The organism is Streptomyces aurantiaciflavus (assembly GCF_049808595.1).
GTDB lineage: Bacteria > Actinomycetota > Actinomycetes > Streptomycetales > Streptomycetaceae > Streptomyces.
This window is the reverse complement of record NZ_JBNCAQ010000026.1, coordinates 1-57,244: the sequence shown is the minus strand read 5'-3', so window position 1 is coordinate 57,244 and position 57,244 is coordinate 1. Positions and strand designations below refer to the sequence as shown.

Genomic DNA, 57,244 nt, shown 5'->3' with positions numbered 1-57,244 from the left:
GCACCTTCGAACGGGTCGCCCCCGAGATCCCCGAGAGCATCGTCAAGGTCGCCGAGTCCGGCATCCGCGGCCCGCACGACCTGATCGCCTACGCCAACGCCGGCGCCGACGCCGTCCTGGTCGGCGAGTCCCTGGTGACGGGCCGCGACCCGAAGACGGCGGTCGCCGACCTGGTGGCGGCGGGAGAGCACCCCGCATTGCGACACGGCCGGGGCTGATCGTTCGATAGGGTTGCCCCGATGACTCCCACCGCCTCTGTGACGACCACGGACCGGTACGCCCGCCTCGCGCGCGGCTGCCGCCCCCGTGGCTGCCGCGCGCCCGCGCGGCGCGTCCACGGCCGACGGGTGCGGTACGTCATCGGAGACGAACCCGGGCAGGTGAACGGCATGCGATGGCAGCGCCCCTTCCAGGGGCGCGGGGCTCTGTCCGATGTGCGGCGACCGCCGCGCGGGCGCGACGAGCCGTATCCGGCCTGAGGCCGCCCGACAAGCTCCGCCCCCACGGCGATGACGTTTTTCCACAAAACTCACCGTGAGGTATCCGCATGCCCAGCGAGTTCTTCATCCCCGACCCGGAGGGTCAAGTCCCCAGCGCCGAGGGCTACTTCGGCGCCTTCGGCGGCAAGTTCATCCCGGAGGCCCTCGTCGCCGCCGTGGACGAGGTCGCCGTCGAGTACGACAAGGCCAAGCACGACCCCGAGTTCGCCCGCGAACTCGACGACCTGCTCGTCCACTACACCGGCCGCCCCAGCTCCCTCACCGAGGTGCCGCGGTTCGCCGAACACGCCGGTGGCGCCCGGGTGTTCCTCAAGCGCGAGGACCTCAACCACACCGGCTCCCACAAGATCAACAACGTGCTCGGCCAGGCGCTGCTCACCAAGCGCATGGGCAAGACGCGCGTGATCGCGGAGACCGGCGCCGGCCAGCACGGCGTCGCGACGGCCACCGCCTGCGCGCTCTTCGGGCTCGAGTGCACCATCTACATGGGTGAGATCGACACCCAGCGCCAGGCCCTCAACGTGGCCCGGATGCGCATGCTGGGCGCCGAGGTCGTCGCGGTGAAGTCCGGCAGCCGCACGCTGAAGGACGCCATCAACGAGGCCTTCCGCGACTGGGTCGCCAACGTCGACCACACCCACTACCTGTTCGGCACGGTCGCCGGCCCGCACCCCTTCCCGGCCATGGTCCGCGACTTCCACCGCGTCATCGGCGTGGAGGCCCGCCGCCAGCTCCTGGAGCGCGCCGGGCGCCTGCCCGACGCGGCGATCGCCTGCGTCGGCGGCGGCTCCAACGCCATCGGCCTCTTCCACGCCTTCATCCCGGACGCCTCCGTACGCCTGATCGGCTGCGAACCGGCCGGACACGGCGTCGAGACCGGCGAGCACGCGGCCACCCTCACCGCGGGCGAGCCCGGCATCCTGCACGGCTCCCGGTCGTACGTCCTCCAGGACGACGAGGGCCAGATCACCGAGCCGTACTCCATCTCGGCCGGTCTGGACTACCCGGGCATCGGCCCGGAGCACTCCTACCTCAAGGACTCCGGCCGCGGCGAGTACCGCGCGGTCACCGACGACGCGGCCATGCAGGCGCTGCGTCTGCTGTCGCGCACCGAGGGCATCATCCCGGCCATCGAGAGCGCCCACGCGCTGGCCGGCGCCCTGGAGGTCGGCAGGGAGCTGGGCAAGGACGGGCTGATCGTGGTCAACCTGTCCGGCCGCGGCGACAAGGACATGGACACGGCCGCCCGCTACTTCGGCCTGTACGACACCGACGCAAGCGTGGACGCGGACGCCGACACGGACGCCGCCGAGATCGAGGGGGACGCCAAGTGAGCGGGAACATCCAGCTGCTGTCGGACACCCTCGCCGCCGCCAGGGCCGAGGGCCGCTCCGCGCTCATCGCCTACCTCCCGGCCGGGTTCCCGACCGTGGACGGCGGGATCGAGGCGATCAAGGCCGTCCTGGACGGCGGAGCGGACGTCGTCGAGGTCGGTCTGCCGCACAGCGACCCCGTCCTCGACGGCCCGGTCATCCAGACCGCCGACGACATCGCCCTGCGCGGCGGCGTGCGGATCGCGGACGTCATGCGCACGGTCCGCGAGGCCCACCAGGCCACCGGGAAGCCCGTGCTCGTGATGACGTACTGGAACCCCATCGACCGCTACGGCGTCGAGCGGTTCACCGCCGAGCTGGCGGAGGCGGGCGGGGCCGGGGCGATCCTGCCCGACCTGCCCGTGCAGGAGGCGGCGCTGTGGAGGGAGCACGCCGAGAAGCACGGCCTCGCGACGGTCTTCGTCGTGGCGCCCAGCAGCAAGGACGAGCGGCTCGCCCGGATCACCGAGGCGGGCAGCGGCTTCGTCTACGCCGCCTCGCTGATGGGGGTCACGGGCACCCGTGAGTCGGTGGGCGCGCAGGCGCAGAACCTGGTCGAGCGCACCCGGGCCACCGGCACCGGCCTGCCCGTCTGCGTCGGCCTCGGTGTCTCCAACGCCGAGCAGGCCGCCGAGGTCGCCGGCTTCGCCGACGGCGTGATCGTCGGCTCGGCCTTCGTCAAGCGGATGCTGGACGCCCCGGACGACGCCGCAGGTGTCGAGGCCGTGCGGGCCCTCGCGGGGGAGCTGGCGAAGGGCGTGCGCGGGCAGGCATGACGCCTCCGGGCGACGAGAAATAATCGGTCACCCGAACGGGTGGACCTGGGACCGGGGAGGCGCGCTGCGCCTCCCCGGTTCGTTCTGGGGGTGTGAGCGAGAAGAATCGTGAAGGGAAGCGCACCGCCAGGGAGCGGCTGGCGGTGGAGCGGGAGAAGCAGAAGGCCGCGGAGCGGCGGCGCCGCACGCTGATCGTCGGCGCGAGTGTGGTGTGCGTGCTCGGCCTGGCGGCGGTCATCGGCATCGTCGCGGCGAACACGGGCAAGGACGACGGCCGGGACAGTTCCGGCCCGGTCGTGGCGCCCTCCGGCGCGCAGGGCAAGGACGCCCTGGCGATCCCGGTCGGCAAGGACGGCGCCAAGTCCACGCTCACGGTGTGGGAGGACTTCCGCTGCCCCGCCTGCAAGGCCTTCGAGGACGCCTACCGCTCGACGATCCACGAACTGACCGGCGCCGGGAAGCTGAAGGTCGAGTACCACCTGGCCACCCTGATCGACGGCAACATGGGCGGCACCGGCTCGCGCAACGCGGCCAACGCCGCGGCCTGCGCCCAGGACCTCGGCAAGTTCCCCGGGTACCACGACGTGCTGTATCAGAACCAGCCCCCGGAGCGCGACGACGCCTTCGCCGAGAACAGCGAACTCCTCGACCTGGCCACCAAGGTCGATGGCCTCGACACCCCCGCCTTCCGCGCCTGCGTCGAGAAGGGCACGCACAACAGCTGGGTCGTCAAGTCCAACGAGGCCTTCCAGAAGGGCGGCTTCACCGGCACGCCGACCGTGCTGCTGAACGGCAAGAACATCTACCAGGACCAGACGATGACACCGGCGAAGCTCAAGGAGATGGTGGAGGAGGCCGACCAGGGGTGAGTTCTTCTCACCGGCCCGTTATGGAGCCGTAGCCGGGCTGCCTGCCGTGGGCCCGGTGCGGCAGGGTAGCGTCGACCTTGCCATGGAACTTGCCTACATCCCCAGCCCGTCGCGCGGAGTGCTGTACCTCGGCCCCGTTCCGCTGCGCGGCTACGCGTTCTGCATCATCATCGGTGTCTTCGTCGCGGTCTGGCTCGGCAACAGGCGCTGGGTCGCCCGGGGCGGGCGGGCCGGCACGGTGGCCGACATCGCGGTCTGGGCCGTGCCCTTCGGCCTCCTCGGCGGCCGCCTCTACCATGTGATCACGGACTACGAGCTGTACTTCAGCGAGGGCCGTGACTGGGTGGACGCCTTCAAGATCTGGGAGGGCGGCCTCGGCATCTGGGGCGCGATCTCGCTCGGCGCGCTGGGCGCGTGGATCGGCTGTCGCCGCCGCGGCATCCCGATGCCCGCCTACGCCGACGCCGTCGCGCCCGGCATCGCCCTCGCGCAGGCGATCGGCCGCTGGGGCAACTGGTTCAACCAGGAGCTGTACGGCAAGGAGACCGACCTCCCCTGGGCGCTGCACATCACGTCCTCGGCGGACGGCCGGATCCCGGGTTACTACCACCCGACGTTCCTGTACGAGTCGCTGTGGTGCCTCGGTGTCGCCCTGCTGGTGATCTGGGCCGACCGCCGCTTCAAGCTGGGCCATGGCCGGGCGTTCGCGCTGTATGTCGCCGCGTACTGCGTGGGGCGGTTCTGGACCGAGTACCTGCGTGTCGACGACGCCCACCACATCCTGGGCCTGCGGCTGAACAACTGGACCGCGCTGATCGTGTTCCTGCTCGCGGTGACGTACTTCGTGGTGTCGGCGAAGAAGCGGCCGGGCCGTGAGGCCGTGGTGGAGCCGGACGTGGAGGCCTCCGACGGTGGCACCGAGGCCGACGGCGAGGGCAAGTCGGAGGACACGGCCAAGTCCGGGTCCTCGGAGGCGAAGGCGGACTCCGAGAAGGACGCCGAGAAGAACGCCGAGAAGGACGCCGAGAAGAACGCCGAGAAGGACGCCGAGGGCGACGGCAAGGAAAAGGACGACGCGAAGGACGAAGCGGAAGCCGAAGCCGAGTCCGAGGCGGCCGGCAAGAAGAGCTGACGGTTTGTTCCACGACGACGAGGGCGCCCGGGGTCTGCCGGGCGCCCTCGTCGCGTGCGCGGGGGATGGAGGCGGCGGGTGACGGTGGGTTCGGCACCGTTGGCCGGCGCCGCGGGACGGCTCGTGATCAGTACACCTGGGCCCGCCGGGCCAGTGCGAGGGTGCGGTGGGCTGCCGCCACCACCGCCGCGTCGATGAAGCGGCCGTCCGGGAGGGCCTGGGCGCCCTGTTCGGTCGCCGCGGCCTTGACGACCGTCTCCGCCTCCTCCAGCTCGCGCTCCGTGGGCAGGTAGGCCCGTTCGATGACCGGGAGCTGACGGGGGTGGATGGCGGCGCGGCCCAGGAAGCCGAGGGTGCGGCCGTGGGCGCAGGAGGCCGCCAGGCCGTCCAGGTCGCGGGTGTCGGGATGGACGGACTGGGGCGGCGGGGCCAGGCCCGCCGCCCGGGCGGCGACGATCACACGGGAGCGGGACCAGTCGAGGCCCGCGTCCTCGCGTACGCCCAGATCGGCCCGTAGATCCGCCTCGCCCAGGGAGATGCCGCGGAGGGAGGGGTGTGCGGCGGCGATGGCGTAGGCGTGTTCGATGCCGAGGGCCGTCTCCAGGAGGGCGTAGAGCGGGCGGGTGGTGTGCTCCGCGACGGCGGTGATCTGGGCGGGTGAGGCCACCTTCGGGAGGCGCAGGCCGGACACGCCGCGGAGGGCGGCCACCGCCCGGAGGTCGGCGGCAGCCGGCGGGCTGTCCAGGGCGTTGATCCGGACGTGCACCGGGACCGGCTGTGCCTCGGAGAGGAGGTCGGCGGTCGCGGCGCGGGCGTACTCCTTGCGGTCGGGGGCGACCGCGTCCTCCAGGTCGATCACGACGACGTCCGCGCCGCAGGCGAGGGCCTTGGCGACGACGTGCGGGCGGTCGCCGGGGACGTACAGCCAGGTGAGGGGGAAGGTCACAGGGCGCCCTCCGCGCGCAGGGCGGCCAGGTCGGCGGGGGCCAGGCCCAGTTCGGTGAGGACCGCCTCGGTGTCCGCGCCGTGCGGGCGGCCGGCCCAGCGGATCGCGCCGGGCGTCGAGGAGAGGCGGAAGAGGACGTTCTGCATGCGGACCGGACCCAGTTCGGGGTCGTCGACGGTGGTGACCGTGTCGAGGGCCTGGTACTGGGGGTCCGTCATCACGTCCCGGACGTCCTGGACCGGGGCGACGGCCGCCTCCGCCTTCTCGAAGGCGGCGAGGACGTCGGTGCGGGTGTGGGCGGCGATCCAGCGGCCGACCGCCTCGTCGAGGACGTCGGCGTGCGCGGCCCGGTCGGCGCCCGTCGCGAACCACGGCTCGTCGATCAGGTCGGGGCGGCCGACCAGTCGCATGACGCGCTCGGCGATGGACTGGGCCGAGGTGGAGACCGCCACCCAGGTGCCGTCGGCGGTGCGGTAGGTGTTGCGGGGGGCGTTGTTGGCGGAGCGGTTGCCGGTGCGCTCCTGGACGTGTCCCAACTGGTCGTACCAGAGGGGCTGCGGGCCCAGGACGGTCAGGATCGGTTCGATGATCGCCATGTCGACGACCTGGCCCTCGCCCGTGCGGTCGCGGGCGGCGAGGGCCGTCATGACCGCGTACGCCGTGGCCAGGCCCGCGATGGAGTCGGCGAGGCCGAAGGGCGGGAGGGTCGGGGGTGCGTCCGGTTCGCCGGTGATCGCGGCGAAGCCGCTCATCGCCTCGGCGAGGGTGCCGAAGCCCGGGCGGTGGGCGTAGGGGCCGAACTGGCCGAAGGCGGTGACCCGGGCGAGGATCAGGCGGGGGTTGGCCGCCGACAGTTCCTCCCAGCCGAGGTCCCACTTCTCCAGGGTGCCGGGGCGGAAGTTCTCGACGATCACGTCGGCGGTGGCGGCGAGGCGCAGGAGGGTGGCCCGGCCGCCGGGCGTGGACAGGTTCAGGGTGATGGTGCGCTTGTTGCGGCCGAGGAGTTTCCACCACAGGCCGACGCCGTCCTTGGACGGGCCGTGGCCCCGGGACGGGTCGGGCTTCGCCGGGTGCTCGATCTTGATGACCTCCGCGCCGAAGTCGCCCAGCATGGTGGCGGCGAGGGGGCCGGCGAAGAGGGTGGCCATGTCGAGGACACGCAGGCCGGTCAGGGGGGCGCGGGGCGTTTCGGTCGTCTCGGTCGTCTCGGTCGTCCTGGCTGTCTCGGTCATGACGCGTGCTGCTTCTCGGTCCTGGTCATGGGCGTGCGGCCTCCCGGTGGGTGAGGTGGGCGAGGGTGTCGAAGCCGGTGCCGTCGAAGTCGGCGACGGAGGTGGCGAGGCGGTTCTTCAGGGGGGCCGTCCAGCGGTCGGGGAGGGCGGTGGGGTCGCCGGTGAGGAGGCCGGCGATGCTGCCGGCGGTGGCGCCGTCGGAGTCGGTGTCCCAGCCCCCCGACACAGCCCGGGAGACGGAGCCGGTGAAGTCGCCGTCGGCGTGGGTGAGGGCGGCGGCGAGCAGGGCGGTGTTGGGGATCGCGTGGACCCAGTGGTAGGTGGCGGCGTGGGTGGCGTGGAGTTCGTCCACCACCGTGTCGAAGTCCTCGTGGGAGCCCGCCAGTTGGATGGCGTGGGTGATCGCCTCGGCCAGGCGGGAGCGGGGTGGGACCACCGTCAGGCCGGTGCGGAGGCAGGCGTGGATGTCGTGCGTGCCGGTCGCCGCGGCGGCGATCGCAGCGGCCGTGAACATCGCCGCGTAGACGCCGTTGGCGGTGTGGGTGAGGGTGGCGTCCGTGTGGGCCTGTTCCGCGGCGGCGGCCGGGTCGCCGGGATTGGTCCAGCCGTGGACGTCGGCGCGGATGAGGGCGCCGATCCATTCGCGGAAGGGGTTGCGGTGGCGGGCGGTGTACGGGGGTTCGATGCCGGAGAGGAGGTTGCGGTAGGCGAGGCGTTCGGCGGTGAAGGTGCGGCCGGCGGGGAGTTCGGCCAGCCAGAGTTCCGCCACGTCGGTGGTGGTGAAGGTTCTGCCGTGGCGTTGCAGCAGGAGCAGGTTGAGCAGGGGGTAGTTGAGGTCGTCGTCCTCGGGCATGCCGTCGATGTTCTCGGCGAGGGAGGTCGGGGCCGAGCGGCGGTTCCAGGGGTACGCCGCAAGGAGGTCCGGTGGGACTCCTTGCGCGGTGAAGTAGGTGCTGAGGGGCCAGTTGCCGGTGGATCGGGCGAGTTGGCGGATGCCGTGGAGGGGGAGCTTCTCCACCGGTTTGCCCAGGAGGCAGCCGGCGGCTCGGCCCAGCCAGGCTGCTTCCAGGCCGGCCTGGGTGAGGGCCGGGACAGTCCGACGCGGCCAGTTGGGGCAGAGCGCCTTGATCCGGTCCAGGTCCGTCGGCTCGTGTTCCGTCAAGCTGCTGGGCAGGTCGGCCAGTTCGTCCAGCAGGTCTTCCGCCAGGAGACGGAGGTAGCGGGAGGCGCGGGGGGAGGAGGCGCCGGCTCGGGGTGGGGGTTCGCAGCCGCCCGCTGCCTTCCAGCGGGCGGCGACCGCCGACGGTTCGCGGCCGTCCTGGGTGGCCTGACGCAGTTCGTGGCCGAGGAGGTCTTCCGGCTGGACCCAGGTCAGGCGGAGCATGCCTGGCCTCCGATCCCGGTGAACGCCTGCTCGTGGGCCCTGCGGCGGCGCAGGTCCTTCTGGAAGATCTCCCTGGTCACGTCGGTGAGCGTTCTCGCCGGCTCCCACAGGTCCAGGCGGCTGGCCTCCGCGACCTGCTTCGACCAGTCGTCCGGGACGCAGGAACCGAGGGCTCCGGCCAACGCGCCGGCCATCGTGGCGATCGAGTCGCAGTCGCGGCCGTAGTTCACCGCGCCCAGGACGGCGTGACGGTAGTCGCCGCCGGCGACGAGCAACATGCCGAGGGCGACGGGGAGTTCCTCGATCGCGTGCAGACGGGAGGGGCGGCGCGCGGCGAGTGAGGGCCGGCGGTAGTCGGGGCCGACCGTGTCGTACGGAGCCACCGCTTCCCGCAGCGGGACCAACGCCGACTCGAAGTCCTTGTGGCCGGTCGCCGCTTCGCAGACCTTCTCGATGGCCGCCCGAGTGCCGTCCTTGGCCAGGGCCAGGCAGGCCGTCACCACCGACTCCGCCGTCGCGCCCGGCGCGCAGGCCGCCGCCACCGCTGCCGCGAACACGCCCGCCGCCTCACGGCCGTACGACGACTGGTGGGCGCCCGCCAGGTCGATCGCCTCGGCGTAGGCGGCCGGCGGGTTGGCCGCGTTGACCAGGCCGACCGGGGCCACGTACATCGCGGCGCCGCAGTTGACGATGTTGCCGACGCCTGCCTCGCGGGGGTCGACATGGCCGTAGTGGAGGCGTGCCACCAGCCATTTCTCCGCCAGGAAGACACGGTGCAGGGGGAGGGCCTCGGCCTCCAGTTCCGGGATCCAGCGCGGGGTCGTCATCAGGTCGGGGACCAGGTGGTCGGCGAGTGCGTACGCGTCGAGATGGTCGCGGACCGTGGCGTAGACCCTCACCAGCGCGTGGGTCATCAAGGTGTCGTCGGTGACGTGGCCGTCGCCCTTGTGGTACGGGGCGATGGGGCGGGCGGTGCGCCAGGCGTCGCCGTTCCAGGGGCCGACGATGCCGTGGACGCGGCCGCCGTGGCGCTGGAGGATCTGGTCGGGGGAGTAGCCCTCGACGGGGCCGCCGAGGGCGTCGCCCACGGCCGCGCCGACGAGGGCGCCGGTGATGCGCTGCTCCAGGGTCGCGCCGGTTCCGCCGTCCCCTCCGTACTGTTCTTCTCTTTTGGGTGCCATGCCCCGAATCATCCTCCTGGCGGGGGCGGTTGTACGGCTTCCAGGAGTTCGGCGAGTTCCACCAGGTCCGTGCCGGTGAGGCGGGGGAGGGCGCAGCCGGAGAGTGTGCGGCAGGTGTCGCGCCAGGTGGCCGGGATCGCCTCACCGCCACCCAACGCGCCGGTCAGGGCGCCCGCGAGAGCGGGAGCGGAGTCCGCGACCCGGGACAGACAGGCCGCCGCCGGTACGGCTTCCGCGATACGGCCGCCGGACGCCAGAGCCAGGGCGAGAGCGACCGGGACCGTCTCGGCGGCCGCGATGCCGTAGCTGTAGACGTGGTCGACGATCTCGTGCTCCAGGAGGGGGACCAGGGCGAAGGCGCTCTCGGCGTCCTGCGCGAGCTTGAGCGCGTGGCGGGTGTTGCGGCCGATCTCCGTCTCCTCGGGAAGCTCGGCGAGGGCCGCGGTCACACAGGTCCCGATGTCCGCGCCGACCAGGGCCAGCGCGATCGCCGCGGCCATCGCCCGGGCGCCGTGCACGCCGTCGCCGTCCTGGGTGTAGCGGGCGTCGAACTCGGCGAGCTCCGCGGCGAGTCGGGGGTCGCCGGGGTGGGCCACGGCCAGCACGCACGCGCGTACGCACGCCGCGTCGTCGAAGTAGTGCGGGTTGTCGTGGCCGGTGGCGGGCGGGCGCAGGCCGGCGGCGAGGTTGCCGAGGCCGGCGCGTACGGAGATACGGGCGCGCAGGGGGAGCACGGCCGACTCGACCTCGGGCGCGCGGTCGGCTGCCGCCGCGACCTCGCTCGCGACGGCGTTCCAGGTGAGGTCGATGGCGGCGCGGGTTCGGCGTTCCCGGCTCAGGTCGCCCAGGGCGGTGTCGTCGCCGGCCCGCAGGACGGCCTCCGCGGCGAAGGCCGCCCACTCGGCGTCGTCGGAGGGGCCCAGGCGGAGGGGTTCGGGGGGCTGGTTGAGGGCGATGGGGACGGGGAGGGTGGTCGTTGCGTTCTGTTCGGCGAAGGTGTCCAGTTCGCGGGTGAGGCGGCGGGTCCAGTCGGGCATACGGGCGGCTCGATGGCGGGCGGCGGGCCAACCGGCGGCGTCGCCTGCGGCCAGGCCCAGCAGGAGGCCCTCGACGCGGGTTGTCTGCCGACGGCGGGGCTGGTCGACGGCCTCGGCGTTGCCCTGCCGGGGGCGGGGCTGGTCGACGGCCTCGGCGTTGCCCTGCCGGGGGCGGGGCTGGTCGACGGCCTCGGCGTTGCCCTGCCGGGGGCGGGACTGGTCAACGGCCTCGGCTTCGCCTTCGGCCGTGTCGTTCCCACCCGCACCACCCGTGCGGGCATCGTTGTCGGGTGCGGGTGGCCCCTGTGGGGCCTCCCCGCCGTCGGCGGCCGCGCCCGCGCTCGGTTCCGCGGTGGGCGTGGGTTCGCTCGGCCCCGTCCGAGCCTCGTTCACGCCCGGCCCCGTCCGAGCCTCGTTCACGCTCGGCCCCGTCCGAGCCTCGTTCACGCCCGGCCCCGTCCGAGCCTCGTTCACGCCCGGCCCCGTCCGAGCCTCGTTCACGTCCGGCTTCGCCCGAGCCTCGTTCACGTCCGGCTCCGCCCGAGCCTCGTTCACGTCCGGCTTCGCCGGGGCCTCGTCAACGCTCGGCTCCGCCAGGGCCTCCTCTGTGGTCGGATGCGCTGTGGGCGTGGTCTGGCCCGCGCCCATGGCCGTCCCCTCGTCCCAAGGTCCCGGTGGTCTCATGAGGTCGCCTCCGGGGTGGGGGGTGCGGGTGTCTCGCCTCGGGCGGGAGGGGCCTCGCAGTCCGGTGTCAGGAGTTCCGCTACGTCCAGGACGTGGTGGCCTGCCATCGAGGGGAGGCAGGTGCCGCGTGCCGGGCCGATGGCCGCCGCCCAGTCGGCCGGGATGGCCGGCGCGCCCTGGGTGGCGCCCGCGAGGGCGCCGGCGACCGCCGCTGTCGTGTCGGCGTCGCGGCCCATGTTCACGGCGGTGAGGACGGCCTGGGTGAAGTCGCCGTCGGCCGCCGCGTACGCGCCGAAGGCGAGGGCGACCGCTTCGGGGGCCAGGTCGGTCCAGGGGTAGCCGCCGATCACGACGGCCGAGCGGACCGCGCGTTCGCCGCGGTGGGCCACCGCCACCGCGCGGCGCAGGGAGCGGGCCGTCCAGGAGTCGTCGGGGACGACGGCGAGCGCGGAGGCCACCACCGCGACCGTCGGTGCGCCCGCCATCGCCGCCGCCACGCCCGCCGCGACCGCCTGGCCGCCGTAGATGCCCTCGCCGTCGTGGCTGACGGAGCCGTCGATCGCGACCAGGCGGGCGGCCTCGGCGGGGCGGCCGGCGGCGAAGACGCCGAAGGGGGCCGCGCGCATGGCGAGGCCGTCGCTCCAGGCGTGGCGGTGCTGGGCGGAGATGGGGGCGGCGAGGCCCCGGCGGAGGTTCTCCAGGGTGCCGCGTTCGCTGAAGCCCGCCCCGCGGAAGGGTCCCTCCGCGCGGTCGGCGATCCATTCGTGCCAGGCCGCCTCCACATGGGCCGGGGTGAGCGCCGAGCCGTGGCGGGCCAGTAGCAGGCCCGAGAAGATCGCGTACTCGGTGTCGTCGGTGCCGGCCGGCTTCTCGGCGACGTAGCCCGTGATGCGGCCCCAGCGGGCGCGGATCTCCGAGGGCTTCAGGTTCTCGGCCGGTGCTCCGAGGGCGTCTCCGACGGCGAGCCCGAGCAGTGCGCCGCGGGCCCGTTCGCGGAGTTCGGCGGCGTCCCCCGGCGCCCGGACCGGGGGGATGCAGGCGGTGGATGCCATACGGGGCCTCTCCTGAGGGGGTTCCGCACGGGCGCGGAGCCCTTTGCGGATGTGTCCCACCGTCGGCGGTTGACCTTGGCCTGCGGGCCGCCATGTCACCCGGTCGACATCTGTGCGGCCTCCCGATCGAATGAGCAGGAAAGGGTAAAACCGCAGGTTAGCCCAGCCTTTCCTTGCTGGCGGGCGGGAATGGCGAGACGTACTCTGGGCGTTGTCGAAAAGTAGAAGTAGTCCAAAGACGAAGTCGACAAGGCCGCCCGTGCTCGCGCGCCGGGTGGTGCCGAGACGTTTCCCCTGGAGATCGGTATGGCCCTCATCGAGACCGAGGCGGCGCTGCACGAGGCGCACCGCGACAACCACACGCACCGGGACGTCAACGGCGGCTGGCTGCGGCCCGCCGTCTTCGGCGCGATGGACGGTCTGGTCTCCAACCTCGCTCTGATGACCGGTGTGGCGGGTGGGTCGGTCGGTCAGCACACCATCGTGCTGACCGGGCTCGCGGGGCTCGCCGCCGGCGCCTTCTCCATGGCCGCCGGTGAGTACACCTCGGTCGCCTCGCAGCGTGAGCTCGTCGAGGCCGAACTCGACGTGGAACGGCGCGAGCTGAGAAAGCACCCGAAGGACGAGGAGGCCGAGCTGGCGGCGCTGTACGAGGCCCGCGGGGTCGAGTCCCACCTCGCGCGGGAGGTCGCCAGGCAGTTGTCGCGCGATCCCGAGCAGGCCCTGGAGATACACGCCCGCGAGGAGCTGGGCATCGATCCCGGCGATCTGCCGTCGCCGCTGGTCGCCGCCGTGTCGAGCTTCGGCTCCTTCGCGCTGGGGGCGCTGCTGCCCGTCCTGCCCTATCTGCTGGGCGCGACCGCGTTGTGGCCGGCCGTCCTGCTCGCGCTGCTCGGGCTCTTCCTGTGCGGTGCCGTCGTGGCGCGGGTGACCGCGCGGAGCTGGTGGTACAGCGGTCTGCGGCAGCTCGCCCTCGGTGGTGCCGCGGCCGGTGTGACGTACGCCCTGGGCAGTTTGTTCGGAACGGCCGTAGGATAGTTCGGCCGCTACTTATGCGTGGGGCCGCATAAGTAGCCGTTACTGACTGGTTTCGAATGCTTAACCACCGGGCATGAGCCGTAAGCGCTGTGGGCAAAGACGCCTGCGGCGCACTCGCGGGATGGGCGACGACGCTCCTCCCGCCCCGCGGGCCGATGGACACCGATCTGATCGATCTTGTCCGGCTCGGTCCCCACATACTTCAAGCCGTTGTGCGCGGCACCCGTCGCCACCCCGCGGCGTCCGCATGCTGGAACGGAGTATCCGGTTCCCGAGCACCGCTCCATCATGTAACCTGCACGAAATTTTGCACTCACGCAGAGGGCCAACGTCGTCCCTCGGCAATCTGCATATGCCACTTGAGACGACGACGGGAGAGCCGATGCGTACGCCGCGCCAGCCGTCCCAGCACTCCGCGAATGGCCAGAACTGGTCCTTCATGGATGCTCGCCCTGCTGCGCAGGGTATGTACGACCCCCGCAACGAGCACGACGCCTGCGGCGTCGGCTTCGTGGCCACCCTCACGGGCGAGGCGAGCCACACGCTGGTCGAGCAGGCGCTGACCGTTCTGCGCAACCTCGAGCACCGCGGCGCCACCGGCTCCGAGCCGGACTCCGGCGACGGCGCGGGCATCCTGACCCAGGTGCCGGACGCCTTCTTCCGCGAGGTGGCCGGCTTCGAACTGCCCGAGGCCGGTGCCTACGCCGTCGGTATCGCCTTCCTGCCGGAGGACACCGCCGCCGAGACCGTCTCGCAGATCGAGACGATCGCCGGTGAGGAGGGCCTCACGGTCCTCGGCTGGCGCGAGGTCCCCGTCGCCCCCGAACTGCTCGGCGCCACCGCCCGGTCGACGATGCCCGCCTTCCGCGAGATCTTCGTCGCCGACGGCGGGTCGAAGGGCATCGCCCTCGACCGCAAGGCCTTCGTGCTGCGCAAGCGCGCCGAGCGCGAGGCCGGCGTCTACTTCCCGTCGCTGTCCGCGCGGACGATCGTCTACAAGGGCATGCTGACCACCGGCCAGCTGGAGCCGTTCTTCCCCGACCTGTCCGACCGCCGCTTCGCCTCGGCCGTCGCCCTGGTCCACTCCCGCTTCTCCACGAACACCTTCCCGAGCTGGCCGCTCGCCCACCCCTACCGCTTCGTCGCGCACAACGGTGAGATCAACACCGTCAAGGGCAACCGCAACTGGATGCGCGCCCGCGAGTCGCAGCTCGTCTCCGACCTGTTCGGGTCGGACGAGAGGGCCATCGAGCGCATCTTCCCGGTCTGTACGCCGGACGCCTCGGACTCGGCGTCCTTCGACGAGGTGCTGGAGCTGCTGCACCTCGGCGGCCGTTCGCTGCCGCACTCCGTGCTGATGATGATCCCGGAGGCGTGGGAGAACCACGACTCCATGGACCCGGCCCGCCGCGCCTTCTACCAGTACCACTCCACGATGATGGAGCCCTGGGACGGCCCCGCCTGCGTCACCTTCACCGACGGCACCCAGGTCGGCGCCGTCCTCGACCGCAACGGTCTGCGCCCCGGCCGCTACTGGGTCACCGACGACGGCCTCGTCGTCCTCGGCTCCGAGGTCGGCGTCCTCGACATCGACCCCGCCAAGGTCGTCCGCAAGGGCCGCCTGCAGCCCGGCAAGATGTTCCTCGTCGACACCGCCGAGCACCGCATCATCGAGGACGACGAGATCAAGGCGCAGCTCGCCGCCGAGAAGCCGTACGCCGAGTGGCTGGAGGCCGGCGAGATCGAGCTGGGCGACCTGCCCGAGCGCGAGCACATCGTGCACACCCACGCCTCGGTCACCCGCCGCCAGCAGACCTTCGGCTACACCGAGGAAGAGCTGCGCGTCATCCTCGCGCCGATGGCCAAGGCCGGTGCCGAGCCGATCGGTTCGATGGGCACCGACTCGCCGATCGCCGCGCTCTCCTCGCGCCCGCGGCTGCTCTTCGACTACTTCACCCAGCTGTTCGCGCAGGTCACCAACCCGCCGCTGGACGCGATCCGCGAGGAGCTCGTCACCTCCCTGCGCTCGTCGCTGGGCCCCGAGGGCAACCTGCTGGAGCCGACCGCCGCGTCGTGCCGGAGCGTCACCCTGCCCTTCCCGGTCATCGACAACGACGAGCTGGCCAAGCTCATCCACATCAACGCCGACGGCGACATGCCCGGCTTCAAGGCCGCGACCCTGTCCGGTCTGTACCGGGTGCACGGCGGGGGCGAGGCGCTGGCCGCGCGCATCGAGGAGATCTGCGCCGAGGCCGACGCCGCCATAGACAACGGCGCCCGTCTGATCGTCCTGTCGGACCGCCACTCCGACGCCGAGCACGCGCCGATCCCGTCGCTGCTGCTCACCGCCGCCGTCCACCACCACCTCATCCGCACCAAGCAGCGCACCCAGGTGGGCCTGCTGGTCGAGGCCGGTGACGTCCGCGAGGTCCACCACGTCGCCCTGCTGATCGGCTTCGGCGCCGCCGCCGTCAACCCGTACCTGGCGATGGAGTCCGTCGAGGACCTGCTGCGCGCGGGCACCTTCATCAACGGCCTGGAGCCCGAGAAGGCGATCCGCAACCTCATCTACGCCCTCGGCAAGGGCGTCCTGAAGGTCATGTCCAAGATGGGCATCTCGACCGTCGCCTCCTACCGCGGCGCCCAGGTCTTCGAGGCCGTCGGCCTCGACGAGGCCTTCGTCGAGAAGTACTTCAACGGCACGGCCACCAAGATCGGCGGCGTCGGCATCGACGTCATCGCCCAGGAGGTCGCCGCCCGGCACGCCAAGGCGTACCCGGCGTCCGGCATCGCGCCCGCCCACCGCGCGCTGGAGATCGGCGGCGAGTACCAGTGGCGCCGCGAGGGCGAGCCGCACCTGTTCGACCCGGAGACGGTCTTCCGGCTCCAGCACTCCACGCGCTCCGGCCGCTACGACATCTTCAAGAAGTACACGGACCGGGTGAACGAGCAGTCCGAGCGCCTCATGACGCTGCGCGGCCTGTTCGGCTTCAAGACCGAGGGCCGGCAGCCGATCTCCATCGACGAGGTCGAGCCGGTCTCCGAGATCGTCAAGCGCTTCTCCACCGGCGCCATGTCGTACGGCTCCATCTCCAAGGAGGCGCACGAGACCCTCGCCATCGCCATGAACCAGCTGGGCGGCAAGTCCAACACCGGTGAGGGCGGCGAGGACCCCGAGCGCCTGTACGACCCGGCGCGCCGCAGCGCCATCAAGCAGGTCGCCTCCGGCCGCTTCGGCGTGACCTCGGAGTACCTGGTCAACGCGGACGACATCCAGATCAAGATGGCCCAGGGCGCCAAGCCCGGCGAGGGCGGCCAGCTGCCCGGCCACAAGGTGTACCCGTGGGTGGCGAAGACCCGTCACTCGACCCCGGGTGTCGGTCTGATCTCCCCGCCCCCGCACCACGACATCTACTCCATCGAGGACCTGGCCCAGCTGATCCACGACCTGAAGAACGCGAACCCGCAGGCGCGGATTCACGTCAAGCTGGTCTCCGAGGTCGGCGTCGGCACGGTCGCGGCGGGTGTGTCCAAGGCGCACGCGGACGTCGTCCTCATCTCCGGCCACGACGGCGGTACGGGCGCCTCGCCGCTGACCTCGCTGAAGCACGCGGGCGGCCCCTGGGAGCTCGGCCTCGCCGAGACCCAGCAGACGCTGCTGCTCAACGGCCTGCGCGACCGCATCGTCGTGCAGACCGACGGCCAGCTGAAGACCGGCCGTGACGTGATCATCGCCGCGCTGCTCGGCGCCGAGGAGTTCGGTTTCGCGACCGCGCCGCTCGTCGTCTCCGGCTGCGTCATGATGCGCGTCTGCCACCTGGACACCTGCCCGGTCGGCATCGCCACCCAGAACCCGACGCTGCGCGACCGCTTCACCGGCAAGGCCGAGTACGTGGTGAACTTCTTCCAGTTCATCGCGCAGGAGGTCCGCGAACTCCTCGCCGAGCTGGGCTTCCGCTCCATCGAGGAGGCCGTCGGCCACGCCGAGGTCCTCGACGTCGAGCGCGCCGTCGACCACTGGAAGGCGCAGGGCCTGGACCTGGAGCCGCTGTTCCACGTGCCCGAGCTGCCCGAGGGCGCGGTGCGCCACCAGCTGATCGCCCAGGACCACGGCCTGGAGAAGGCGCTCGACAACGAGCTGATCAAGCTCGCCGCCGACGCGCTGGCCGCCGACTCGGCGACCGACGCCCAGCCGGTGCGCGCCCAGGTCTCCATCCGCAACATCAACCGCACGGTCGGCACCATGCTCGGCCACGAGGTGACGAAGAAGTTCGGTGGCGCGGGCCTGCCCGACGACACCGTCGACATCACCTTCACCGGTTCCGCGGGCCAGTCCTTCGGCGCCTTCCTCCCGCGCGGTGTCACGCTGCGCCTGGAGGGCGACGCCAACGACTACGTCGGCAAGGGCCTCTCCGGCGGCCGGGTGATCGTCCGTCCCGACCGGGGCGCCGACCACCTCGCCGAGTACTCGACGATCGCGGGCAACACCATCGCGTACGGCGCGACCGGCGGTGAGCTGTTCCTGCGCGGTCGTACCGGCGAACGGTTCTGCGTGCGCAACTCCGGCGCGACCGTCGTCTCCGAGGGCGTGGGCGACCACGGCTGCGAGTACATGACCGGCGGTCACGCGGTGGTCCTCGGCGAGACGGGCCGCAACTTCGCGGCCGGCATGTCCGGCGGTGTCGCCTACGTGATCGACCTGAACCGCGACAACGTCAACGTCGGCAACGTCGACGCGATCGAGGCGCTGGACGACACGGACAAGCAGTGGCTGCACGACGTGGTGCGCCGCCACGCCGAGGAGACGGGCTCGACCGTCGCCGAGAAGCTCCTCGCCGACTGGGACGCGTCCGTGGCCCGCTTCAGCAAGATCATCCCCAGCACGTACAAGGCAGTGCTCGCCGCCAAGGACGCCGCCGAGCGAGCCGGTCTCTCCGAGACCGAGATCACCGAGAAGATGATGGAGGCGGCGACCAATGGCTGATCCCAAGGGCTTTCTCAACCACGGCCGCGAGGTCGCCAGGACCCGCCCCGTCGAGGAGCGCGTCAAGGACTGGAATGAGGTCTACGTCGCCGGTTCGCTGCTGCCGATCATCAGCAAGCAGGCCAGCCGGTGCATGGACTGCGGCATCCCGTTCTGCCACAACGGCTGTCCGCTGGGGAACCTGATCCCCGAGTGGAACGACTACGCCTACCGCGAGGACTGGGCGGCCGCCTCCGAGCGCCTGCACGCCACGAACAACTTCCCGGAGTTCACGGGCCGCCTGTGCCCCGCTCCGTGCGAGTCGGCGTGTGTGCTGGGCATCAACCAGCCGCCGGTTACTATCAAGAACGTCGAGGTCTCGATCATCGACAAGGCGTGGGAGACCGGTGACGTCGCCCCGCAGATCCCCGAGCGCCTGTCGGGCAAGACCGTCGCGGTCATCGGTTCCGGCCCGGCCGGCCTGGCCGCCGCCCAGCAGCTCACGCGGGCGGGCCACACCGTCGCCGTCTACGAGCGCGCGGACCGCATCGGAGGCCTCCTCCGCTACGGCATCCCCGAGTTCAAGATGGAGAAGCGGCACATCAACCGCCGTATCGAGCAGATGCGCGCGGAGGGCACCCGCTTCCGCACCGGCATCGAGATCGGCCGCGACCTCAAGGCGACCGACCTGAAGAAGCGGTACGACGCGATCGTCATCGCCGCCGGCGCGACGACCGCCCGTGACCTGCCGGTGCCGGGCCGCGAGCTCAAGGGCATCTACCAGGCCATGGAGTACCTGCCGCTGGCCAACAAGGTGCAGGAGGGCGACTACGTCTCCCCGCCGATCTCGGCCGAGGGCAAGCACGTCGTCGTCATCGGCGGTGGCGACACCGGCGCCGACTGCGTGGGCACCGCCCACCGCCAGGGCGCGGCCTCCGTCACGCAGCTGGAGATCATGCCCCGCCCGGGCGAGGAGCGGAACGCCGTCACCCAGCCGTGGCCGACCTTCCCGATGCTGTACAAGGTCACGTCCGCGCACGAGGAGGGCGGTGAGCGGGTCTACTCCGTCTCCACCACCCACTTCGAGGGCGACGAGGACGGCAACGTCCAGTGGCTGCACCTCACCGAGGTCGAGTTCATCGACGGCAAGCTGACCCCGAAGCCGGGCACCGAGCGCAAGATCCCCGCCCAGCTGGTCACCCTCGCCATGGGCTTCACCGGCACCGACCGCGAGAACGGCCTGGTCGACCAGTTCGGCCTGGACCTCGACGAGCGCGGCAACATCGCCCGCGACGCCGACTTCCAGACCAACGTGCCGGGCGTGTTCGTCGCCGGTGACGCGGGCCGCGGCCAGTCGCTCATCGTGTGGGCGATCGCGGAGGGCCGCTCGGCCGCCCGCGGGGTCGACCGCTTCCTGACCGGCGCCAGCGACCTGCCGGCGCCGATCCGCCCGACGGACCGCGCGCTGATGGTCTGACGGCACACCAAGAACGTCCCGTACAACGGCGTACGGAACACTGACGGCGCCTGTCCACAGTCCCCGACCGGACGACTGGACAGGCGCCGTCGCCTTGTCGTGTGGGAGGGTGGGGCCATGGCCGCCATCACTCTCAGCAAGGTCCAGGAGACCGCACCTGCGCTGGTCAACCTGTACAAGACCGCCGGTGTCTCCCTCACCAAGCACGGCCTGGACGGACTGCGCGCCGCCGTCTACCTGGTGGTCGACTACTCCGGTTCGATGAAGCCGTACTACCGGGACGGCAGTGTGCAGGCGCTCGCCGACCGGGTGCTGGGACTCTCCGCGCACCTCGACGACGACGGCCGGGTGCCCGTGGTCTTCTTCTCCACCGACGTCGACGCCGTCACCGACATCGCCCTCGCCGACCACCAGGGGCGCGTCGAGCGGATCGTGGCGGGCCTCGGGCACATGGGCAAGACCAGCTACCACCTGGCGATGGACGCCGTCATCGACCACTACCTGGACAGCGGCTCCACCGCTCCCGCCCTGGTCGTCTTCCAGACCGACGGCGGCCCGATCAACAAGCTCGCCGCCGAACGGTATCTGTGCAAGGCGGCGAAGCTACCGCTGTTCTGGCAGTTCATCGGCTTCGGCGACCCGGGCAGCCGCCAGTTCGACTACCTGCGCAAGCTCGACGAGCTGTCCGTACCGGACAAGCGCGCCGTCGACAACGCCGGTTTCTTCCACGCCGGTGCCGACCCCCGGCAGGTGTCGGACGCGGAGCTGTACGACCGGCTGGTGGGCGAGTTCCCGAAGTGGCTGGTGGCCGCGCGAGCGCAGGGGATCGTACCGCCGGGCCGGTGAGCCGGTCTCACGAGGGAGCCCGGAGGACGTCCGCACGGCACTCGTCCGGGCTGCCCCACGCCGTGCGCAGGGCGCGGGCCTTGGTGAGCCACAGGGACAGGTCGTACTCGGCCGTGTAGCCGATCGCACCGTGCAGATGCAGCGCCGTCCGGGCGGTGGTGTACGCCGCCTCGCAGGCGCGCAGCTTCGCGGCGGCCACGTCCGCCGGGGCCAGGGTGAGCGCGGCGCCGAGGACGAGCGGGCGCGCGAACTCCAGGGCGACTCTCGCGTCCGCCAGCCGGTGCTTCACCGCCTGGAAGGAGCCTATGGGCACGCCGAACTGCACGCGCTGCCGCACATACGCGACGGTCCGGTCGAGCAGCGCGAGGCCGACGCCGAGGGCCTGCGCGGCCGTGGCGAGGCGGGCCAGCGCGAGGGCCTGCGGCAGGGGCGGCTGCGGGGCGAGGAGTTCGCCGCCCGGGAGGAGGACGCTGAGCCGGCGGGCGGGATCGAGGGAGGCCCGTACGGCGGCCGCGCCGGGCGCCAGACGCAGCCCGTCGGGGGAGAGGGAGAAGCGGTGGGCGGCCACGTCCGCGTCCAGCGCGTACGAGCCGTCGTACGCGACCGTCGCCATCGCCTCGCCCGTGGCGAGCCCCGGCAGGAACCGTTCGGCGTGAGCCGTCCCGGCGAGCAGCGCGGCGGCGGTGACCGTCTCCACCAGCGGCCCCGGCACCGCGTGCCGCCCCAACTCGACGAACGCGACGGCGAGTTCCACGGGCCGGACACCCACCCCCTCGTACTCTTCGGGGACCGCCAGCGCGAAGACACCGGCCTGCGCGACACGGGACCACAGTGCCCGTCCGCCCGCGGGGTCGCCGCGGCTCCAGTCCCGCACCACCGAGGGCGTGTCCGCGGCTGTGAGCATCGTGTGCAGCGAGTCCGCGAACGCCCGCTGTTCGGTGTCGAGGAGGAAGCGCATCAGCGGCGTCCCTTCGGCAGGCCCAGCAGGCGTTCGGCGATGATGTCGCGCTGGATCTCGTTCGTCCCGGCGTAGATGGGTCCGGCGAGGGAGAAGACGTACCGCTCGGACCAGTCGGAGTCCGCCAACTCGCCGTCGGCGCCCAGCAGATCGAGGGCCGTCTCGTGCAGCGCGATGTCGTACTCGGACCAGAAGACCTTGTTCAGGCTGGCCTCCGGGCCCAGCGGCTCGCCCGCCAGGAAGCGGGAGGCGGCGGCGTAGGTGAACAGCTGGTAGGCGCGGGCGCCGATCAGGGCGTCGGCGACGCGGTGCGCGACGCTGTCCGGGCTGCCCCGGTCCTGCCAGAGGGCGTGGAGGCGGTCGGCCGAGGCGAGGAACCGCCCGGGGGACCGGAGCGTGAGCCCACGCTCGTTGGCAGCCGTCGACATGGCGATCCGCCACCCTTGGCCCGGTTCGCCGATCACGTCCTCGTCGGGCACGAACACGTCGTCCAGGAACAGCTCCGCGAACGCCGGCTTCCCGTCGAGCCGGCCGATCGGGCGGACCGTGACGCCGGACGCCCGCAGGTCGAACATCACGTAGGTGAGGCCCTGATGGGGCTTCGGGGCATCGGGGTCGCTGCGGAACAGGCCGAAGGCGCGGTCGGCGAAGGCCGCGCGGGAGGACCAGGTCTTCTGGCCGCTCAGCAGCCAGCCGCCGGACGTGCGGACCGCCTTCGCCCTGAGGGACGCCAGGTCCGAGCCGGCCTCGGGCTCCGACCAGGCCTGCGCCCAGATCACCTCGCCGGTGGCCATGGCCGGCAGGACGCGGGCGCGCTGCTCCGCGGTGCCGTGGGCGAAGAGGGTGGGGGCGAGGAGACCGACGCCGTTCTGGCTGACGCGTCCCGGTGCGCCCGCCGCGTAGTACTCCTCCTCGAAGAGCAGCCAGCGGATCAGGCCGGCGTCCCGGCCGCCGTACCGCGCCGGCCAGTCGACCACCGACCAGCGGTCCGCGGCCAGCTCGGCCTCCCAGGCGCGATGGGCGGCGAAGCCCGCCTCGGTCTCCAGGGAGGCGAGGGGAGCGGACGGCACATGGGCCTTCAGCCAGGCACGGGCCTCGGCCCTGAAGGCTTCCTCTTCCTGCGTGAAGGCGAGATCCATCGACGACGATCCTTCCCTAACAAGTGTTTGGTAGGTTAGCGTGGCCCTATGACAGGCGTCGAGACTCCGGCGTACGTACCCGGGCACGGGCTGCTGGCGGGGCGTACCGCCGTCATCACCGCGGCCGCGGGCGCGGGAATCGGCGGCGCGACCGCTCGCCGCTTCCTCGAAGAGGGAGCGCGCGTGCTGATCAGCGACGCCCACGCCCGGCGGCTGAAGGAGCACGAGGCCGAGCTGGGACGGCGGTTCCCGGGCGCGGTCGCGGCGCTCACCTGCGATGTCACCGACGAGACCCAGGTGAGGGCACTGTTCGAGGCGGCCGTGCGGGAGCACGGGCGGCTGGACGTCGTGGTCAACAACGCGGGCCTCGGAGGCACCTCCGCGCTCGTGGACATGAGCGACGAACAGTGGTCGCGCGTGCTGGACGTGACGCTGAACGGCACCTTCCGGTGCACCCGGGCCGCGCTCCGCCTCTTTCGCGAGCAACGCGACCGAGGCGACGGCGGCGTGATCGTCAACAACGCCTCCGTCGTCGGCTGGCGTGCCCAGGCAGGCCAGGCACACTACGCCGCCGCCAAGGCGGGCGTGATGGCGCTGACCCGGTGCGCCGCGGTCGAGGCGGCGGAGTACGGGGTGCGGGTCAACGCCGTCGCACCGAGCCTGGCCATGCATCCCCACCTCGCCAAGGTGACCTCAGCCGAACTCCTGGAGGAACTGACCTCCCGCGAGGCCTTCGGACGCTACGCCGAGCCCTGGGAGGTCGCCAACGTGATCGTCTTCCTGGCCTCCGGCTACTCCTCGTACATGACCGGCGAGGCCGTGTCGGTCAGCAGTCAGCGGGCCTGAGGCGGGAGGCGAGAATGTGCGCGTGCCTACGAAGAAGCAACCCCAGGTGACCGCCAAAGAGCCCCCCGCGGCCGCCGCCCCCCGCGACCGCCGCCGCGAACTCCTCGCCACCGCCGCCGAGGTCTTCGCCGAGCAGGGCTACAACGCCACCACCGTCCGCAAGATCGCGGACCACGCGGGCATGCTCGCGGGCAGCCTCTACTACCACTTCGACTCCAAGGAGTCGATGCTGGAGGAGATCCTGCGCACCTTCCTCGACGAGCTCTGGGACGGCTACGACGCCGTCCTGGACGCCGGACTGGGCCCGCGCGAGACCCTCGAAGCCCTGGTCACCGAGTCGTTCCGGGAGATCGACCGGCACCGCGCCGCCGTCGCGATCTACCAGAAGGAGTCCAGACAGCTGGCGGCGCAGGAACGGTTCACGTTCCTCGCCGACTCGCAGCGCAAGTTCGAGAAGGCATGGCTGTCCACGCTGGAGCGCGGGGTCGCCGACCGGGTCTTCCGGTCCGACCTCGACGTCCGGCTCACCTACCGCTTCGTGCGCGACACCGTCTGGGTCGCCGCGTCCTGGTACCGGCCCGGCGGACAGCACAGCCCGGAGGAGATCGCCCGGCAGTACCTGTCGATGGTGCTGGACGGGATCGCCGTGCGTACGTAACTCACGTAGCTCATCGGAGAGTCTGGGGAGTTGCCATGGCCGAGGCCTACATCGTCGAAGCGGTCCGCACGCCCGTGGGGCGGCGTGGGGGAGGGCTCGCCGGGGTCCACCCCGCCGACCTGGGCGCACACGTCCTGAAGGCCCTGGTCTCCCGGGCCGGGGTCGACCCGGCCGCCGTCGAGGACGTCGTCTTCGGCTGCCTGGACGCCGTCGGACCGCAGGCCGGCGACATCGCGCGCACCTGCTGGCTGGCGGCCGGGCTGCCCGAGGAGGTGCCGGGCGTGACCGTGGACCGGCAGTGCGGCTCCTCGCAGCAGGCCGTGCACTTCGCCGCGCAGGCCGTGCTGTCCGGCACCCAGGACCTGGTCGTGGCGGGCGGCGTGCAGAACATGTCGCAGATCCCGATCGCCTTCGCCACCCGGCAGGCCGCCGAGCCGCTCGGCTTCACCCAGGGCCCCTTCGCCGGCAGCGAGGGCTGGCGGGCCCGCTACGGCGACCGGCCCGTCAACCAGTTCGCCGGCGCCGAGATGATCGCCGCCAAGTGGGGCATCAGCCGACCGGACCAGGAGGAGTTCGCCCTGCGCTCCCACGAGCGGGCGGTCCGGGCCATCGACGAGGGCCGCTTCGACCGGGAACTGACGCCGTACGGGGACGCCGCCGTCGACGAGGGGCCACGCCGGGACACCTCCCTGGAGAAGATGGCCGCGTTGAAACCGGTCATCGACGGCGGCACGGTCACCGCCGCCTGCTCCTCACAGGTCTCCGACGGCGCCGCCGCCCTGCTCCTGGCCTCGCAGGACGCGGTCCGCGAGCACGGACTGCGGCCCCGGGCCCGCGTCCACCACCTCTCCGTGCGCGGCGAGGACCCCATCCGCATGCTCACCGCACCGATCCCCGCCACCGCCCACGCCCTGAAGAAGACCGGTCTCACCATCGACGACATCGACCTCGTCGAGATCAACGAGGCCTTCGCACCCGTCGTCCTCGCCTGGCTGAAGGAGACGGGCGCCGACCCGGAGAAGGTCAACGTCAACGGAGGCGCGATCGCCCTCGGCCATCCGCTGGGCGCGACGGGCGCCAAACTGATGACGACCCTGCTCCACGAACTGGAACGCACGGGCGGCCGCTACGGCCTCCAGACCATGTGCGAAGGCGGCGGACAGGCCAACGTCACCATCATCGAACGGCTGTGACGCGAGCGGCGGAGCACGGCCACCGCTTCGGCGGACGGAGTCCGGCACAGGCTCCCGAAGCCTGTGAGGCCCCTCGGGCCGAGCAGTGCGAGGGGGCCGTTGGGGGTGGTGCCATGTGCGAAGGCGGCGGACAGGCCAACGTCACCATCATCGAACGGCTCTGAGCGCCTCCAGCCCCTCCAGTGCCTCCTGCGCCTCCTTCATGATCCGCTCCACCAACTCGGCGCACGACGGCAGGTCGTCGATCACTCCGGCGACCTGCCCCGCCGCCATCACCCCCAGATCCGTCCGGCCGTCCACCATCGCCGACTTCAGCAGCATCGGCGTGTTCGCGGCCAGCAGGACCTGACTCCAGGACAGCTCCTTGCCGTGCCGCAGGGCGAGCCCGTCGCGGACCAGCTGCCGCCAGGTCAGCCCGGACAGCCGCCGGAACCCCGCCGCCCGCCGGACCGCCTGCCCCAGCGCCCGCACCCGCCCGGACCGCTCCAGGGCGTCCACCAGCTCCGTGCGCAGCATGCGGTGCGGCAGACCGTCCACCGCCCAGGTCACGGTGACGTCCCGGACCGTCGCCGCCAGGTACCGCGCCTTCACCGCGTCCGGCACCGTCGAGTCCGACGTCAGCAGGAACCGCGTGCCCATGCCGACCCCCGCGGCCCCGTACGCCAGCGCCGCGACCAGCCCCCGCCCGTCGAAGAAGCCGCCCGCAGCCACGACCGGGATGTCCACGGCGTCCACCACCTGCGGCAGCAGCACCGTCGTCGCCACCTCGCCGGTGTGCCCGCCGCCCTCCCCGCCCTGCACGAGCACCGCGTCCGCCCCCCACGCGGCGACCTTCTCGGCATGCCGGCGCGCGCCGACGGAGGGGATGACGACGACACCCGCCGCCTTCAGCTCGGCGATCAGCTCCCGGGACGGGGCGAGCGCGAAGGACGCCACCCGCACACCCTCGTCGACGAGGACACCGACCCGGTCCCCGGCGTCCTGCGCGTCCGCGCGGAGGTTGACCCCGAACGGCGCGTCGGTCCGGGACCTCACCTCGCGTATCGCCTCACGCAGCCGGTCGACGGTCATCGTCGCCGAGGCCAGGACGCCCAGCGCGCCCGCGTTCGCCGCCGCCGCGACCAGGCGGGGGCCCGCCACCCATCCCATCCCGGTCTGCACGATCGGGTGACGGACCCCGACCAGCCGGGTGAGCGCGGTCTCCATCACTGCGGGACCTCCCGTGCGCGGGCGTTGTGCGGATCGACCACCTCACGGACCAGCTCCAGCTCCCGCGCCGTCGGATCACGGGTGTACGGCACCTCGTCCGGGACCGCGAGCGCGAACCCGGTCGCCTCCCGCACCTCCTGCACCGTCACCCCCGGATGCAGCGACGCCAGCCGCAGCGAGCGGTCGGGTGTGGCGAAGTCGAGGACGGCGAGGTTGGTCACGACCCGCGCGAGGTGGTGGTAGCGGGCGCCGTCGGCGTGGTCGTACCCCACCCCGCACACCATGTCGACCCGCTCGACGAAGACCCGCCGGGAGTGCTTGGGGACCCAGTAACTCGTCGGGTGGTTCAGGGTGTTGACCGGTGCCCCGCGCACCCCGAGCAGTTGCCGGGTGGGCCGGCTCCAGTCGCCGATGCAGGAGATGTTCTGGTTGCCGTACCGGTCGAGCTGGCTCGCGCCCATCATCACGTGCCGGCGCCCGCCGGCGGCCAGGGCCAGATGCCGCCGGTACGGCAGCCAGCCCTCGACGGTGCCGTCCGCGTCCACGAGCATCGCCTCGCCGTCGGTGAGCAGCAGGTCCGGGGCGAAGGTGCGCCGGGCGAGCCGCGCGCCGATGGACGGGATCACACCCATCGGGCTCGCCAGGATCTCGCCCGCGCCCCGCCAGGCCTCGGCGCAGGCGATCACGCAGTACTCCGCGCGGGTCGCGGGGGCCCGTGAATCGCCGGTGACCGGCGCGGCCCGGTGGCCGTCGACATGGGTCATGACCGCTCCTCGTGCCAGGCCCGCACGGCCGCCCGGTACGCCTGCTCGTCCCCGTCCGCCAGGAACCGCCCGGCGAACTCCGCCCACGGCAGGCCCGCGTACTCCTTCTGGAAGGCCTCGTCCCGCCCGTAGTCCGGCGCGCAGGACGTGAAGTGCGCGCCCTGCGGCGCCTCGACCACGCCCGTCACCGTGTGCCGCCTGATCAGCAGGGTCTGCGGCGGGGCCTCCTTCGTCAGCTCGGCCGTGTCCACGATCCGCTCGCAGGAGACGTAGGCCGCGTCCGCCGCCTCGCAGAACAGGTCGTCGAAGTAGGGATCGGGACCGAGGTACTGCCCGTTGCCCCGCCGATCGGCCCGCCCCACGTGCACCAGCGCCGCGTCCAGCCGCAGCGCGGGCATCGCGACGAACGTCTCCCCGTCCTCGTACGGCGAAGTGACCGTCCGCAGCTGTGGGTTGACCCGCATCACGTCCGAACCGATCCCCGCCCGCACCGGCAGGAACGGCAGCCGGTTCGCGGCGGCGTGCAGCCCCCACATGAACATCGCCTCGTCGACCTCCGTCAGTTCGAACGCGCCGCGCTCGCGCGCCGCCCGGTAGTGCGGTTCGAGCGGGATCGAGTCGAGCGTGACGAAAGCGGTGACCAGCCTGCGGATCCGGCCGGCCGCCGCGAGCATCCCGATGTCCGGACCGCCGTACGAGACGACCGTGAGGTCGGTGACGTCGGAGCGCAGCAGCGCGCGGACCAGGGCCATCGGCTTGCGGCGCGCACCCCAGCCGCCGATGCCGAGGGTCATCCCGCTCTCCAGCCGGGAGACGACCTCGTCCGCGGTCATCGTCTTGTCCCTCACCTACGTCCCCTCCTTCCCTGAACTCGCGTCCTTCCCGAAACCCGCGCGGACCCGGTCGGCGACTCCGCTCGCGCTCGCCTCGAAGGTGAAGCCCTGCTCGAAGCGGTAGCTGCGGCGCACGTCGACCGGATCGATGCCGTTCAGCGCGGCCTTGGCCAGCCGCAGCAGCTCCCCGTCCTTCGCGGCGATCTCACGGGCCAGCTCCAGCGCGGCCCCGAGCAGCTCGCCGGGCGGCACCACCCGCCACACCGCGCCGTGCGCGTGCAACTCGGCCGCCGTGACCGTGCGCGACGTGAAGTACAGCGTGCGCATCAAGTGCTGCGGGACCAGCCGGGCCAGATGCGTCGCCGCGCCCAGAGCGCCCCGGTCCAGCTCGGGCAGCCCGAACACCGCGTCCTCACCGGCCACGATCGCGTCCGCGTTCCCCACCAGCCCCACCCCGCCGCCCAGACAGAAGCCCCGCACCGCCGCCACCACCGGCACCTCGCACTCGTACACCGCCGCGAAGGCCTCGAAGCAGCCCCGGTTGGCGCCGACCAGCGCGCCGGCCCCCCGCGTCTGTATCTCCTTGATGTCCACGCCCGCGTTGAACCCCCGCCCCTCGGCGGTCAGCACCACACACCGCACCTGCGGATCACGGCCGGCCGCGCGCACGGCGTCGGCCAGCGCGAACCAGCCCTCCACCGGCAGCGCGTTCACCGGTGGGAAGTCGACGGTGACGACGGAAATCCCCTTTTCCGGGGACGAGGTGGAGACACCCATGCGCGCATCAGCTACCTTCGCACTCAGCTACCTTTCCACCAAACATTTGTTAGGTGTGAGGCTTCGAAGCTAGCAGTCGCCGCAGACGAGCGGGAGGCCCTGTGGAAAACCCGGAAGCCGCTCCTGTGGAAAACCAGCAGGCCGCTCCCGTGCAACGCCGACAGGCCGCTCCGGCGCAAGACCGGCAGACCGCTCCGGCGCAAGACCGGCAGACCGCTCCGGTGCAAGACCGGCAGACCGCTCCCGCGGGCGACTCGCCGCAGGGCAGGACGGTCGTCGTCACCGGCGGCACCCGGGGCGTCGGCGCCGGCATCGCGCGAGCCTTCGCCGAGGCCGGCGCCGAGGTCGTGATCTGCGCCCGCCGCCCACCCGAAGTCCCCTTGCCGAACACGGAGTTCGTGCCGCTGGACGTACGGGACGCCGATGCCGTACGGCACTTCTTCACCGCTCTGCCCCGGCTGGACGTCCTCGTCAACAACGCGGGCGGCGCCCCCTACCGTCCTCTCGCCCGGGCCGAGGCCGAACGGCACGTCCGCGTCCTCGAACTGAACCTCCTCGCGCCGCTCACCGTGTCCCTCGCCGCCTACGAGCACCTCAAGCGGGCCAGGGGCTCGATCGTGATGATCGGCAGCGTCAGCGGCAGCCGCCCCTCGCCCGGCACGGCGGCGTACGGAGCGGCCAAGGCGGGACTGGAGAACCTCGCCCGCTCGATGGCCGTGGAATGGGCGCCGGACATCCGCGTCAACACCCTCGTCGTCGGCATGGTCCGCACCGAGCGGTCCCACCTCCACTACGGCGACGACGACGGGATCGCCGCCGTCGCCCGCACCGTTCCGCTCGGCCGCCTGGCCGACCCGGCGGACGTCGGCGCCGCGGCCGTCTTCCTCGCCTCGGACGCCGCCGCCTACATCAGCGGGGCGAGCCTCCACGTCCACGGCGGCGGGGAGCGGCCCGCGTTCCTGGACGCGGCGAACGCGGCGGACCGGGCGGACGCGGCGAACACGGCAACCGTCAACCGTCAACAGGGAGAAGTGAGATGAGCGGAATCTGCGCGGGCCGGGTCGTCGTCGTCACCGGCGCCGGCCGGGGCCTCGGCCGCGCCCACGCCCTCGCGTTCGCCGCCGAGGGCGCCCGCGTCGTCGTCAACGACCTCGGGGTCGGCCTGGACGGCACCCCGCACCCCGACAGCCCGGCCGCCCGGGTCGCCGCAGAGATCCGCGAGGCGGGTGGCGAGGCCGTCGCACACGCCGCCGACATCGCCACGAGTCAGGGCGCCGCATCCCTCGTCGCGACCGCCCTGGAGACGTACGGCCGTCTCGACACCCTCGTCAACAACGCCGGCTTCCTGCGCGACCGCATGCTGGTCAACCTCGACGAGGACGACTGGGACGCTGTCGTACGCGTTCATCTCAAGGGCCACTTCCTCCCCCTGAAGTACGCGGCGGCGCACTGGCGTGCCGAGGCCAAGGCCGGCCGCACGCCCACCGCCCGGGTCGTCAGCACCAGCAGCGGAGCGGGTCTGCTGGGCTCGGTGGGGCAGGGCAACTACAGCGCCGCGAAGGCCGGGATCGTCGCCCTCACGCTGGTCGCGGCCGCCGAACTCGCCCGCTACGGCGTCCAGGTCAACGCCATCGCCCCCGCCGCCCGCACCCGCATGACCGAACGCACCTTCGCCGACGCCATGGCCGCACCCGCCACCGGCTTCGACGCGATGGCCCCGGAGAACGTCTCCCCGCTGGTGGTCTGGCTCGGCTCCCCCGCGAGCGAGGGCGTCACGGGCCGTGTCTTCGAGGCGGAGGGCGGGCGGATCACCGTCATGGAGGGCTGGCGCCCGGGCCCCACGGCAGACAAGGGAGCGCGATGGAGCCCGGCGGAAGCGGGGGAGACGGTGACGAAGCTGCTGACGGAAGCGACGGTTCCGGGGGCGGTCTACGGGGCGTGAGAATCCGGGGGGATCTGAGGAGGGCGGGCGGGCTGGGGCGTGAGGAGGCCGAGCGGGCTGGGGACTTGGGAGACCGAGCGGGCTGGGACTTGAGGAGGCCGGTGTGCCGGTCACGCTCCGGGTGGGCTGCCGTCAGTCCGTCAGGCGTGCCGTCGCCCTCCGCTGCTGCTCGGTCATCACCGTGAGGAACCGGTTCACGGTGTCCAGTTCGTCCGTCGTGAACTGCGCGCAGGCCTCGACGATCTCGCGGGCCCAGTCCTCGAAGAACCCGGCGAGTTCGCTGAGTTTCGCCTCGATCGGCTCGACGAGTACGCGGCGCTTGTCCGTGGGGTGCTTGACCCGGCGCACGAAACCCTTGGCCTCCAGCCGGTCGACCAGGCCGGTGACGGAGGCCGGGGCCAGGCCCGTCAGCTCCGCGAGGTCCTTCGCGGTGAGCGGTCCCTGCCGCTGGAGATAGTCGAGGGTCTTCTCCTCCGTGGCGTTCAGGCCCTGCTTCGCGGCGATCGCCGAATGGAACATCACCGTGACGGCACTGTGCTGCCGCCCCACGGTCATGAGGCGTTCGAGCGTGGCGGCCCGTCGGGCGTCGTCGGTCTCTGCCATGTCCGCAGACTAGCAAATATTTCGTTCGGTCGAACTAAGGACTTGCGTCCGCTGGGCTGTCGATGCAAGTATTTCGTTAGGTCGAACGAAATAAATTTCGGGATCGAGTCCAGCGCCCCCACGCCGGGCAGCCCGCCCACCAGGCCTCCACACCGCAGCCCAACGGGAGACACCCATGTCCACCACCGTCACGACCTCACCGCCCACCGCGACCGACCCCCACCCGCGCCGCTGGGCCGCCGCCGTCGTCATGATGACCGCCGCGCTCATGGACCTGCTGGACACGACGATCGTGAACGTCGCGATCCCCTCCATCGGCCACGACCTGCACGCCTCCGCGAGCGACCTCCAGTGGACGGTCTCCGCCTACCTGCTCGGCTTCGCGGCCGCCCTGATCGTCTCCGGGCATCTCGGCGACCGCCTCGGCCGGCGCACCCTCTTCCTCGTCGGCACCGCGGGCTTCGGTCTGACCAGCCTGGCGTGCGGCGTCGCACAGTCGCCCGGCCAGCTGATCGCCGCGCGCGCCGCACAGGGCGTACTGGCAGCGGTGCTGATCCCGCAGGTCATCGGCTCCTTCCGCACCCTCTTCCACGGCAAGGAGCGCGGCGCGGCCTTCGGGATGTACGGCGCCGTCGCCGGGTTCGCCTCCGCGATCGGGCTGCTGCTCGGCGGGGTGCTCACCGACGCCGACCTGTTCGGCTGGGGCTGGCGCTCGGTGTTCCTGGTGAACGTGCCGGTGGCGCTGGTGACGTTCGTCGCCGGGGCGCTGCTCGTGCCCGCCACGAAGGAACGCTCGGCCGGCCGGCCCGACGCCCTCGGCAGCCTCGTCCTGGCCGCCGGCCTGGTGGCGATCGTGCTGCCGCTGGTCCAGGGCCGGGAGAACGGCTGGCCGCTGTGGGGCTGGGCCTGCCTGGCCGCCGGCGTCCTCGCGGTCACCGGCCTCGGTGTGTTCGAGGCGCGGCGCCGGCGCGCCGGCACGGTACCGCTGCTTCCGGCCCGCGCCTTCCGGCTGCCGGCGTTCTCCGTGGGCGTCCTGGTGCAGCTTCTCTTCTCCGTCGGCATGCAGGGCTTCTTCCTGGTCTTCGCCGTCTGGCTGCAGGCAGGCCAGAGGTACACCCCGATGCAGGCCGGCGTGCTCACCGTCGCCTTCTCCGTCGGCGGCTTCCTCACCGCCCCGGCCGCCGACGCGCTCGCCGTACGCCACGGCCGGCACGTGCTCGGCGCCGGAGCGCTGCTGATGGCCGGCGGCTTCGCCTGGGTCTGGTCGGCCGTCGCCGACGCCTCACCCACCCACACCGGGGCGTGGCCACTGGTGCCCGGACTGGCGGTGGCCGGCGCCGGCCTCGGCTTCCTCGTCGTACCGCTGGTGAACGTGGTCCTCTCCGCCGTACCCGCCGACCTCGCCGGCGGGGCGTCCGGGATCTTCTCCACCGCCCAGCAGTTCGGCGGCGCCCTCGGCGCGGCGATCATCGGCACGGTCTTCTTCGGCCACGCCGACGACGGCCTGACCGAGGCGCTGGACACGGCGATGCCCTGGGTGACGGGCGGATTCCTGCTGTGCGCGGCACTGTGCGCGCTGCTGCCACGCACGGCGACCGCCGGCCACTCCGGCAGCTGAGGACCGCCGGCCACTCCGGCGGCTGAGGACCGCCGGCCACTCCGGCGGCTGAGGACCGCCGGCCGGTCCGGCGACCGACGACCGACGACCAGTGAGCCGGCACCGGCTCGTTCAGGGGGCTCCCGACACGGGCAGCCCCCTCGACGCCGTACCGGCATCCGAGGGGCGCCGTACCGGCATGCGACGCCGTACCGCCCTACGGCCCCGTACCCCTACGTGTCGCACTCCAGCACCGTCCGGCACAACGCACACCGCGCCCTCACCCGCCCCCGCACCGGCACCCTGATCCGCTGATGACACGTCGGACAGGGAAACGTCACCCGCAACGGCCCCCGGGCGTCCGGGACGAACGCGTACGAGGCGTCCGGGACGGCGGCGACGAGACGATGGTCCTGAGCGTGCCGCCGGTCGCGCGCATAGCGCCGCCGGCCCGCCCAGCCGGCCGCCGTCAGCGGCGGCTGCTGCTCGTCCAGCCGCGCCCGCTCCCTGCCCTTCACATACGCCGTGTACGCCTGCGGACTGGTGAACCACACCGACGGATCCTCACCGAAGACCACCGCCCGCTTGGCCAGCACGTACCCGAACTCCTCCGGGGTCAGATACCCCAGCTTCTGCGAGGAGTCCGCGTCCTCCCGGAACGCGTCGAGCAGCAGCCAGCCCGCCCCCAGATAGGTCGTGGCCGTGTCCGTCAGGATCTCGTTGTCACGCGTGCCGGGAAACGACAGGTCCAGCCGGTGCAGGAAGACATGCATGATCTCGTGCGCCAGAGCCGCACCGATGTCCCGCCGATGCGTACGGAACCGCTCGTTCAACTCGACGAAGTACTCCGGACCCGCCGCCAGCTCCACATTCGCCGCGTACACCATCTCCCGGAAACCGACGACCATCCGCGCGTCCGGCAACCGGAAGTGCCGCACCAGCTCACGCGCCACCCGCTGCGCCCCCAGATGAAGATCATCCGTGTCGCAGAACGCCACATCCACCGGCGCCACACTCGTCGCGAACTGATGCACGGTGTCGTACGACAACCGCCTGTACAGCGCCGTGATGGCGGCCCGCACCGTCTCCAGATGCGGGTAGCCGTGCTCGACCGGTCCGCCGTTGCCCACGCCCGACCCCCAACACGCCGTGAACCCGAATCCACTGTACGAGGGCCCCCGACACTCCCGCACCCGCCCTCGCACCGGCGACACACTAGGGTGAACGCCCATGACCACCAGCACCAACGGAACCGGTGACGTCGACCCCGCCGTCCACGAGGAACTGGCACGGCTGCGCGACAGCATCGACAACATCGACGCGGCCGTCGTCCACATGCTCGCCGAACGCTTCAAAGCCACCCAGCAGGTCGGCCACCTCAAGGCCCGCCACCAGCTCCCCGCCGCCGACCCGGCCCGCGAGGCCCGCCAGATCGCCCGGCTGCGCGCCCTCGCCGAGAGCGCAAAGCTGGACCCGGCCTTCGCTGAAAAGTTCCTCAATTTCATCATCGCCGAGGTGATCCGCCACCACGAGCGCATCGCCGAGGACACCCTGCACGACACCCGGGCCTGACCTCGACGGACACCACCCCGCACCGCCGACACCGGCCCCGCGAGACCCGACGGGGCCGCGCCCCGCACCCCCCACCGGCGGGCACTGCGCGTCAGCCACCGGGCACGCCCCGTCAGCGTTCGGACGTAAGCTGGTGCTCCCATCGCGGGAGGGACATCGGGTCATGCCGCCGGATGCGAAGATCCTCATCGTCGACGACCACCAGGACACGCTCTACGCGCTGGAGAGCGCCCTGGCCCCGCTGGGCTACCTGCTCGCCCGCGCCACCACCGGCGACGAAGCCCTCAAACAGGTGCTGCGCGGCCAGGTCGGCCTCCTCCTGCTCGACGTCCGCATGCCCGGCGTCAGCGGACTCGAGGTCGTCCGCTACATGCGGCGCCTGGAGCAGACCCAGCACATCCCCGTCATCCTGCTCACCGGCTTCGGCCCCGACCACGACCTCACGGCCGCCGCCTTCGCCCTCGGCGTCGCCGACCTCGTCATGAAACCCGTCGACCCCTGGGCCCTGCGCACCAAGGTCCGCTACCTCTACGACGCCCACCTGCGCCACCTCGCCCTCGAACACGAGGTACGCACCCTGCGCGCCCTCGTCAAGGACCCCGGCGACCCCACGACCGAGGACACGCCCCCGCCCGCCCGCGTCCCCGTCCAACGCGACACCGACGCCCGCACCCCGGGCACCACCGCACCGACAGCGCCGTAGCGCACACACCCATCCCCGTACCTTGGGCGCGGGACGGGAAAAACAGTGCGTACCGGTCCGCCCCTGCGCCCTACCCGCCCCATCAGGCAGCATGGCCTGCATGTCCGTACTGACGCGCGACGAAGCGCAGACCCGTGCCCAGCACCTCGACGTCCACCGCTACACCATCGAACTCGACCTGACCACCGGCGACGAGACCTTCGAGTCCCTGACCGTCATCCGGTTCACCGCGCGCACGGACGCGGACACCTTCGTCGAGCTCAAGCCGGCCCACCTGCGCTCCGTCACCCTCGACGGCAAACCCCTCGACCCGGAAACCCTGGACGACAACCGCCTGCCCCTGAAGAACCTCACCGCGGGCGACCACGAACTGCGCGTCCACGCCGCCATGCGCTACTCCCGCACCGGCGAGGGCATGCACCGCTTCACCGACCCCTCCGACGGCGAGACCTACGTCTACACCCAACTCTTCATGGACGACGTCCAGCGCGTCTTCGCCGCCTTCGACCAGCCCGACCTCAAGGCCGTCTTCGACCTCACCGTCACCGCCCCCGAAGGCTGGACCGTCCTCGCCAACGGCATCACCGAACACCTCGGCGAGGGCCGCTGGCACGCCGCCCCCACCCCCCTGATCTCCACCTACCTCGTCGCCGTCGCCGCAGGCCCCTGGCACTCCGTCCGCACCGAACACCGCGGCCTGCCCTTCGGCCTCCACTGCCGCCGCTCCCTCGGCCCCCACCTCGACGCGGACGCCGACGAACTCCTCGACATCACCCGCCAGTGCTACGACCGCTACCACGAGAAGTTCGAGGAGCCCTACCCCTTCGACTCCTACGACCAGGCCTTCGTCCCCGAGTTCAACGCCGGCGCCATGGAGAACCCCGGACTCGTCACCTTCCGCGACGAGTTCGTCTACCGCTCCGCCGTCACCGACACCGAACGCCAGACCCGCGCCATGGTCATCGCCCACGAGATGGCCCACATGTGGTTCGGCGACCTCGTCACCCTCAAGTGGTGGGACGACATCTGGCTCAACGAGTCCTTCGCCGAGTACATGGGCTACCAGACCCTCACCGAAGCCACCCGCTTCACCGACACCTGGGTCGACTTCGGCGTCGCCCGCAAGGCCTGGGGCTACGACGCCGACCAACGCCCCTCCACCCACCCCGTCGCCCCCGAAGCCGTCGACGACACCGCCTCCGCCCTGCTCAACTTCGACGGCATCTCCTACGCCAAGGGCGCCTCCGCACTACGCCAGTTGGTGACCTGGCTCGGCGAGAAGGACTTCCTCACCGGCATCAACACCCACTTCGCCCGCCACCGCTTCGCCAACGCCACCCTCGCCGACTTCATCGACTCCCTCGCCGACGCCACCGAACGCGACGTCCACGCCTGGGCCGACGCCTGGCTGCGCACCACCGGCGTCGACACCCTCACCCCCACCGTCACCACCGACGCCGGCACCTGCACCCTCACCGTCGAACACACCGGCAGCCGCCCCCACCGCATCGCCGTCGGCCTCTACGACCAGGACCTCGGCGACGAAGGCCGCCTCACCCTGCGCGAACGCCTCGACCTCGACATCCCCCACACCACACCCCAGCCCATCGGCAAGCGCCCCGCCCTGCTCCTCCTCAACGACGGCGACCACACCTACGCCAAGATCCGCTTCGACACCGCGTCCTTCGACACCGTCCGCACCGGCCTGTCCCGCCTGCCCGACCCGCTCACCCGAGCCGTCGTCTGGAACGCCCTGCGCGACGCCGTCCGCGACGGCGACCTCGCCCCCACCGCCTACCTGGACACCGCCCGCACCCACCTCCCGCACGAGACCGACCTGGCCCTCGTCCAAGGCGTCCTCACCTTCGCCTCCGCCCAGGTCGCAGGCCGCTACCTCACCCCCGACGAACGCCCCGCCGCCCTCGCCACCCTCACCTCCCTGTGCCGCGACCTCATCCGCCGCACCGAGGACGGCGACCACCCCGGCCTGCGCCTGATCGCCGTACGCCACTTCATCGACGTCGCCGCCCACCCCGACACCATCGCCGCCTGGCTCGCCGACGGCACCGTCCCCGGCGGCCCCGAACTCGACCCCGACCTGCGCTGGCGCGTCCTCGCCCGCCTCGCCGTCCTCGGCGCCACCGACGAGAACGCCATCGCCGCCGAACTCGACCGCGACCCCTCCGCCACCGGCCAGGAAGGCGCCGCCCGCTGCCGCGCCGCCCTGCCCGACCCGGAGGCCAAGCGCACCGCCTGGGCCGCCATGTTCGACACCGACGACCTGTCCAACTACCTCTTCACCGCCACCGCCCAGGGCTTCTGGCAGCCCGAACAGGCCGACCTCGTCCGCGAGTACATCCCCCGCTTCTACAAGGACGCGGTCACCCTCGCCGCCCGCCGAGGCCCCGCCATCGCCGACGCCGCCGGCCGCTGGGCCTTCCCCGCCCACGCCGTCGACGCCGAGAACCTCAGCCTCGGCCAGGCCTGCCTGCGCGACAGCGACCCGATCCCGGCACTGCGACGCAAGCTCGTCGACCAACTCGACGACCTGGGACGGGCATTGCGGGTCCAGGAGGCGTAGAGCAACCGCCGGCCGTCAACCGTCGGCCGTCCACCGTCGGCCGGCCACCCCCGGCCGTCCACCCCCGGCCGTCCACCCCCGGCCGTCAACCGCCGGCCGGCCACCCCCGGACGGGTCAACCCAGCCCGCCCGGGGGCCCCTCACGGGAAAGTCGCTCCGAGGACAAGGCCCCCTCAGCACCGAAGCGGGCACGCCCGCGACCGGCAAGCCCCCCCCGCACGTCCGCAACCGGCCCCCGGCCTCCTACTTTCGGGTCCACATCCCCCGCTGCCAGGCCAGTTCGCACCGCCCGACGCCACACTGGGACTCCCCACCCCGACAGGAGTCCCATGAGCCTTCCGCCCCTCGCCTCGGGCCCCGAAGGCCCCGACGCGCTACGGCCGTTGCTCGAAACAGTCCTCCACGCCCTGCGCACCGGCACCGAGACCCGCCGCGGCCCCCTCCCCGCCGGCGGCCCGGCGACAGTCGCCGCCCGCGTACACGACGCCGTCGGCGACATCCTCCCCGACCAGGGCGACCCCACCGCCCTGCACACCCTCGTCCGCACCCTCGCCGAAGGCGCCGCCGACCCCGCCCACCCCCTGTGCGCCGCCCACCTGCACTGCCCACCCCTCGCCGTCGCCACCGCCGCCGACCTCGCCGCCTCCGCCCTCAACCCCTCCCTCGACTCCTGGGACCAGGCCCCCGCCGCCTCCGCACTCGAAGCACTCGTCACCCGCACCCTCGCCCACGAAGCCGGCATGGCCGACGCCCTCGTCACCACCGGCGGCACCGAATCCAACCACCTCGCCCTCCTCCTCGCCCGCGAACGCCACGGCACCGGCCTACGCCTCGTCCACGGAACCAACGCCCACCACTCCCTGCCCCGCGCCGCCTGGCTCCTCGGCCTGCCCGACCCCGTCGCCCTCCCCACCCCCACCGGCACCCTCGACCCCGCCGCACTCGCCGAGACCCTCACCCACCTCCCCGGCCCCCTCCTGGTCGCCGCCACCGCCGGCACCACCGACGCCGGCCTCATCGACCCCCTCCCCGACATCGCCGCCCTGTGCACCACCCACGGCGCCCGCCTCCACATCGACGCCGCCTACGGAGGCGGCCTCCTCTTCAGCGACCGCCACCGCACCCGCCTCACCGGCCTCGACACCGCCCACACCATCACCCTCGACCTGCACAAACTCGGCTGGCAACCCGTCGCCGCCGGCCTCCTCGCCGTCCACGACCCCCACGACCTCACCCCCCTCCACCAACACGCCGACTACCTAAACGCCGACGACGACACCGACGCAGGCCTCCCCGACCTCCTCGACCGCTCCCTGCGCACCACCCGCCGACCCGACATCCTCAAGATCGCCGTCACCCTCAAAACCCTCGGCCGCACCGGCCTCGCCACCCTCGTCGACCAAGTCTGCGCCCAAGCCCACCAGTTCGCCGAAACCATCCGCGACCACCCCGCCTTCGACCTCTACGACACCCCCACCCTCAGCACCGTCCTCTTCCGCCCCAAAAACGCCACCGACGACGCCGTAGCCGCCCTACGCCGCCACCTGCTCACCGACGGCCGCGCCGTCCTCGGCCGCGCCCACCTCGACGGCCGCCTCTGGCTCAAAACCACCCTCCTCAACCCCCACACCCACCCCGACGACCTGGCCGCCCTCCTGAAACTGGTGGAAGGAAACACCCCCACATGACCACCCCCCCACCCGCAAAACCCAGCACCCCCCACGACCTCGTCGGCATCGGCATCGGCCCCAGCAACCTCTCCCTCGCCGCCCTCGCCCACCCCCTCACCGCACTCCACACCGCCTTCTACGACCAACGCCCCGCCTTCCACTGGCACCCCGGCCTCCTCCTCGACGACGCCCGCATCCAAGTCCCCTTCCTCGCCGACCTCGTCACCCTCGCCGACCCCACCAGCAACTGGACCTTCCTCAACCACCTCAAGAACCGCGACCGCCTCTACCCCTTCTACTTCGCCGAACGCTTCCACATCCAACGCGCCGAATACGACGCCTACTGCCGCTGGGTCGCCGAAAACCTCCCCACCCTCCACTTCCACCACCACGTCGACGCCATCCGCTGGAACCCCGAACACAACCTCTTCGAAATCGACTTCACCCCACTCGACACCGACGGAAAACCCACCACCGTCAACCGCACCCACACCAAGAACGTCGTCCTCGGCATCGGCACCCAACCCCACATCCCCGACCCCCTCCGCCCCCTCGCCGACGCACCCGGCGTCCCCGTCATCCACACCTGCGACTACCTCGACCACCGCACCACCCTCCTCACCGCCGACCACATCACCGTCGTCGGCTCAGGACAATCCGGCGCCGAAGTCTTCCTCGACCTCCTCCGCCACCGCCCCACCGGCCGCGAACGCCTCCACTGGATCGGCCGCACCGAAGCCTTCGCCCCCATGGAGTACTCCAAACTCGGCCTCGAACACTTCACCCCCGACTACACCCGCTACTTCCACGCCCTCCCCGAACCCGTCCGCGACCGCCTCAACGCCACCCAATGGCAACTCCACAAAGGCATCGACGCCACCACCCTCGCCGCCATCCACGACGAGCTCTACCGCCGCACCCTCCACGGCCACTGGCCCGACGCCGTCCTCACCCCCGGCGTCCGCGTCCGCACCGCCGGCCGCCTCACCACCACCAAGATCGAACTCCACCTCGAACACATCCAGCAGAACACCCGCACCCGCCTCACCACCGACGCCGTCATCCTCGCCACCGGCCACCGCGAACGCCCCCTCGACCACCTCCTCGCCGACCTCCACCCCCACCTCCACCGCGACACCGCCGGACGCCCCCGCATCGACGACCACTTCCGCCTCGTCCTCGACCCCACCATCACCGCCACCGGCAGCAACATCTACATCCAGAACGGCGAACGCCACACCCACGGCGTCGGCGCACCCGACCTCGGCCTCGCCGCCTGGCGCAGCGCCACCATCCTCAACAGCATCACCGGCAAGGACACCTACCCCCAGCCCACCCGAACGGCCTTCACCACCTTCGGCCTCCACCCCCAACCCCACATCCCCGCAGCCCGACAACCCCACACAACCCTGATCCCCCTCACCGAACACCGATAGAACGCCACAGGGGCGGCGGGCACACACACCCCACCGCCCCCGCGCACGACCGACGCCGACGCACGAACTAGAACACCGGCGTCCCGTCCCGCGTCAACTTCCAGTCCACCGACGCGAACTCAGCCGGATCGATCGACCCCTTCGCCTTCACCCAGGCGATCATCGTGTTACGGATCTCGTCCGAGTTCGACCACAGCAACTTCGCCGCCGCAACGTACGGGAAATTGCCACCACCGTTCGCCCGGTAGTTGTTCACCGCGAACACGAACTGCCGGTCGTCCGCCAGCGGCACCCCCTCGAACCGCACGTTCGACACCCGCGAACCAGCCGCCTTCGCAATGTCGATCTCGTACGTCAGACCACTGACCACGTCATAGTTGTAGTCCGGCGTACCGTTCGCGTTCGTCAGCTTCGCCGGATCGACCACCGCGTCCGCCGCCGTCTGCACGTAGTAGTTCGCCGAGTACTCCAGATACGCCTTCATCTGAGCACCCGTCATCAGACGAGCCTCCAGCGTGTTCTCGAACACATACAGACCCGCCACATCCCGGATCGTCACCTGACCCGCCGGAATGACCGCGCTCCGCGAGAACGCCGCCGCCTGCGACAGAACCGGCAGCGCCGCGTACTCCGTACCCGCCAGCGCCTGCCTCACCGTGTCCGCCTGGATGTGATTGATCAGATCGATGATCGGCACATCCTTGTACGGCGCCTCCACCGACGTCATCTCGGCGACATTCGTACCGATGACCTGGTTGACGTACCCCACGACCTTCTCGTGCTCGTCACCCAGCAGCTTCACGATCCTCGGGTCCTCCTCCACCGTGTTGGAGTTCAGGACCCGCGCACCCACCTTCTCGACCGTCCAACGCCCCTTGCCCCACACCAACTCGAAGTCGAACAACGTCAACCGCTGCCCCCACTTCAGCGGCTCGGACAACACCACCTGCTTGCCCGTCTCCTTGTTCGTGACGAAGTACTCCGGAATCTCCGTGTGCGCATGACCCACGAGAATCGCGTCGATCCCCGGCACCTGCTCCGCCACCAGCCCCGCCGCGTTCTCGATGTACGGCAACTGGTCACCGTACGACGACGTCCCCGACGAACCACTGTGCGCCGACACGATCACGACATCCGCACCCATCGACCGCAGCTTCGGCACCCACTTCGCCGCCTGCTCCTCCAGACCCGGGAACGTCATCTTCCCCTGCACATTCGCCTTGTCCCAGATCGCGATACCCGGATTCGTCAGACCCAGGACCGCCACCCTCACATCACGGCCGAACGGCGTACGCAGACAGTGCATGCTGTACGGCGGGAACGCCGGCCGCAACGTCTTCGCGTCCAACGCGTTCGCACCCAGCAGCGGAAAACGACACTGCTCCTGGAACTTCCGCAACACCGGAATGCCGTAGTTGAACTCATGATTGCCGAGCGCGGCAGCGTCGTAGCCGATCGCGTTCATCGCCTGCGCCATGGGATGCACCGGCCCGCCCTTGGCGGTGATGGGGTCCACCTTGGCGTAGTAGTACGACAACTGCGTGCCCTGGATCGTGTCACCCGCGTCGATGAGAAGGGTGTTACCACGACCCTTCTCCTCGCGGATCCGAGTCACCAGAGTGGAGATCTTCGCCAGACCGACGTCGTTGTGCGCCTTGTCGTCGAACTCCCTGTCCGTGAAGTAGTCCCAGTTGAAGACGTTCCCATGCAGGTCCGTCGTGCCCATCACGGTGAACGAGTACCGCTTCGGCCGCCCAACCGGCTGCCGCGCCTCGGCCGCCTGCGCCGCCGGAGCCGCAGCCGCGCCCGCGACAGCCACCCCCGCCCCGGTCACGGCGGACTTCTTCAGAAACTTCCGGCGGTTCAACGGCATGTCTTGCTCCTCGGGGAACAACGGTCAACGACGCGCGTAGATAACGCGCGTAGATTCTGACCCGGACATGGCGACGCACAACAGGCCTCCGAGATTGCGATCTGGTGACCCCACCTGTGCAACTCCCGCCCCATAACCAGGTAAGGCCTGCCAGAGTGGGACGTATGACCACCCCCGCCAAACCAACCCACGGCACCCCCGACGCCCCCCTCCTCACCGTCCGCGGCGAAACCACCCTCGAAGTCGACCCCGAGATCGCCCGCATCGGCATCACCGTCACCGCCCGCGGCCGCGACCGCCGCACCACCCTCGACGACCTCACCCGCCGCAACACCACCGCCCTCGACCTCATCAAGTCCTACGGCGACGCAGTCGAGAACCTCGCCACCGGCGCCCTCTCCATCACCCCCGAACTCACCCACCGAGGCCGCGGCGAACGCATCCACACCTACCACGGCACCATCCACCTCACCGCCGACCTCACCGACTTCACCACCCTCGGCGAACTCACCACCCGCCTCGCCGACCTCGACCTCACCCGAGTGGACGGACCCTGGTGGGAACTCCGCCCCGACTCACCCACCCACCGCCAAGCCCGCCAACAAGCCGTCCAAGCGGCCGTCCAACGCGCCCACGAATACGCCGACGCCCTCGGCACCACCGTCGCCGCCCTCCTCCAACTCACCGACACCGGCACCCAGGGCCCCCGCACCCGCTCCGCCTTCGACCGCCGAACCGTCCGCATGTCCGCAGCCGCCATCGAAACCGAAACCGCCCCCGAACCCCTCGACCTCGAACCCCGCCGCATTCGCATCCAGGCAGAAGTCAGCGCACAGTTCACCATGATTCCGCCAACCCTCTGAATTCACCCTTTCGGACGCCACAAGTCGCTCATCAGAGCAACCACCCGCACAATGCAACACCCGTCAACAAGCCTTCACCCAAAGGTCGTTGAGCAGCCATACGCCACCAAATTCGCTACCCAGCGGTAAGTCATAGGCTCGAACCATGCGCCGAGCAAAAATCGTCTGCACCCTGGGCCCCGCCACCCACTCCTACGACCAGATCAAACACCTGATCGACGCAGGAATGGACATCGCCCGCTTCAACCTCAGCCACGGCACCCACGCCGAACACGAGGAGCGCTACCAACACGTACGCAAGGCCACCGACGAAACCGGCCACAACGTCGGCACCCTCGCCGACCTCCAAGGCCCCAAAATCCGCCTCGGCCACTTCACCGAAGGCCCCGTACTCCTCGAACGCGGCGACACCTTCACCATCACCGTCGAGGAAGGAGCAGAAGGCAACCGCCACACCTGCGGAACCACCTACGACGGCCTCGCAGACGACATCACCACCGGCGAACGCATCCTCGTCGACGACGGCAAAGTCTGCCTCGAAGTCACCCACACCGACGGCCCCCGCGTCCACACCCGCGTCATCGAAGGCGGCATCATCTCCGACCACAAAGGCCTCAACCTCCCCGGAGTCGCCGTCTCCGTCCCCGCACTCTCCAAAAAAGACGAAGACGACCTACGCTGGGCACTGCGCACCGGCTTCGACATCATCGCCCTGTCGTTCGTCCGCAGCGGCAAGGACATCCTCGACGTCCACCGCATCATGGACGAAGAAGGCCGCCGCCTCCCCGTCATCGCCAAAGTGGAAAAACCCCAGGCCGTCGACAACATCCAAGACATCGTCGCCGCCTTCGACGGCATCATGATCGCCCGCGGCGACCTCGGCGTGGAAATGCCCCTCGAACAGGTCCCGATCGTCCAGAAACGCGCCATCAAACTGGCCAAACGCAACGCCAAACCGGTCATCGTCGCAACCCAGATGCTCGACTCCATGATCGACAACTCACGCCCCACCAGGGCCGAGGCATCGGACGTCGCCAACGCAGTCATCGACGGCACCGACGCAGTGATGCTCTCCGGCGAAACCAGCGTCGGCCGCTACGCGGTCGCGACCGTCCGCACCATGGCGAAGATCGTGGCAGCGGTCGAGGAGGACATCCTCGCCAAGGGCCTCCCACCCCTCACCGAGAAAAACAAACCCCGCACCCAAGGCGGCGCCGTCGCCCGAGCAGCCGCCGAGATGGGCGACTTCCTCGGCGCCAAGTTCCTCATCGCCTTCACCCAGTCGGGCGACACAGCCCGCCGCCTCTCCCGCTACCGCTCCCCGATCCCCCTCCTGGCCTTCACCCCGGAGCCGGCGACCCGCTCCCAACTGAACCTGACCTGGGGAGCGGAGACGTTCCTGGTCCCCCACGTCGATTCCACCGACGCGATGGTGGACCAGGTGGACGACCTGCTGCTGAGGTACGGGCGCTGCGAGAAGGGGGATGTGGTGGTGATCACGGCCGGCTCGCCTCCGGGGGTCTCTGGGTCCACGAACCTGGTGCGGGTGCATCACATCGGGGTGGACGACAAGTAGGGGAGGGAGTCAGTGCTTGGGGCCTACGTGGGTGTCGAGTAGGGCGACAGAGGCTTTCTTGGCGACGGAGATGTTGTACGGGTTTCCGTTGCGGGTGCAGCGCGTCCACTCGATTCCCAGCTGGTCGAGGGTGTCCGTGTACAGGCGGCGGATGTCGTCCGACACGTTGGTGAAGAAGTACCGGGGGTATTCGTAGCGCTTGCGTTCGCCGGCGACCACGCGGGTCGTCCAGTTGGTGATGCGGCAACCGTCGGAGTGGATGAGGCCCCGGATGAACTCCCAGGGGTGGGCGTCGACGATGGCCTGCTGCCAGGGTTCGAGGGCGATCGTGCGCTCGTGCTTCTTGCCGGGGCCGTGCTGGGGGAAGAGGCACCAGAGGTGCTTGGAGTACAGCTTCACTTCCTGGCAGCCCTTTCGGCGGACCCTGCAGACCGAATTTCCGGGAAGAACCGACCGCATGGCCTTCTCGCACTCGTCCATGAGCCCGGGGTGCGCGTCCGCGCAGGTGATGGACAGGCTGGGTGCTCGCATGGCGCGGTTCTGGATGATGTGGCCGTCGCCGAGGTAAAGGCCGAGCAGATAGGAGTAGGCCGATGCGTCCAGCTCGCCTTCGCAGCGTGGACACGGTGGGTGGGCTCGTCCCGGACACTCGCCGCGCTTCGCGCGGTCCATGTGCTTCCAGTAACTGACCGTGCCGAGTGGGACATCAAGCTGGCGAGCCACCTCGGCGTTCCGCGTTCCGTCCCGCAGCAGTGTGAGCGCCTTCTGCCGAACCTGTGCGCCATGGAAATTCATGCGAACACTCTGCGTAACTGACGGCAACCGTGTGCATGAAAAAGCGGAGAACCACGCGAACGTGATCCTCCGCTTATTGGTGCCGGGTGCGGGACTCGAACCCGCACGTCCTCTCGGACAGATGTGTTTGAGACATCAGCGTCTGCCTGTTCCGCCAACCCGGCTGGGCAACCCGAGAGGAGTGTACCGGGTCACCGCGCAGAGGCGCAGCTAGGTAGGCTCTTGTCAGCAGTACCCCTGCCCTGAACAAGGAGCCCCCGTGACCTCCCCCGAGTCGCCCCAGCCCGTAGACGCGCCCGACGACGACACGTCGCACGTGCCTCCGCTGACGACCCGTGTCGTCATCGCCGAGGACGAGGCCCTGATCCGGCTCGACCTGAAAGAGATGCTGGAGGAGGAGGGCTACACCGTCGTCGGTGAGGCCGGTGACGGCGAGCAGGCGATCGAGCTGGCCCGTGAGCACCAGCCGGACCTGGTGATCCTCGACGTGAAGATGCCGAAGCTGGATGGCATCTCGGCGGCCGAGAAGATCGCTGAGGAGCGGATCGCGCCGGTGCTGATGCTGACCGCGTTCTCGCAGCGTGATCTGGTCGAGCGGGCTCGGGACGCCGGTGCGATGGCGTATCTCGTGAAGCCGTTCAGTAAGAGTGATGTCGTGCCGGCGATCGAGATGGCTGTCTCGCGGTTCACGGAGTTGAAGGAGCTGGAGAAGGAGGTCGCGGACCTCACTCAGCGGTTGGAGACGCGGAAGCTGGTGGATCGGGCGAAGTCGATCCTTCAGACGGAGTACGGGCTGACGGAGCCGGCGGCGTTCCGGTGGATTCAGAAGACGTCGATGGATCGGCGTATGTCGATGCAGCAGGTGGCGGAGGCGGTTATTCAGGACGCGGAGGAGAAGAAGGCGTCCAAGGGCTGAGTGGTCCGGCGGCTTGTACGGCGGCGAGGCCCGCACCCCCGGAGAAGTGGGGTGCGGGCCTCGTCGTGTCTGTGGGCGGAACCTTGGCTCAGTCTTCGCCGAGGTATGCCTTGCGGACGGACTCGTCGTGGAGGAGGTCCTGGCCGGTGCCGGAGAGGACGATCTTGCCGACTTCCATGACGTGGCCGTGGTCGGCCAGTGAGAGGGCGGCCTGGGCGTTCTGCTCGATCAGGAGGATGGTCATGCCCTGGGATTTCAGTTCGGCGATGGTGGCCATGATCTTCTGCATCATGATCGGTGAGAGTCCCATGGAGGGTTCGTCGAGCATGAGCAGTTTCGGCTGGGACATGAGGGCGCGGCCCATGGCCAGCATCTGCTGTTCACCGCCGGAGAGGGTGCCTGCGGCTTGCTTGCGGCGCTCTCCCAGGATGGGGAAGAGGTCGTAGGCGCGCTGGATGTCCTTTTCGATGCCGGGTTTGTCGTTGCGGAGGAAGGCGCCGAGGCGGAGGTTGTCCTCGATCGTCATGCGGGGGAAGATGTGCCGCCCCTCGGGGGAGTGGGCGAGCCCGAGGGAGACGATGTTGTGGGCGGGGATCTTCTTCAGTGAGCGGCCGTTGAATTTGATCTGGCCGCCGACCGGCTTGAGGAGGCCGGAGAGGGTGCGCAGGGTGGTCGTCTTGCCGGCGCCGTTGGTGCCGATGAGGGTGACGACTTCGCCGGCGTTGACCTTGAAGGAGATGCCTTTGACGGCTTCGATCTTGCCGTAGGCGATGCGGAGGTCTTCGACTTCGAGCAGTGCGGTCATCGGTCGTTCTCCTTGCCGGGCGCGGCGTCCGTCGTGGCGTCGGCGTTGGCTTCGGCGGCTTCGACTTCGGCGAGTTCTTCGGCGCCGGGGGCGTTTTCGAAGGGTTCGCCGAGGTAGGCGGCGATGACGCGTTCGTCGCCTTGGACGGTGGCGCTGTCGCCTTCGATGAGCTTTTGGCCTTGGACGAGGACGGCGACGCGGTCGCAGAGGTTGAAGATGAACCGCATGTCGTGCTCGATGACGAGGACGGCGATGCCCTTGTCGCGGATGGCGAAGACCAACTCCTCGGTGGCTCGCGTCTCCTGGGGGTTCATGCCGGCTGTCGGTTCGTCGAGGAGCAGCAGGCCGGGTTCGCTCGCCAGCGCTCGGGCGATTTCGAGCTTGCGCTGTTCGCCGTAGGGGAGGTTGCGGGCGAGGTGGTCGGCCTTCTTGTCCAGGCCGACGAACTCGAGGAGTTCCATGGCGCGTTCGCGGGACGCGGCCTCCGCCTTGTGGAAGCCGGGGAGTCGGAGGACGGCTGACCAGAAGCCTTCTTTGGTGCGGGTGTGGCGGCCGACGAGGACGTTTTCCAGGACGGTCATGTTGGCGAAGAGCCGGATGTTCTGGAAGGTGCGGGCGATGCCGGCGGCGGTGACCTTGAAGGACTTGGGCGGCAGGACGGTGCCTTTGTAGCGGACTTCGCCCTCGGTGGGGACGTAGAGGCCGGTGAGGCAGTTGAAGAAGGTGGTTTTGCCGGCGCCGTTGGGGCCGATGAGGCCGACGATTTCGCCGCTGTTGACGGTGAGGTTGACGTCGCTGACGGCGGTGAGGCCGCCGAAGCGCATGGTCACGCCGCGGGCGTCGAGGACGGTCTGCCCGGTCTGGGTGATGGTGTCGGTGGTCATGGTGGTCAGGCCCCTGCCTTCGTCAGGACGGTGGGCGCTTCCGCCTCCTCGTGGAACTCCAGCTGACGGCGTCGGTTGGGGATGAGGCCTTCGGGTCGGAAGCGCATCAGCAGGATGAGGGCGACGCCGAAGGCGAAGAGCTGGTAGTCGCCGAGGAACTGGAGCTTGTTGGGGATGAGGTAGAGCAGTGCGGCGCCGATGAGGGGTCCGCTGATGGTGCCCATGCCGCCGAGGACGACGGCGGCGAGCAGGAAGGCGGAGTTGGGCGGGATGGCGCCGGCGAAGAGGTACTGCTCGGGTGTCACGGTGTAGGTGACGTGTGCCTGGACGGTGCCGGCGAGGCCTGCGAGGGAGGCGCCGACGGCGAAGGCGATGAGCTTGACCCTGAAGCCGTTGATGCCCATGGCGAGGGCGGCGGTTTCGTCTTCGCGGATGGCGACCCAGGCGCGGCCGATGCGGGAGTCGCCGCTGCGCCGGAAGACCAGCACCACGATGGCGGTGATGAGCAGCATCAGGAAGAAGTAGTTGGCGAATCGGCCGATGGCGAAGCCGGCGATGTCGTGTTGCTGGCTGAAGTCGAAGCCGAGGATGTTGAGGTCGGGGATGGAGGAGATGCCGTTGGAGCCGTTGGTGATGTCGGGTCCGGAGGTGCCGTCGAGGTTGTTGGCGGTGATGCGGAAGATCTCACCGAAGCCGAGGGTCACGATGGCGAGGTAGTCGCCGCGCAGGCGGAGGGTGGGGGCGCCGATGAGGACGCCGAAGACGAGTGAGGCGAGGGCGCCGACGAGGACGGCGGCCCAGAAGGGGAAGTGGACGCCGAAGGGGGAGCTCTGTGATCCGGAGACGAGGGAGGCGGCGTAGGCGCCGACGCCGAGGAAGGCGACGTATCCGAGGTCGAGGAGGCCGGCGAGGCCGACGACGATGTTCAGGCCGAGGGCGACGGTGGCGAAGATGAGGATGTAGACGCCGATGGTCGCGTACTGGTCGTCGGTCTGGGTGAAGGGGAAGAGTGCGGCGGCGACGAATGCGCCGCAGATGGTGATGTTCTGGTGGCGTGAGGTGATCTGGGACGCCTGGGCGACGAGGCCGGATTTGTTGAGTGCGGCGAAGCCGAGTCCGGCGCTGATGAGGAAGCCGATGAAGAGTTCGTCGTATTCGGTGCCGATGCCGTAGGTGAAGACGGTGAGGCCGAGGGCGAGGACGGCGACGATGATCAGGATCTCGGCGTATGCCGGGAGCTTGCCGATCGGCTTGGTGGTGCCGGTGGTGAAGGCGGCCTTGATGTTCTCCCGCTGGTGGCGGGCTTTGTGCTTGAAGAGTTCCCAGCCGGTGTCGTCGGGGTCGATGGGGTCGGGTGCGGGGCGCTGGAAGGGGAGGGCGAGGGCGCCGGTGAGGGCGGCGAGGGTGGCGATGGCGACGATGAAGCCGCCGGGTTCGAGGTTGACGAGGCCGCCGAGGTCGACGCTGATGGCGAGGACGGTGTACCAGGCGGTGGCGAAGGTGGCGAGGGCGCCGAGTTTGATGGCTGCGTCGGCTCCTGCGGGGGTGAGCCAGCCGAGGCCCTGTACGCCGTAGGAGGAGAGGCAGAGGAGGGTGGTGAGGGCGCCGGTGATGAGGACGAGGACTTGGAGGCCGCCGGGGTAGCCGTAGACGGTGAGGTCGCCGGGGAAGGCGCTGGTCCAGGTCCAGGCGAGGAAGGTGGAGATGACGGCGAGGACGCTGCCGCCGAGGGCGAGGGCTCGTCCGATGTGTTCGGGGAGGGGGACGAGGCCGGTCGCGGCGGGGGCGGGGGTGTGGGTCTGGGGTGTGGTGGTCTGTGTCGTCATCGGTTTCACGCCCTGTCCGCGACGCGTTCGCCGAGCAGGCCTTGTGGCCTGAGCAGCAGTACGAGGATGAGGAGTACGAAGGCCCAGACGTCGGCCCAGGACTGGCTGCCGAACTTGTCCATGCCGGGGATGTCGGCGATGTAGGCGGTGGCGAGGGTTTCGGCGATGCCGAGGACGACGCCGCCGATCATGGCGCCGTAGATGTTGCCGATGCCGCCGAGGACGGCTGCGGTGAATGCCTTGAGGCCGAGGATGAAGCCCATGCGGAAGTCGATCTGGCCGTACTTGAGGCCGTAGGCGACGGCTCCGACGGCGGCGAAGGCGGCGCCGAGGGCGAAGGCGAGGACGATGATGCGGTCGGTGTTGACGCCCATCAGTTTCGCGGTGTCGGGGTCTTGGGCGGTTGCCTGCATGCCGCGGCCGGTGCGGGTCTTCATGACGAAGTAGGCGAGGAACGCCATGCTGATGGGGGCGGCGCAGAGCAGGAAGATGTCACCGGTCTGGATGGTGACGCTGCCGAGTTCGAAGGGGCCGCCGGGGATCTCCGGGAAGGTGCGGGCGGATTTGGCGTCGGGGTACCAGGCCCAGACCGCCTGCTGGAGGGCGAGGGAGAGGCCGATGGCGGTGATGAGGGGGGCGAGGCGTGGGGCGTTTCGCAGGGGGCGGTAGGCGAACCGTTCCGCTCCGACGGCGATGGTGACGGCGACGATGATCGCGCCGACGATCATCAGGGGTAGGGCGAGCCACATGGTGGTGCCGTCGGGGAGCCAGAGCCAGACCGTGAGTGCGCCGAAGGCGCCGGTCATGAAGATCTCGCCGTGGGCGAAGTTGATGAGCTGGACGATGCCGTAGACCATTGTGTAGCCGATGGCGACGAGCCCGTACATGGATCCCAGTAGCAGGCCGTTGACCAGCTGCTGCGGCAGTTCGTTCACCGCATGTCCTCCGAGACGTTTCGGATAGTTAGACGGATGTGTCCGGATGTGAGTCCGCGCGGGGCGCCAGTGGAACAGCGCCCCGCGCGGCTCTGTGAGTGGTGCGGGTGTGGGTCAGCCGGTGAAGGTGCCGGACTTGACCGTCTTCCAGGCACCGTTCTCGACGGTGTACACGGTGAGCTGCTTGTTGGTGGCGTCGCCGTACTCGTCGAAGGAGACCTTGCCGGTCACACCGTCGAAGGACACGTTCTGCATGGCGGCCATGATCTTGGCGCGGGCGTCGCTGGGGAGCTTGCCGCCGTTGTCGTCGACGACCTTCTTGACGGCCTCGATGACGGCCCAGGCGGAGTCGTAGGCGTAGCCGCCGTAGGCGGAGTACTCCTCCTTGTAGCCGCCGGCCTTGTAGTCGGCGACGAACTGCTTGGCGGAGGGCAGGTCCTCGACGGGGGCGCCGACGGAGGTGGCGAGGTCGCCGGTGCCGGTGGCGCCGGCCAGCTTGATGAAGGTGTCGTCCTTGATGCCGTCGCCGCCGACCAGCGGGATCTTGGCGCCGGCGGCCTTGATCTGCTTGCTGAGCGGGCCGGCCTGCGGGTATTCGCCGCCGTAGTAGACGACGTCGGCGCCGGACTTCTTCACCTTGGTGGCGACCGCGGCGAAGTCCTTGGTGTCGGGGTTGATGTGCTCGGTGCCGACGACGGTGCCGCCGAGCTTCTTGAACTCCTCGGTGAAGGTGGCGGCGAGGCCGGCGCCGTAGGTCTTCTTGTCGTCGATGACGAAGACCTTGGTCTTCTTGGCGGTGGTGTAGACGTACTGCGCGGCGAACGGGCCCTGGATGGCGTCCGTGGTCGCGGTGCGGAAGTAGGACTTGTACTGGCGGGTCTTGCTGGTCTGCCAGTTCGGGCCCTGGGTCAGGGAGGGGCCGGTGTTCGCCGGGGAGACCTCGACGAGGGAGGCGGCTTCGAAGACCTTCTGCATCGATTCGGCGACGCTGGAGTTCAGCGGTCCGACGACGCCGAGGACGTTCTTGTCGGCGACGAACTTGGTGGCGTTCTGCTGGCCGGCGGACGGCTGGCCCTGGTCGTCGAGGGCGTCGACCTTGAAGGTGATGCCCTTGACGTATTCCTTCTTGTTCGCGGTCTTGGCGGCGAGGTCGGCGGAGTTCTTGATGCCGAGGCCCATGGCGGACAGGTCGCCGGTCAGGGGCGCGTCGACGCCGATGGTGACGGTGGTGCCGTCACTGCCCGAGTCGGAGCCCTTGTCGCCGTCGTCGCCGCGTGAGCCGCAGGCGGTGAGGGTGAGTGCTCCCGCCGCCAGCGCGGCGGTGATGGCGATGAACGAACGTTGACGCACGATCCAGTCCTTTCCCTGGCACGGCCCTCCCCCCTGGAAGAGGCCGAGTCGAACGCTGGGGCCGGCAAGGGGTTTTCCGACCGCGCGGTGACTGGCCGTGACTCTAAACGGGTGGAGGGAACGTGGAGGAGGTCCTGACCAAGGCTGTGACGCTCTTGTTATGACACGAGGTAATGCAGAGCGGTACTGAGGGGGTGGAACAGTGGAATTCAGGCCGATTCGCCCTGTCCGCATAGTGAGAACTCGCAGGATGGATGCGAAAGCGTTCAGGCGTCTCAGGTGTTTTGGTGATTACTCGGAATCGTTGCTGCAGGCGACTTGTAGGGCGTGGGAGAGGTCCTGTGCGTAGCGTGAGCCGAGGATGAAGCTGTGGTCTTCTATTGCGCGCTTATTACGCAGCGTTACGTCCAGGAAAGGGAGTCCGGCGTTTTCCGGCACTGTCGCGCAATCGGTCACCTGCATCGTGATGACGATCGTGCGGGCGGAACCCGACCTGGTGCGGAAAGGGGTCCGGGGCGACGAGGCCAGGGAGAGCCCGGCGTACGGCTGTGTCAGGCGTGTCGTCGTGACCGGCGGGCCGGACTCCACGCTCACGAGCACCTCGAAGGCGAAGGTCCGCGGGCGGGTGCCGGGCGGCACGGAGAGCGGGGCGAGGTAGCTGATGTTCACGACCTGGGACGGGAACGGCGGTGCGGGGGAGACCGCTGGACGGTCGTGGGGGCGGGTCGCGTAGAGGTAGCCGCCGCCCGCGAGGAGGGCGGCGGCCGTCAGGACGGCGAGGACGGCGCGGCGGTGGGCGTCGTGGAAGCGGAAGAGCCGGGCGCGCCGGCGCCTGCGGGTGGAGGTGGCGGCGGGGTGGTCGGCGGGGTCCCACGCGCGTGTGCCCTCGCCCGGCTCGACCGGGCCGACGCCGCTCACTGCCAGGGGCCCTTGCCCGGGCCGCCGGAGCGGTACCACGCCACGCAGCCCGCCCGCGCCTCGCGGTCGATCAGCTCGTCCGCGGCTTCGGCCCCCTGACGTCTGTGCTCGGCCCGCGCGGCGTCCACGACGGACCGCAGGATCTCGTACTGCCCGTTGGACAGCCCCATCGACTGGTAGTCCCCGTACGTCTCGCTGTTGAGCACCTCACGCGACCAGTGGGCGACGATCCGGGTGCACAGATCCTCGGGAGGTGTCGCGCTCGCCGACGGTGTGCCGCTCGCCGTGCCCTTGGCCTCCGCGTGGCCGAAGCCGCCGCAGCCGGTCGCCAACGCGCCCGCGAGGCAGGCCAGTCCGAGCAGCCGTATCGCCCCCGGCCGGAAGGATCCTCCCGTTGTCATGCCCCGACGCTAGGCCGCCGGGAGGCGCGGAGCAACGGCTCCGCGCAGCCGCCTTCCCGAGGGTCAGCCCGCCGTGCGCAGGTGCGCCTCGTCGCCCGGGTTCACGTCCCGCAGCAGGCACGTCAGCCGGGCCGTGCACACCCGCCGCCCCGCCTCGTCGCTGATCACGATCTCGTACGTCGCCGTGGTCCGGCCCCGGTGCACGGGCGTGGCGACGCCCGTGACCAGGCCGGAGCGCGCGCCGCGGTGGTGGGTGCAGTTGAGGTCGACACCGACGGCGATCTTGGAGCTGCCGCCGTGCAGCATCGAGCCGACCGAGCCGAGGGTCTCCGCGAGGACCGCGGAGGCGCCGCCGTGCAGCAGTCCGTAGGGCTGGGTGTTGCCCTCCACCGGCATCGTGCCCACGACCCGGTCCGCGGAGGCCTCGATGATCTGCACGCCCATACGGGTGCCCAGGTGCCCGGCGGAGAACAGGGCCGGCAGGTCGACGCCCAGCGCCGCGTACTCGTCGATGACCTCTTGCGGGAACTTCACGTGCTGCTGCTCGCCCATGGGGTCCTGCTCCGTTCGTCGTGACCTGTACGGCTGCCGTACTGGCTGAGCAAACGCTCAGTCGGTCGTCGATTGTTCCAGACGGACGACGACGGACTTGCTGGCCGGGGTGTTGCTGGTGTCCGCGGTGGCGTCCAGCGGCACCAGGACGTTGGTCTCCGGGTAGTACGCCGCCGCACACCCGCGCGACGTCGGATAGAGCACGACCCGGAAACCGGGCGCCCGCCGCTCCACCCCGTCCTTCCACTCGCTGACCAGGTCGACGTACGACCCGTCGGCGATACGGAGGTCCCGGGCGTCCTCGGGGTTGACGAGGACGACCCGGCGGCCGTTCCTGATGCCCCGGTAGCGGTCGTCCAGGCCGTAGATCGTGGTGTTGTACTGGTCGTGCGAGCGCAGCGTCTGCAGCAGGAGACGGCCCGCGGGCAGCCTTGGGTACTCGACCGGCGCGGCGGTGAAGTTGGCCTTGCCGGTGGCCGTGGGGAAGCGGCGCTCGTCGCGCGGGGCGTGCGGCAGGGCGAAACCACCGGGACGGGCCACGCGCGCGTTGAAGTCCTCGAAGCCCGGGATCACGCGTGCGATGCGGTCCCGGATCGTCGCGTAGTCCTTCTCGAACTCCTCCCACGGCGTACGGCTCGTCTCGCCGAGGACCCGGCGCGCCAGGCGGCAGACGATCGCCGGCTCGGACAGCAGGTGGGGGCTCGCCGGCTCCAGGCGGCCCCGGGAGGCGTGCACCATGCCCATGGAGTCCTCGACGGTCACGAACTGCTCGCCGCCGCCCTGCAGGTCGCGCTCGGTACGGCCGAGGGTGGGGAGAATGAGCGCACGCGCGCCCGTGACGACGTGCGAGCGGTTGAGCTTCGTCGACACGTGCACCGTCAGCCGGGCGCGTCGCATGGCCGCCTCGGTGACTGCCGTGTCGGGGGACGCGGAGACGAAGTTGCCGCCCATGGCGAAGAACACCTTCGCCTCGCCGTCGCGCAGGGCGCGGATGGCGCGTACGACGTCGAAGCCGTGCTCGCGCGGGGGCGCGAAGCCGAACTCCTTCTCCAGGGCGTCCAGGAACGCCGGGGCGGGGCGCTCGAAGATGCCCATGGTGCGGTCGCCCTGCACGTTGGAGTGGCCGCGGACCGGGCACACGCCCGCGCCCGGGCGGCCGATGTTGCCGCGCAGCAGGAGGAAGTTGACGACCTCGCGGATCGTCGGCACGGAGTGCTTGTGCTGGGTCAGGCCCATCGCCCAGCAGACAATGGTGCGTTCCGAGGCGAGGACCATCCGCAGGGCCTGCTCGATCTCCGCGCGCGTGAGACCCGTCGCGGTGAGCGTCTCGTCCCAGTCGGCGGCGCGGGCGGCCTCGGCGAACTCCTCGAAGCCGTGCGTGTGTTCACGGACGAACGCCTCGTCGACGGCGCCCGGCCCCGCGCCGGAGGCGCTGTCGTGCTCGGCGAGGATCAACTTGTTGAGCAGACGGAACAGGGCCTGGTCGCCGCCGATGCGGATCTGCAGGAACAGGTCGGTGAGAGCGGCGCCCGCGGTCAGGCCCTTGGGGGTCTGCGGGTTCTTGAAGCGCTCCAGACCCGCCTCGGGCAGCGGGTTGACGGTGATGACCTTCGCGCCGTTCGCCTTCGCCTTCTCCAGGGCGGAGAGCATGCGCGGATGGTTCGTGCCCGGGTTCTGGCCGGCCACGATGATCAGGTCGGCCCGGTAGAGGTCCTCCAGCAGGACGCTGCCCTTGCCGATGCCGATCGTCTCCGACAGGGCCGAGCCCGAGGACTCGTGGCACATGTTGGAACAGTCCGGCAGGTTGTTGGTGCCGAGCTCGCGCGCGAAGAGCTGGTACAGGAACGCGGCCTCGTTGCTCGTACGGCCCGAGGTGTAGAAGACGGCCTCGTCGGGGGAGGCCAGAGCGGTCATCTCCTCGGCGACGATGTCGAAGGCGCGCTCCCAGGAGACCGGCTCGTAGTGCTCTCCCCCTTCGGGGAGATACATGGGGTGGGTGAGCCGGCCCTGCTGGCCGAGCCAGTAGCCGCTGCGGGTCGCCAGGTCGGCGACCGGGTGCTCGGCGAAGAACTCCGGGGTGACCCGGCGCAGGGTCGCCTCCTCGGCCACCGCCTTCGCGCCGTTCTCGCAGAACTCCGCCGCGTGCCGGTGGTCCGGTTCCGGCCAGGCGCAGCCCGGGCAGTCGAAGCCGTCCTTCTGGTTGACCCGCAGCAGCGTCAGCGCGGTGCGCTTCACACCCATCTGCTGCTGGGCGATCCGCAAGGAGTGCCCGATGGCCGGCAGGCCCGCGGCCGCGTGCTTCGGCTCGGCGACCTGCGGCGCGTCCTGGACCGGGTCGGCCTTGGGGGGCTTCGTGGCCATCGGGGGCTCCTTCGCTGGCGCGGGGCGGGTGACCTGTGCGGCCGATCCTCGCATGCGGGACCGACAGTGGGGGTGGGTGGGCCTGTGGGGGTTGCTCCCGGGGGCCTTCGGGTGCGTGCGGGGTGTTGCTCCCGGGGGCGCTTGGTGGTGGTGGGTGGGTCGGGGGGGGGGGGGGGGGGGGGGGGGGGGGGGGGGGGGGGGGGGGGGGGGGGGGGGGG

At 70.8% G+C, this 57,244-nt stretch carries 49 protein-coding genes and 1 tRNA gene (1 of these 50 cut by a window edge); 24 read left to right on the top strand and 26 right to left on the bottom strand.

Translation table 11 applies throughout. The features are described from left to right. The 6 genes from trpC to lgt form a co-directional block, all read left to right on the top strand. On the top strand, positions 1-218 hold the final stretch of the coding sequence (trpC, locus tag ACPT94_RS28200; RefSeq protein WP_425247131.1) for an indole-3-glycerol phosphate synthase TrpC. It extends 592 nt beyond the left edge of the window; the window shows 218 of its 810 coding nt (coding positions 593-810); the start codon falls outside the window, past its left edge; the stop codon is at positions 216-218. 21 nt (positions 219-239) lie between these two features. Then, a complete protein-coding gene (gene trpM / locus ACPT94_RS28195) occupies positions 240-479 on the top strand; it encodes a tryptophan biosynthesis modulator TrpM (protein WP_360346130.1) in 240 nt (79 codons plus the stop codon). Positions 480-547: 68 nt separating this feature from the next. Continuing rightward, positions 548-1,834, top strand: coding sequence for a tryptophan synthase subunit beta (trpB, locus tag ACPT94_RS28190; protein WP_360346132.1), 1,287 nt, complete (start codon positions 548-550; stop codon positions 1,832-1,834). Then, entirely contained in the window at positions 1,831-2,649 is an 819-nt protein-coding gene (trpA, locus tag ACPT94_RS28185) for a tryptophan synthase subunit alpha (protein WP_425247130.1), read from the top strand. Before trpB ends, trpA begins: the two co-directional genes overlap by 4 nt. A 92-nt stretch (positions 2,650-2,741) precedes the next feature. Next, positions 2,742-3,518, top strand: coding sequence for a DsbA family protein (locus ACPT94_RS28180; RefSeq protein WP_360346136.1), 777 nt, complete (start codon positions 2,742-2,744; stop codon positions 3,516-3,518). An 82-nt stretch (positions 3,519-3,600) separates the two neighbouring features. Further along, complete coding sequence (gene lgt / locus ACPT94_RS28175) at positions 3,601-4,650, top strand: prolipoprotein diacylglyceryl transferase (RefSeq protein ID WP_425247129.1); 1,050 nt, start codon at positions 3,601-3,603, stop codon at positions 4,648-4,650. Between the two features lie 127 nt (positions 4,651-4,777). Here the strand turns inward: lgt and ACPT94_RS28170 are convergent, their stop codons facing one another. The 6 genes from ACPT94_RS28170 to ACPT94_RS28145 form a co-directional block, all read right to left on the bottom strand. Further along, on the bottom strand, positions 4,778-5,596 hold the full coding sequence (locus ACPT94_RS28170) for an HpcH/HpaI aldolase/citrate lyase family protein (protein WP_425247128.1): 819 nt from the start codon (positions 5,594-5,596) through the stop codon (positions 4,778-4,780). Next, entirely contained in the window at positions 5,593-6,828 is a 1,236-nt protein-coding gene (locus ACPT94_RS28165) for a CaiB/BaiF CoA transferase family protein (protein WP_425247127.1), read from the bottom strand. Before ACPT94_RS28165 ends, ACPT94_RS28170 begins: the two co-directional genes overlap by 4 nt. 25 nt (positions 6,829-6,853) lie before the next feature. Then, positions 6,854-8,212, bottom strand: coding sequence for an ADP-ribosylglycohydrolase family protein (locus ACPT94_RS28160; RefSeq protein ID WP_425247126.1), 1,359 nt, complete (start codon positions 8,210-8,212; stop codon positions 6,854-6,856). Further along, positions 8,200-9,393, bottom strand: a complete 1,194-nt coding sequence (locus tag ACPT94_RS28155; protein ID WP_425247125.1) for an ADP-ribosylglycohydrolase family protein — start codon at positions 9,391-9,393, stop codon at positions 8,200-8,202. The genes ACPT94_RS28160 and ACPT94_RS28155 overlap by 13 nt, the downstream gene beginning before the upstream one ends. A gap of 8 nt (positions 9,394-9,401) precedes the next feature. Beyond that, positions 9,402-10,823, bottom strand: coding sequence for an ADP-ribosylglycohydrolase family protein (locus ACPT94_RS28150; RefSeq protein ID WP_425247124.1), 1,422 nt, complete (start codon positions 10,821-10,823; stop codon positions 9,402-9,404). Between the two features lie 287 nt (positions 10,824-11,110). Then, on the bottom strand, positions 11,111-12,166 hold the full coding sequence (locus ACPT94_RS28145) for an ADP-ribosylglycohydrolase family protein (RefSeq protein ID WP_360346150.1): 1,056 nt from the start codon (positions 12,164-12,166) through the stop codon (positions 11,111-11,113). 306 nt (positions 12,167-12,472) lie between these two features. Here ACPT94_RS28145 and ACPT94_RS28140 point away from each other — a divergent pair, with 306 nt between their 5' ends. The 4 genes from ACPT94_RS28140 (at position 12,473) to ACPT94_RS28125 (ending at position 20,490) form a co-directional block, all read left to right on the top strand. Then, a complete protein-coding gene (locus ACPT94_RS28140; protein WP_360346152.1) occupies positions 12,473-13,204 on the top strand; it encodes a VIT1/CCC1 transporter family protein in 732 nt (243 codons plus the stop codon). Positions 13,205-13,586: 382 nt separating this feature from the next. Then, entirely contained in the window at positions 13,587-18,188 is a 4,602-nt protein-coding gene (gene gltB / locus ACPT94_RS28135) for a glutamate synthase large subunit (RefSeq protein ID WP_360346154.1), read from the top strand. Then, positions 18,181-19,644: a glutamate synthase subunit beta gene (locus tag ACPT94_RS28130; protein ID WP_360346156.1), complete on the top strand. Its 1,464-nt coding sequence runs from the start codon at positions 18,181-18,183 to the stop codon at positions 19,642-19,644. Before gltB ends, ACPT94_RS28130 begins: the two co-directional genes overlap by 8 nt. 117 nt (positions 19,645-19,761) lie before the next feature. Then, entirely contained in the window at positions 19,762-20,490 is a 729-nt protein-coding gene (locus ACPT94_RS28125) for a vWA domain-containing protein (RefSeq protein WP_360346158.1), read from the top strand. A 7-nt stretch (positions 20,491-20,497) separates the two neighbouring features. Here ACPT94_RS28125 and ACPT94_RS28120 read toward each other — a convergent pair whose 3' ends face one another. Then, positions 20,498-21,448: an acyl-CoA dehydrogenase family protein gene (locus ACPT94_RS28120; protein ID WP_360346160.1), complete on the bottom strand. Its 951-nt coding sequence runs from the start codon at positions 21,446-21,448 to the stop codon at positions 20,498-20,500. Next, on the bottom strand, positions 21,448-22,587 hold the full coding sequence (locus ACPT94_RS28115) for an acyl-CoA dehydrogenase family protein (protein ID WP_360346162.1): 1,140 nt from the start codon (positions 22,585-22,587) through the stop codon (positions 21,448-21,450). Before ACPT94_RS28115 ends, ACPT94_RS28120 begins: the two co-directional genes overlap by 1 nt. Positions 22,588-22,635: 48 nt before the next feature. Between ACPT94_RS28115 and ACPT94_RS28110 the strand changes: the two genes are divergently transcribed. From ACPT94_RS28110 to ACPT94_RS28100, 3 genes are read left to right on the top strand one after another with little or no spacing between them, the layout of a single operon-like run. Further along, positions 22,636-23,433: an SDR family oxidoreductase gene (locus ACPT94_RS28110; protein WP_360346164.1), complete on the top strand. Its 798-nt coding sequence runs from the start codon at positions 22,636-22,638 to the stop codon at positions 23,431-23,433. Positions 23,434-23,455: 22 nt separating this feature from the next. Further along, positions 23,456-24,091, top strand: a complete 636-nt coding sequence (locus ACPT94_RS28105) for a TetR/AcrR family transcriptional regulator (protein ID WP_360346166.1) — start codon at positions 23,456-23,458, stop codon at positions 24,089-24,091. A 35-nt stretch (positions 24,092-24,126) separates the two neighbouring features. Then, positions 24,127-25,284, top strand: a complete 1,158-nt coding sequence (locus tag ACPT94_RS28100) for an acetyl-CoA C-acetyltransferase (RefSeq protein ID WP_360346168.1) — start codon at positions 24,127-24,129, stop codon at positions 25,282-25,284. Between the two features lie 147 nt (positions 25,285-25,431). On the opposite strand, the gene ACPT94_RS28095 is transcribed toward ACPT94_RS28100, so the two are convergent. The 4 genes from ACPT94_RS28095 to ACPT94_RS28080 are packed head-to-tail and all read right to left on the bottom strand — an operon-like array spanning position 25,432 to position 28,867. Continuing rightward, positions 25,432-26,490: an NAD(P)H-dependent flavin oxidoreductase gene (locus ACPT94_RS28095; RefSeq protein WP_360346170.1), complete on the bottom strand. Its 1,059-nt coding sequence runs from the start codon at positions 26,488-26,490 to the stop codon at positions 25,432-25,434. Continuing rightward, a complete protein-coding gene (locus ACPT94_RS28090) occupies positions 26,490-27,257 on the bottom strand; it encodes a CoA-transferase subunit beta (protein ID WP_425247123.1) in 768 nt (255 codons plus the stop codon). The genes ACPT94_RS28095 and ACPT94_RS28090 overlap by 1 nt, the downstream gene beginning before the upstream one ends. Continuing rightward, on the bottom strand, positions 27,254-28,105 hold the full coding sequence (locus ACPT94_RS28085; RefSeq protein ID WP_360346174.1) for a CoA transferase subunit A: 852 nt from the start codon (positions 28,103-28,105) through the stop codon (positions 27,254-27,256). Before ACPT94_RS28085 ends, ACPT94_RS28090 begins: the two co-directional genes overlap by 4 nt. Next, the gene (locus tag ACPT94_RS28080) at positions 28,106-28,867 is read right to left on the bottom strand and encodes an enoyl-CoA hydratase family protein (protein WP_360346176.1); all 762 of its coding nucleotides are present in this window, start codon (positions 28,865-28,867) and stop codon (positions 28,106-28,108) included. A gap of 221 nt (positions 28,868-29,088) precedes the next feature. On the opposite strand from ACPT94_RS28080, the gene ACPT94_RS28075 reads away from it, so the two are divergent. Together ACPT94_RS28075 and ACPT94_RS28070 are read left to right on the top strand one after the other, a co-directional pair. After that, entirely contained in the window at positions 29,089-29,907 is an 819-nt protein-coding gene (locus ACPT94_RS28075) for an SDR family oxidoreductase (protein ID WP_425247122.1), read from the top strand. Further along, positions 29,904-30,809, top strand: a complete 906-nt coding sequence (locus ACPT94_RS28070) for an SDR family oxidoreductase (protein ID WP_360346180.1) — start codon at positions 29,904-29,906, stop codon at positions 30,807-30,809. The genes ACPT94_RS28075 and ACPT94_RS28070 overlap by 4 nt, the downstream gene beginning before the upstream one ends. Before the next feature lie 132 nt (positions 30,810-30,941). On the opposite strand, the gene ACPT94_RS28065 is transcribed toward ACPT94_RS28070, so the two are convergent. Continuing rightward, a complete protein-coding gene (locus ACPT94_RS28065) occupies positions 30,942-31,412 on the bottom strand; it encodes a MarR family winged helix-turn-helix transcriptional regulator (protein ID WP_360346182.1) in 471 nt (156 codons plus the stop codon). Positions 31,413-31,587: 175 nt separating this feature from the next. On the opposite strand from ACPT94_RS28065, the gene ACPT94_RS28060 reads away from it, so the two are divergent. Continuing rightward, positions 31,588-33,030, top strand: a complete 1,443-nt coding sequence (locus tag ACPT94_RS28060; RefSeq protein WP_360346184.1) for an MFS transporter — start codon at positions 31,588-31,590, stop codon at positions 33,028-33,030. Positions 33,031-33,242: 212 nt separating this feature from the next. Here ACPT94_RS28060 and ACPT94_RS28055 read toward each other — a convergent pair whose 3' ends face one another. Next, positions 33,243-34,139 carry a hypothetical protein gene (locus ACPT94_RS28055; protein WP_360346186.1) on the bottom strand — a complete coding sequence of 299 codons (897 nt, stop codon included), beginning with the start codon at positions 34,137-34,139 and terminating at the stop codon, positions 33,243-33,245. A 100-nt stretch (positions 34,140-34,239) separates the two neighbouring features. Between ACPT94_RS28055 and ACPT94_RS28050 the strand changes: the two genes are divergently transcribed. The 5 genes from ACPT94_RS28050 to ACPT94_RS28030 all read left to right on the top strand — a co-directional run bounded on the left by ACPT94_RS28050 (position 34,240) and on the right by ACPT94_RS28030 (position 40,971). Continuing rightward, positions 34,240-34,581 carry a chorismate mutase gene (locus ACPT94_RS28050; RefSeq protein ID WP_360346188.1) on the top strand — a complete coding sequence of 114 codons (342 nt, stop codon included), beginning with the start codon at positions 34,240-34,242 and terminating at the stop codon, positions 34,579-34,581. Positions 34,582-34,744: 163 nt separating this feature from the next. Continuing rightward, positions 34,745-35,284: a response regulator gene (locus ACPT94_RS28045; protein WP_360346190.1), complete on the top strand. Its 540-nt coding sequence runs from the start codon at positions 34,745-34,747 to the stop codon at positions 35,282-35,284. Positions 35,285-35,384: 100 nt separating this feature from the next. Beyond that, positions 35,385-37,865, top strand: coding sequence for an aminopeptidase N (gene pepN, locus ACPT94_RS28040; protein WP_360346192.1), 2,481 nt, complete (start codon positions 35,385-35,387; stop codon positions 37,863-37,865). Between the two features lie 329 nt (positions 37,866-38,194). Beyond that, positions 38,195-39,553, top strand: coding sequence for a pyridoxal phosphate-dependent decarboxylase family protein (locus ACPT94_RS28035; protein ID WP_360346194.1), 1,359 nt, complete (start codon positions 38,195-38,197; stop codon positions 39,551-39,553). Further along, positions 39,550-40,971 carry a lysine N(6)-hydroxylase/L-ornithine N(5)-oxygenase family protein gene (locus ACPT94_RS28030; RefSeq protein WP_360346196.1) on the top strand — a complete coding sequence of 474 codons (1,422 nt, stop codon included), beginning with the start codon at positions 39,550-39,552 and terminating at the stop codon, positions 40,969-40,971. Before ACPT94_RS28035 ends, ACPT94_RS28030 begins: the two co-directional genes overlap by 4 nt. 67 nt (positions 40,972-41,038) lie before the next feature. Here ACPT94_RS28030 and ACPT94_RS28025 read toward each other — a convergent pair whose 3' ends face one another. After that, positions 41,039-42,844, bottom strand: a complete 1,806-nt coding sequence (locus ACPT94_RS28025) for a bifunctional metallophosphatase/5'-nucleotidase (protein ID WP_425247162.1) — start codon at positions 42,842-42,844, stop codon at positions 41,039-41,041. A 164-nt stretch (positions 42,845-43,008) separates the two neighbouring features. Here ACPT94_RS28025 and ACPT94_RS28020 point away from each other — a divergent pair, with 164 nt between their 5' ends. Both ACPT94_RS28020 and pyk read left to right on the top strand, forming a co-directional pair. Then, complete coding sequence (locus ACPT94_RS28020) at positions 43,009-43,707, top strand: SIMPL domain-containing protein (RefSeq protein WP_425247121.1); 699 nt, start codon at positions 43,009-43,011, stop codon at positions 43,705-43,707. Positions 43,708-43,852: 145 nt separating this feature from the next. Further along, on the top strand, positions 43,853-45,283 hold the full coding sequence (pyk, locus tag ACPT94_RS28015) for a pyruvate kinase (RefSeq protein ID WP_360346202.1): 1,431 nt from the start codon (positions 43,853-43,855) through the stop codon (positions 45,281-45,283). Between the two features lie 9 nt (positions 45,284-45,292). On the opposite strand, the gene ACPT94_RS28010 is transcribed toward pyk, so the two are convergent. Both ACPT94_RS28010 and ACPT94_RS28005 read right to left on the bottom strand, forming a co-directional pair. After that, positions 45,293-46,078 (bottom strand): helix-turn-helix domain-containing protein, encoded by a 786-nt coding sequence (locus ACPT94_RS28010; RefSeq protein ID WP_425247120.1) that lies wholly within the window; start codon positions 46,076-46,078, stop codon positions 45,293-45,295. A 77-nt stretch (positions 46,079-46,155) separates the two neighbouring features. Then, positions 46,156-46,242: transfer RNA gene (locus ACPT94_RS28005), tRNA-Leu, on the bottom strand. 95 nt (positions 46,243-46,337) lie between these two features. Between ACPT94_RS28005 and ACPT94_RS28000 the strand changes: the two genes are divergently transcribed. Then, a complete protein-coding gene (locus ACPT94_RS28000; protein ID WP_360346206.1) occupies positions 46,338-46,994 on the top strand; it encodes an ANTAR domain-containing response regulator in 657 nt (218 codons plus the stop codon). 88 nt (positions 46,995-47,082) lie between these two features. Here the strand turns inward: ACPT94_RS28000 and ACPT94_RS27995 are convergent, their stop codons facing one another. The 9 genes from ACPT94_RS27995 to ACPT94_RS27955 all read right to left on the bottom strand — a co-directional run bounded on the left by ACPT94_RS27995 (position 47,083) and on the right by ACPT94_RS27955 (position 57,026). Continuing rightward, on the bottom strand, positions 47,083-47,799 hold the full coding sequence (locus tag ACPT94_RS27995; protein WP_360346208.1) for an ABC transporter ATP-binding protein: 717 nt from the start codon (positions 47,797-47,799) through the stop codon (positions 47,083-47,085). Beyond that, complete coding sequence (locus ACPT94_RS27990; protein ID WP_360346210.1) at positions 47,796-48,683, bottom strand: ABC transporter ATP-binding protein; 888 nt, start codon at positions 48,681-48,683, stop codon at positions 47,796-47,798. The genes ACPT94_RS27995 and ACPT94_RS27990 overlap by 4 nt, the downstream gene beginning before the upstream one ends. 5 nt (positions 48,684-48,688) lie before the next feature. Then, complete coding sequence (locus ACPT94_RS27985) at positions 48,689-50,509, bottom strand: branched-chain amino acid ABC transporter permease (protein WP_425247119.1); 1,821 nt, start codon at positions 50,507-50,509, stop codon at positions 48,689-48,691. Between the two features lie 5 nt (positions 50,510-50,514). Next, on the bottom strand, positions 50,515-51,444 hold the full coding sequence (locus ACPT94_RS27980) for a branched-chain amino acid ABC transporter permease (RefSeq protein WP_360346214.1): 930 nt from the start codon (positions 51,442-51,444) through the stop codon (positions 50,515-50,517). Positions 51,445-51,558: 114 nt separating this feature from the next. After that, positions 51,559-52,794 (bottom strand): branched-chain amino acid ABC transporter substrate-binding protein, encoded by a 1,236-nt coding sequence (locus ACPT94_RS27975; protein ID WP_360346216.1) that lies wholly within the window; start codon positions 52,792-52,794, stop codon positions 51,559-51,561. A 291-nt stretch (positions 52,795-53,085) separates the two neighbouring features. After that, positions 53,086-53,712 carry a Tat pathway signal sequence domain protein gene (locus ACPT94_RS27970; RefSeq protein ID WP_360346218.1) on the bottom strand — a complete coding sequence of 209 codons (627 nt, stop codon included), beginning with the start codon at positions 53,710-53,712 and terminating at the stop codon, positions 53,086-53,088. Then, positions 53,709-54,113 carry a hypothetical protein gene (locus ACPT94_RS27965; protein WP_360346220.1) on the bottom strand — a complete coding sequence of 135 codons (405 nt, stop codon included), beginning with the start codon at positions 54,111-54,113 and terminating at the stop codon, positions 53,709-53,711. Before ACPT94_RS27965 ends, ACPT94_RS27970 begins: the two co-directional genes overlap by 4 nt. Positions 54,114-54,176: 63 nt before the next feature. Then, positions 54,177-54,665 (bottom strand): PaaI family thioesterase, encoded by a 489-nt coding sequence (locus ACPT94_RS27960; protein WP_360346222.1) that lies wholly within the window; start codon positions 54,663-54,665, stop codon positions 54,177-54,179. A 57-nt stretch (positions 54,666-54,722) separates the two neighbouring features. After that, the gene (locus ACPT94_RS27955) at positions 54,723-57,026 is read right to left on the bottom strand and encodes an FdhF/YdeP family oxidoreductase (RefSeq protein WP_360346224.1); all 2,304 of its coding nucleotides are present in this window, start codon (positions 57,024-57,026) and stop codon (positions 54,723-54,725) included. Positions 57,027-57,244: the final 218 nt, after the last annotated feature.

What these genes read in the sequence shown, in the direction of transcription:
- trpM (WP_360346130.1), top strand. Translation starts at nt 240, where the DNA reads ATGACTCCCACCGCCTCTGTGACGACCACGGACCGGTACGCCCGCCTC.
- trpB (WP_360346132.1), top strand. Translation starts at nt 548, where the DNA reads ATGCCCAGCGAGTTCTTCATCCCCGACCCGGAGGGTCAAGTCCCCAGC.
- lgt (WP_425247129.1), top strand. Translation starts at nt 3,601, where the DNA reads ATGGAACTTGCCTACATCCCCAGCCCGTCGCGCGGAGTGCTGTACCTC.
- ACPT94_RS28165 (WP_425247127.1), bottom strand. Translation starts at nt 6,828, where the DNA reads ATGACCGAGACAGCCAGGACGACCGAGACGACCGAGACGACCGAAACG.
- ACPT94_RS28160 (WP_425247126.1), bottom strand. Translation starts at nt 8,212, where the DNA reads ATGCTCCGCCTGACCTGGGTCCAGCCGGAAGACCTCCTCGGCCACGAA.
- ACPT94_RS28155 (WP_425247125.1), bottom strand. Translation starts at nt 9,393, where the DNA reads ATGGCACCCAAAAGAGAAGAACAGTACGGAGGGGACGGCGGAACCGGC.
- ACPT94_RS28145 (WP_360346150.1), bottom strand. Translation starts at nt 12,166, where the DNA reads ATGGCATCCACCGCCTGCATCCCCCCGGTCCGGGCGCCGGGGGACGCC.
- ACPT94_RS28140 (WP_360346152.1), top strand. Translation starts at nt 12,473, where the DNA reads ATGGCCCTCATCGAGACCGAGGCGGCGCTGCACGAGGCGCACCGCGAC.
- gltB (WP_360346154.1), top strand. Translation starts at nt 13,587, where the DNA reads ATGCGTACGCCGCGCCAGCCGTCCCAGCACTCCGCGAATGGCCAGAAC.
- ACPT94_RS28130 (WP_360346156.1), top strand. Translation starts at nt 18,181, where the DNA reads ATGGCTGATCCCAAGGGCTTTCTCAACCACGGCCGCGAGGTCGCCAGG.
- ACPT94_RS28125 (WP_360346158.1), top strand. Translation starts at nt 19,762, where the DNA reads ATGGCCGCCATCACTCTCAGCAAGGTCCAGGAGACCGCACCTGCGCTG.
- ACPT94_RS28120 (WP_360346160.1), bottom strand. Translation starts at nt 21,448, where the DNA reads ATGCGCTTCCTCCTCGACACCGAACAGCGGGCGTTCGCGGACTCGCTG.
- ACPT94_RS28115 (WP_360346162.1), bottom strand. Translation starts at nt 22,587, where the DNA reads ATGGATCTCGCCTTCACGCAGGAAGAGGAAGCCTTCAGGGCCGAGGCC.
- ACPT94_RS28110 (WP_360346164.1), top strand. Translation starts at nt 22,636, where the DNA reads ATGACAGGCGTCGAGACTCCGGCGTACGTACCCGGGCACGGGCTGCTG.
- ACPT94_RS28100 (WP_360346168.1), top strand. Translation starts at nt 24,127, where the DNA reads ATGGCCGAGGCCTACATCGTCGAAGCGGTCCGCACGCCCGTGGGGCGG.
- ACPT94_RS28095 (WP_360346170.1), bottom strand. Translation starts at nt 26,490, where the DNA reads ATGGAGACCGCGCTCACCCGGCTGGTCGGGGTCCGTCACCCGATCGTG.
- ACPT94_RS28090 (WP_425247123.1), bottom strand. Translation starts at nt 27,257, where the DNA reads ATGACCCATGTCGACGGCCACCGGGCCGCGCCGGTCACCGGCGATTCA.
- ACPT94_RS28080 (WP_360346176.1), bottom strand. Translation starts at nt 28,867, where the DNA reads ATGGGTGTCTCCACCTCGTCCCCGGAAAAGGGGATTTCCGTCGTCACC.
- ACPT94_RS28070 (WP_360346180.1), top strand. Translation starts at nt 29,904, where the DNA reads ATGAGCGGAATCTGCGCGGGCCGGGTCGTCGTCGTCACCGGCGCCGGC.
- ACPT94_RS28065 (WP_360346182.1), bottom strand. Translation starts at nt 31,412, where the DNA reads ATGGCAGAGACCGACGACGCCCGACGGGCCGCCACGCTCGAACGCCTC.
- ACPT94_RS28060 (WP_360346184.1), top strand. Translation starts at nt 31,588, where the DNA reads ATGTCCACCACCGTCACGACCTCACCGCCCACCGCGACCGACCCCCAC.
- ACPT94_RS28050 (WP_360346188.1), top strand. Translation starts at nt 34,240, where the DNA reads ATGACCACCAGCACCAACGGAACCGGTGACGTCGACCCCGCCGTCCAC.
- ACPT94_RS28045 (WP_360346190.1), top strand. Translation starts at nt 34,745, where the DNA reads ATGCCGCCGGATGCGAAGATCCTCATCGTCGACGACCACCAGGACACG.
- pepN (WP_360346192.1), top strand. Translation starts at nt 35,385, where the DNA reads ATGTCCGTACTGACGCGCGACGAAGCGCAGACCCGTGCCCAGCACCTC.
- ACPT94_RS28035 (WP_360346194.1), top strand. Translation starts at nt 38,195, where the DNA reads ATGAGCCTTCCGCCCCTCGCCTCGGGCCCCGAAGGCCCCGACGCGCTA.
- ACPT94_RS28030 (WP_360346196.1), top strand. Translation starts at nt 39,550, where the DNA reads ATGACCACCCCCCCACCCGCAAAACCCAGCACCCCCCACGACCTCGTC.
- ACPT94_RS28025 (WP_425247162.1), bottom strand. Translation starts at nt 42,844, where the DNA reads ATGCCGTTGAACCGCCGGAAGTTTCTGAAGAAGTCCGCCGTGACCGGG.
- ACPT94_RS28020 (WP_425247121.1), top strand. Translation starts at nt 43,009, where the DNA reads ATGACCACCCCCGCCAAACCAACCCACGGCACCCCCGACGCCCCCCTC.
- pyk (WP_360346202.1), top strand. Translation starts at nt 43,853, where the DNA reads ATGCGCCGAGCAAAAATCGTCTGCACCCTGGGCCCCGCCACCCACTCC.
- ACPT94_RS28010 (WP_425247120.1), bottom strand. Translation starts at nt 46,078, where the DNA reads ATGAATTTCCATGGCGCACAGGTTCGGCAGAAGGCGCTCACACTGCTG.
- ACPT94_RS27995 (WP_360346208.1), bottom strand. Translation starts at nt 47,799, where the DNA reads ATGACCGCACTGCTCGAAGTCGAAGACCTCCGCATCGCCTACGGCAAG.
- ACPT94_RS27990 (WP_360346210.1), bottom strand. Translation starts at nt 48,683, where the DNA reads ATGACCACCGACACCATCACCCAGACCGGGCAGACCGTCCTCGACGCC.
- ACPT94_RS27985 (WP_425247119.1), bottom strand. Translation starts at nt 50,509, where the DNA reads ATGACGACACAGACCACCACACCCCAGACCCACACCCCCGCCCCCGCC.
- ACPT94_RS27965 (WP_360346220.1), bottom strand. Translation starts at nt 54,113, where the DNA reads ATGACAACGGGAGGATCCTTCCGGCCGGGGGCGATACGGCTGCTCGGA.
- ACPT94_RS27960 (WP_360346222.1), bottom strand. Translation starts at nt 54,665, where the DNA reads ATGGGCGAGCAGCAGCACGTGAAGTTCCCGCAAGAGGTCATCGACGAG.
- ACPT94_RS27955 (WP_360346224.1), bottom strand. Translation starts at nt 57,026, where the DNA reads ATGGCCACGAAGCCCCCCAAGGCCGACCCGGTCCAGGACGCGCCGCAG.